Origin of the sequence: Leptospira kmetyi serovar Malaysia str. Bejo-Iso9 (assembly GCF_000243735.2) — a bacterium.
GTDB classification, from domain to species: Bacteria; Spirochaetota; Leptospiria; order Leptospirales; family Leptospiraceae; genus Leptospira; species Leptospira kmetyi.
In genome coordinates, this window is sequence record NZ_AHMP02000003.1 from 702,672 (window position 1) to 760,342 (window position 57,671).

Sequence of the window (57,671 nt, forward strand, 5' to 3'; positions counted from 1 at the left end):
CCGTAGGACTTTCTTCCAATCGAATGGTTCTCGGAAGACATAGCGGTCGTGCGGGATTTAAGGATAGAATCGTAAAACTCGGATTTTCTCCGCAGGCCGAAGAACTCGAAGCCGCGTATCAAAGATTTTTAGACATCGCCGATCGTAAAAAAGAAATCTATGACGAAGACATCCGCGCCCTATTCTCCGAAGAAACCAGAAAGTCAACGGGAGATCGTTTTCAACTCGAAGGTTTTACCGTTTCCACAGGAACCAAAAGCACTCCGACCGCAGGAGTAAGAATTTCCATCGACGGTCATGTAAGGGAAGAATCTTCCACCGGTGATGGCCCGGTCGACGCGATCTATAAGGCGATTCAAAAAACCACAGGTATGGATCCGGAAGTTTCGAGACTTGTGATTTCTCCAGTAACCGAAGGACAAGACGCGATGGCGGAAGCATCGGTCACCTTGGAATACAAAGGAGAACGAGTCGTTGGAAAAGGAAGTTCCACGGATATCATCGAGGCCTGTTCCAGGGCTTATATTTCCGCCCTCAATCGACTTTAAAAGTTTAGAATATTCTAAATTTTGAATTCTTTTTGAAAACGAACGTTCCGAGGAAACGCGACCTGCTCGGAACCTTTGAATCTCATACGCTCGGCATTTCGATAAGGTCCTCCAAAATCTCCGAAGTCTGTGACGCCGCACCCAACCCGCGAACTTCAAAAACTTCAAGAATTTTGTTTCCCAGAATTCTTTCTTTCCAGCGCCTTTAACCGAACAAGGTTCGGCAATTTGTTGGATATCAAATCAGAATTCGTCTCCAAAAAACCACACAAAGCCCACTCGGAAGATAAAAACGAATCGCCCATTGATTGTAACGATCCCTAAATAATTCTCTTGCCCGGATTCGGATCGATTTTCAAGGTAGAATGGAGAGATTCTCCATATAAAAGGTTTGTTATGAAATATTCTGAAATTTTTGAACCGATTCAAATCGGTTCCGTTACGCTTCCGAACAGAGTCATCATGGGTTCTATGCACTTGGGACTTGAAGGAATGCCTATGACCGCGGATAGAATGATCGCATTTTACGGAAGACGTTTCGACGGAGGAGCGAGTTTTATCACGACGGGAGGAATTTCCGTCAACCACGAAGGAAAGGGTTCGAATATCTTTTTCAATTTTCAAAAGGAAGAAGACTGCAAAGAACTTTCCATCGTTGCAAACGCGTTGAAACCGAAGGGAATTTTTTGCGCTCAGCTTTTTCACGCGGGGAGATATGCGTATCACCGCGAACTCGTGGCTCCATCCGCATTGAGAGCGCCGATCAATCGTTTTATTCCGAAAGCCCTTTCCGAAGAAGAAGCCTGGAGAACCATCGAAGATTTCGGAGACGCCGCGCTCAAAGCAAAGGAAGTCGGTTTCGGAGCTGTGGAAGTGATGGGAAGCGAAGGTTATTTGGTGAATCAATTCTTCTCCGGCGTAACCAATCAAAGAGATGATTTTTTCGGAGGAAGCCCCGAAAAGAGAATGAACTTTGCGATCGAAGTGATGAAGAACGTTCGTAAAAAAGTAGGAAAGGATTATCCGGTCGTTTATCGTATGTCCGGAATCGATTTGATTCCCGGCAACCCTACGTTTGAAGAAGTGATCGCTCTCGCGGAACGATTGAAAGAAGAAGGAGCGGACGCTTTAAACATCGGAATCGGTTGGCACGAATCGAGAATTCCTACCATCTCCATGCTCGTTCCTCGAGGCGCTTGGGCGAAAATTTCCGGAAAGATCAAAGCGAAAGTCAAAGACATTCCGATCATCGCATCGAACCGAGTCAACATGCCGGAGACCATGTCCCGAATCTTAAAGAATCACGAAGCGGACATTCTCAGTATGGCCCGTCCCTTTTTAGCGGACCCCGATATTTTAAACAAAATCAAAGCGGATCAAGAAGAAAGAATCAACACTTGCATCGCCTGCAACCAAGCTTGTTTGGATCACACGTTTAAGGAGCAGATGGTTTCCTGTTTGGTCAATCCTTCCGCAAACCGAGAACTCGAAATCAGCAAACTAAAAAAACCGGATAAAAAACACGTCGTGGTTGTGGGGTCCGGTCCCGGAGGACTTGAGTCCGCGAGAATCAGCGCGATCCGAGGTCATAAGGTAACGGTTCTCGAAGCGACCGATAAAATCGGAGGACAACTCAACCTCGCGGCGCAAATTCCGGGTAAGTCCGAATTTTTCGAAACGATCCGTTATTTCAAAAACGAACTTAAAAATTTAGGAGTCGATATTCAGTTCGGCCATCAGGCAACGCTCGCCAGCATTCTTTCTTTAAAACCGGACGCGGTCATCTTTGCAACCGGGGTTAAACCGAGAGAATTCTCCCTTCCCGGAATCGAAAAAAAGAAAACCGCATCCTACGCGGATTATCTTTCCGGTAAGTTCAAACCGGGTAACAACGATAAGGTGGCGATCATCGGAGGTGGAGGAATCGGTTGCGACGTGGCTCACAAACTTACGGAAGAGGATGCGCCTACGATCGATTCTTACTTTCATCGTTACAACGTAACCTCTTATACCGAAGCGAAAATCCGTCCTGAAAAATCGGGAAGAAAGGTTTCCATCTTCCGAAGATCGGGTAAGATCGGTTCCGGTTTAGGAGCGACCACGGCTTGGGCCTTACTCCAAGAACTTGAATCCAAAGAAGTCGGATTTTACACTTCTCTCAACTACAAAGAAGTAACGGACAAGGGTCTTGTTGTGGAAACCAAAAAGGACGGTCCCGTTACGATCGAATGTGATTCCATCATTCTTTGCGCGGGACAACTCAGCGAGGTTTCTCTTTACGAAGAATTCAAAACGAAATCTCCCGAAATCCCATCGTATCTGATCGGAGGAGCCAAAGACGCATCCGGGATCGACGCAAAACGCGCGATGTTGGAAGGTTTTGAAGCGGCGATTTCGATCGGAGTGAATTAAAAACTTCGAATTTTCGAAACGAGATTCGACTTTTTTTCAAACGAACCATTCTCCTCTGACGACACGAAGAACCGTACGCGTTAGGAGGAGAATGTATTGTTCTCAAAAACTTTTTTTGTTCTTTCGATCCTTGTTGTTCTAAACGCAAACTGCGGATCTGATTCTTTCACTTCCGCGGAAAAGACCGGGTCCACAAACTTCCAAGACCTTTCCGGAACTTGGGAAATGTACACGGATTTCCAAAACTTAACGATCTTACAAACCGACCCGAGCGCGGGCTCGGAATTCATTTCCAAACTCGATCCTTCCTTTTGGAAACCGGTTTCGATTCCATCCAATCTAAAAGAATACGTGGACTTTCATCGCGGGGCCGATTCTCCGAATCAAAAGGAAGTCCCGTTTTTGCTTCGAAAGAAAATCGAAATAAAAAATCCCGAAGATTCCGCTTTGAGTTTATCCTTGGGAAAAATATCCGATCACGCAACCGTCTTTTGGAACGGAGAAACACTACACGAAGAATCCTTTTACGAATACGAGAATTCGAAACCCCAGGGTTACGACCGAACCCGGATCTACGAAATTTCGAAAAATAGAATATTCAAAAAAAATGAAATACTAGTATTCGTTCGACCGTATTTCGAATACGAATTCGGAATCTTGTCCGGTCCGGTCGCGATCGGTTCCTCCGCTGAAATCTGGAAACGGTTTTATCTGGGAGAAATCGGCGGACTTTTGGTGTTCGGTTCCTTTTTACTCGTGGGAATTTTCTTTCTTTTTCTTTCCGTTCGGGAACGAAAATGGGAGGAGAATTTTTACTTCGCGCTTTTTCTGATTTTCTTCGCCTTGTTTCAAATTTCCCTTTCCGAACTCAAATACAATACGGGCTGGAGGATTCTTCACTTAAAAAAGATCGAATATTCCTTCCTTGCGTTTTTGTTTCCGTTCTTCTGCCGATTTCTAAATTCTTTGTTTCGAAAGGCGAAAACGAAATTCCATTCTCTTTTGGAACTCGGCACAAGCGCCGCCCTTGTCTGGATTCTTTTTTCGGAATCGGTGGAGAGAATGGATCAAATCAATCGTTATGTTCTGCAAGTTTCCTGGATTGGATTCGTGTTTTTGAGCTTGAGAATTCTTCTTCCGAATCTCAAACGAAGTTTCGAATCCAAGATGATTCTTTTCGGAATTTTATTTCTGCTGGTTTGTGTGGGAAGCGACGTTCTTTCCCAAAGAGGAATGTTCAAAATGATTCGTCTTTCCGGTTTGGGGGTTTGCGGGTTTCTCGGATTTCTCACCTTGATCCTCGCGGATAAGTTCGTACGAATGAAGGAAAAACTCAAATCCTGGAACCGCGTTTTGGAAAGCGCGATTCGAAACCGAACCGAAACACTTTCTTCTACGCTCGAGGAAATCAAACGACTCAAAGAACAACAGGACGGGGATTATTTTCTGATCACCCTTCTCTTTCAGCCCTTTCTTTCCAAAAATCATAAAACGGATTCGACTAAGATCGAAATTCATAGAAAACAATATAAGAAGTTTCAATTTAAGAATCGATCCTATGAAATCGGAGGCGATGTCGTATTAAACGAAACCGTTCTCATCTCCGGAATCGAATACAGAGTTTTGATCAATGCGGACGCGATGGGAAAATCTTTACAAGGCGCGAGCGGCGCTTTGATTTTTTGTTCCATCGTGAAAAGTTTTCTACAAACCCCCGATTACGAATTTAGAAATCCGGAGAATTGGCTTTTTCTTCTTTATCGGAACTTACAGGCGGTCTTTGAATCCTTCGACGGAAGCATGTTGGTTTCCGGAATTCTTTCCTTATATAGAATTTCAAGCGGAGATTTATTCTTTCTGAACTGCGAACATCCGCAGATCGTTCTGGTTCGAAACGGAAAAGCGGTTTATCTCCGCGAAGACGAGATGCTTCGAAAGATCGGCTTTCCCGATTCCGATCTCAAAGTAAAGATCGAACATTTTAAACTTTTGCCCGGTGATACGATCCTCTATGGCTCGGACGGAAGAGAGGATTTGTACATTCAAGATTCTTCATGTTCTTCTGAAAAACAAAAATCCTCGGAGCCCGGTTTGTTCTTCGATCTCGTTGAAAAAGAAATTCCGGACTTGGACAAACTCGAAGACAAAATTCTCGAAATCGGAGAACTCAGCGACGATCTGAGTTTTCTAAAAATTCAAGCGGCGCCGGAAACGAACTTCGAAGAGGAACTTTCCCGATGTAGAATTCTCATCCGACAAGGAAACGAATTCTTTCAAAAGGAAGAATTCCAAAAGGCCTGTTTCCACTACGCGCGCGCTTCCCTTCTCAGACCCGGAGATTTGAAACTCGCGAGAATGGTTTTGCTGCTCGCAAAGAAATCCCAGAACTTCAAACTCATCCGTTTCTTTTCCGAAAAGATTCTTCTGAGAACGGATGGATTCGAACTCCAAGGTTCCAAGGATTCCCCCCGGATAAAAACCTATTTCCGACTCGAAAACCTCGATATTACCATTCAGGACTCTACTTCCGGAAAAAAAGCAGTTTAAACGGACATAAAAGAATTTATTGTTGAAATTGTTTCAAAATAAATGTATTAGTCATAATTAATTCATTCTTTAGCGAAGATTCGAGCACTTTGTAAATAAGGATGAAACCGGAACGAAAGTCTCCTAAATCTTTAGCCTTCCGGTTATCTTTCAATGCCAGCTCGTTTGCTGGGATAGAATCCGAATCCTTTCTACGGATCGGGTTTGGATTCCGTCCCGGAATTTTAGCCGTTGGGAAAATAAAAAAATATGAAGATCTATTCGGGCGCGATCAGTTCAAAATTGGATCAACCTCCCTTGTTCGTTACCAAAAACGGACTCAAACGAAAGATGCCGATTCAAGAACCTCAGAAAGTCTTGGAAAATTCCCTGGCTTACAGCCTTGAGAAAAACGTATTACTGATCTCATACAATCTTCTTCTGGATCATACCGGCGATTCCAAACTCGCGGAAAGCAGTTACCTACAATTCTCGGCGCGGTTTCACGAAACGTTCACACAAGAGTCTTGGTTCTTTTTATCCAATCGAATCGAAACTTTTTTGAGAGAATACGAACAAGCCAAACTGGATTTTCACTACGATTCCAAATTCTAAAATAAAATTCTGATTGAGTTAAACCGAGCTGAATTTACCCTGAAAAGTACCTTGATTCCGGTATTTTTCTCAAACCGATTCCTGCCAGAATTTTGAATTTATATCCTATTTGGAGTTATCCATGAAAACTAGAGTGATTACTTTCCATTACACCCTTCACGACACGGAAGGCAACCTAATCGATTCTTCCGAAGGAAAGGCGCCTCTTTCTTATCTGGAAGGCGTGGGTCATATCATTTCCGGTCTGGAAGATGAAATGAAAAAGATGGGAGCCGGAGAAAAAAGAAAGATCAACGTTTCTGCGGAGAATGCGTACGGACTTAAGGATCCGGATTTAATCTTCGACGTTCCCCGCTCTCAATTTCCTCCGAACGAAGATCTTCAAGTCGGAATGATGTTTCAAACCGACGAACCGGATAAAGTTTTTACGATCACCGAATTGCAAGATGAATCCGTAATCGTCGACGGAAATCATCCGCTCGCGGGAGTCAATCTCGTGTTCGACGTCGAACTCACCGGAATCCGCGAAGCGACCGAGGAAGAAATTTCACACGGACACGTTCACGGAGAAGGTGGTCACCACCATCACTGAGAATCGATTCTGATTCATATTCATGTCCTGGAAGGAAGAATTAAATCCAGCTCAATTAGAAGCGGTCCTTACCCAGGAGGGACCGGTGCTCGTTTTAGCGGGCGCCGGAACCGGAAAAACAAAAACCATCGTCAGCCGTTTGGCTCATCTCGTTTCCTCGGGAATTCCAGCCTCTTCCATTCTACTTTTGACGTTTACTCGTAAAGCCGCGAGAGAAATGATCTTACGCGCGTCTTCGATCGGCGATTCCAAATGCGCGGACGTACAGGGCGGAACCTTTCATTCCTTTTGCAGCGGCGTGCTTCGAAGATTCGCTCCGGTTCTCGGGATTTCCTCGGACTTTACGATCCTCGACGAAGCGGACGTTTTGGACGTCTTTCAGTTTCTAAGAAACGAAAAAGATTTCGGAAAAACCAAATCCAGATTTCCCTCCAACGAAACGTTAGTCTCCATTCACGGGGAAATTCAAAACACCGGAAAAAATCTGCAGGCTATATTAGAAAAAGATTATCCTCAATTTATCCAAAGGTTCGAAGATATCACTCTGATTTTCGGCGATTATAAAATCTACAAAAGCGAACGTTCCCTTCTCGACTACGACGACCTTCTCTATTTTACCAAGGACTTACTTTCCAATCATCCCGGGGTTCGAAGCACACTTTCCGAGAAGTACAGATTCGTGATGGTGGACGAGTTTCAGGACACGAACAAGGTTCAGGCGCATATCGCCTGTCTTCTCGCTTCCGAACATTCCAATCTGATGGTGGTCGGAGACGACGCTCAGTGCATCTACACCTTTCGAGGCGCCTCGGTCCGAGGAATATTAGATTTTCCTAAAATATTTTCCAACACCAAAACCGTTTTTTTGGAAAAGAATTATCGAAGCACTCCCGCGATTTTGAATCTCGCAAACGCGGTTCTCCATAATTTCGCGGAAAAATACGACAAATATCTTTTTACGGACAACGAAAACGGTCCCGTACCGGCGGTTCTTCAGTTTACGGACGAACTCGAAGAAGCCGAAGGAATCGCGGACATTCTTTTGCAAAAAAAAGAGGAAGGAATTCCGTTTCAAAGAATGAGCGTTCTTTTTCGAGCGGGATGGAATTCGAATCAGCTCGAACTCGTTTTAGCAAAACGGAATATTCCTTTCGTAAAATTCGGCGGAAGAAAATTCATCGAAACCGCGCATATCAAGGACTTGCTTTCCTTTTTAAAAATTCTTTTGAACCCTTTGGATTCGGTTTCTTGGATTCGTGTCTTAAAATTGATTCCCGGAATCGGAAACGCGAAATCAAACGATCTTTTGGAAAAGATTCGAATGAGTTCCGGTTCTTTCGAAGTTCTTTCCGAGGAAAAAGGAAGTTCGATCGAAAAGTATCTTTCTCCCCTTTTGAATCTGTATCGGAAACACAAGGAAGGTTCTTCTGTAGTTAAGAATATCGCAGCGGACTTTATCGATTACTATCGCGTTCTTTTGGAAAAAAATTACGACGATTATAAACGAAGATCCGAAGACTTGGATTCCGTTTTGGGCTTCGCACTCAAATACGATTCTCTTGGCGCATTTTTATCGGACCTTACGATGGATTCCGCTTCCTTAAGTTTGGATAAGATCAAACCGGACAATCAAGAATCCGATCTGCTTAATCTTTCCACGGTTCATTCCGCGAAGGGACTCGAGTTCGACGTGGTTTTCGTATTGAATTCGACCGAAGGCGTTTTCCCCTCGAACAAAAACACGGATACCGAAGAGGAACGAAGACTTTTTTACGTGGCGATCACAAGAGCCAGAAAGGAATTGTTTTTAACCCGGCCTTCCTTGGCGCAATCGAGATCCGGTCCGTATTACACGAAACTTTCCCGTTTTTTGAGCGAGATCCAATCTCCAGAAAAAGTATATGAGTTAAAGCTAATGTCCGGCAAATCCGCGAACAAGGATTCCTTTGCTTCACAAGGAACTCCCGCGAAACCCGCAAACGATTCTTTCGCTCGTATCCAGGATTATTTCGGAAATTGATCCATGGTATACCCCTTTCAAAGACGCAACGAAACCATCGAAGAATCCTCGGTTATCCCGTATCTTAAAAAAAGAATATTCGATTTTTTGAAATTACCGGGCACCAAAATCCTGGACGGAAAAAAAATCGAAACGAAATTTTATCCGTACGCGAATTTAGGAAGTTCGATCCGAATTTCCTCCGGCAAACTCGAGTTTAAGATCCATTCTTCCTATTTAAAGGCGCAAACGGAAGAATTGGAGGCGGTCATCGATCTGCTTTTATACAAACTTCTCAAGAAACCCGTTCCGGAAAACTTGAACGCAACGATCCGAAAATTTTACGATCGTCAAAACGAACGGAAAAATCGAGCCGATAAAAACCGGAAAAGAATCGAACGTTCTCCGAAACAAAACGCGCGGCTTCGAGAGATTTTGGTCCGGCTGAACGATTCTTATTTAAAAATCGATATAACAGACTTGGAAATTTTTTGGGGAAAATCGAAGTCTAAAACGAGGCTCGGTCATTACGATCCGGCCCATCACATGATCGTAATCAATCCGATTCTATCCCTTGAGTATGTCCCAGGCTTCGTATTGGAATACATCGTCTTTCACGAACTGCTCCACGTTTATTTTCCGGTGACGAGAAAAAGAGGAAGAAACGTCATTCACGGCGCGGAATTCAAAATCTTTGAAAAAAAATTTCCGGATTACAAAAGGGCGAACGTTTGGCTGAAGTCCAAATTCTATCAGACGATGATTTTACATACTTGATCTATTTTGAATTTTATGGTTTTTTTATATTCGAAAAAAGAGGGACCCGATGCATCCGAAAGTATTTGAAACTCTTTATATTCGTAAAAACTACGTGGACGACGAATTGAGAAATCACCTAAAAGAAATGCAAAGTCTGAATTACCGTTCTCTCGGAGAATACGACCGTGGCGTTTACGACGGTTACGTTCAGGCGATCACCGAAATTTTAAAAAAGATAGAACGGAAATTTTCGCAGGCGGGATGAATTGTTTCGAATATTGGTTTTAGGTTCCGGCGCGATCGCCGGGCTTTACGCGGGCAAACTTGCACAAGCGGGTTGCAGTTTGGACTTTTGGGTCCGAAAAAATTCTTCCGATCTGAAAAAGAACGGGTTTGAAATCGAAAGCCAACCTTGGGGAAATTTTAAATTTCCAACGAACGAAGTCTTCGAAACGATTCCCGAGAATTTAGAGAAATACGATCTCATTCTCAACTGTTTGAAATGTCTTCCCGAGATTCGTTTGGAAACGATCTTAGGAAAAAAAATTCCCGAATCGGTTGCGATCCTGCTTTTACAAAACGGAATCGGAATCGAAGAACCCGTCTCAAATCTGTATCCGAACAACGAAATTCTCAGCGGACTCGCCTTCGTTTGTGCGAACCGATTGAACGACGGAAAAATTCTCCACTTGGATTACGGAGAATTGACGATCGGTTCTTGGAACAGGAAGGATTCTTCCGTCGCAAAAACACTTTCGGATCTTTTTAACGGCGTGGGAGTTCCCACACAAATCACCGAAACGATCCGCCAAGCGCGTTGGAAAAAACTGATGTGGAACGCGCCCTTCAACCCGATCAGCGTCCTTTCCGGCGGAAAAAACACTTCCGAAATTTTGGCGCAGACGTTCGGACGCAAACTTGTGATCGAAATCATGAAGGAGGTCCAACGACTTTCCAAACTGGACGGAGCCGAGGTTCCCGAAACTCAGATCCCTACGTTCATCTCGATGACGGAAACGATGAAACCCTATAAAACGAGTATGCTTTTGGATTTTGAAGCGGGAAGACCGATGGAAATCGAGTCGATACTCGGAAACACCGTTCGTATCGCGGAAAAAAACGGATTAGAAATTCCGCATATTCAAACTTTATATTCTCTTTTGAAACTGAAGGAAAATCTATAAACGCGGCACGTTACAAAGAATTGAGAAGTTTTTTGATTCCCTTTTCCAATCCGTCCAAGGATAAAAAATACATCGGAATTTGATTTTCGATTTCTCGGATCGTAGGCGCGTCCCAATACTTCTTCGGTTCTGGATTTAACCAGATCGAATCTTTGAAATGTCTTCGAATTCGTTTTAAAGAATCCATACCCGATTCCGGATTTTCGGGAAGCCGAAAGTCCGTCCGAAACCGACTGTGATAATAACCGTATGTGGAATCGAGCAATTCATACGGCGCCATATATGCGTCTCCGATCAGGATCAGTTTCGTATCATCGCTGTGTTTTTTGAAGATTCTTTGCAGAGAAATCGGGGTTCTCATGTTCGCCTTAGGATACACGGCGTCATAGATGATATTGTGAAAGTAATAGTAATGAAATTCCTTGAAGTGATTGATCTGATGACTCGCTGAAAAGAGTTTGTTGACCCGTTCTGCGTGCGATGTCATACTTCCGCCCGTATCCATAAGAAGAAGAACCTTGAGTCCGTTCTTTCTCGATCTTTCAAATTCGATCTGAATGTCTCCCGCGTTTCTACAGGTAGAATCGATCGTTTTCGGAAGATGAAATTCGGAAACCCCTTCCTTTCTCAGATTTCTGAGTTTCTTTAGGGCGGTTTTGATCTGACGTACGTCGAGTTGTTCGTCCGTTCTGTATTCTTTATAACGTCTTTCTAATGCTTGAAACACTGCGGAACGGTTTCCCGCTTCGCCGCCGACCCGAACTCCTTGCGGATTCTTACCGCCGTGCCCGAACGGAGAACTTCCCCCCGTGCCCACCCATTTGCTTCCGCCGTGGTGTTCTCCTTTTTGTTCTTCCAGTCTTTTTTTCAATTCCTCCAAAAGTTGTTCGGGTGGGATCAAAGAAGGCGGAAGTTTATTAGGATTATCGAATATTTGATTGAGCCAATCCAACAGTTCCTGTTTGAACTCGGGTTTTAAGGCTCCTTTTTCTCCGAAGATTTCGGAGAACACAAGATCGAACGCGTCGAAGTATTTGATGTCCTTTACCATGCAGGCTCTGGAAAAACGGTATAATTCGTTTAGATCGATCCAGGCCTTTTGATGTGTTGTATAATGATCCACAACTTTCAAAAAGTCGAGAAATTCTCCCGTTGTTACCGGAACTCCTTCCGCCTTAAGCCTGTAAAAGAAAGGGATAAACATTCTAATTTCTGAATAATCTCAGATCCTCTTCGTTTTTGATCAAGGCGCCTAAGAATGGAATTCTAACCTCTTCCTTCAAAACGGCTCCTTGGTGGACCAATATCTGAATCCAATCCAAAAGTTCGCTCGTGCCCGGTTTCTTTTTCAGATCGTCCATTCTTCGTATGAGATAAAACATCTCAAGAGCCTTGATGAGAAGCGTATGACCCACTCCCGGATAATGAGATAGAATGATCTTTTTCATAAATTCCGGATCAGGAAATTCTATATAATGAAAAATGCATCTTCTTAAAAAGGCCGCTGGTAATTCCTTTTCGTTGTTGGACGTGATGATCGTCAGAGGACGATGTTTCGCCTGAACCCGTTTGGAAATTTCGGGAATAAAAAATTCCATACGATCCAATTCCAACAGAAGATCGTTCGGAAATTCTATATCTGCTTTGTCGATTTCGTCAATGAGTACGATCGATTTTTTATCAAGATCAAACGCTTCTCCCAACGCGCCGAGCCGGATATAGTTTTCTATATTCTTTACCTTTTCGGAATCCTCCGAAAAACGGGAATCGTTGAGTCTGGATACAGCGTCGTAAAAATACAAACCTTCCTTCGCTTGTGTGATGGACTTGATATGCCACGTATAAAGGGGAAGTTTTCTTTGATCGGCAAGATATTCGGCTAAAAGGGATTTTCCCGTTCCGGGTTCCCCCTTTAAAAGCAAGGGACGAGAAGTCACCTCCGCAAGAAGAATCGCTTCTTCCAAAGCGGGAGACAATAGATACGTTTCTGTGGATAGTTTCATGAGAATACTTGGATTGATTCTAACGTTATAGTTCTTCCCTGCAAGAGAAAAACCTTTCTTTTATCTGACTTCGAAAACTACGCTGTCGACGATTTTTCCGTTCGAATCTTGTATGGAAAGAATGTGGAACCCCCGTTCCGGTTTCCAAAAAACTTCCTTATCCTTTATCCTTTGAATTTCTTTGCCGTCCAAAATCCATTGAAATCCTTTCGCAAAAAACGAAGCGGAAAAATGAATCTTCTGTTTTCCGTCCGGAATATCCGGATCGATCGCGTAGATTGTTTCGTTACCGGGAATTAAGATTTTCGGAATCGAAGAAGACTCGGTGATCGGTCTGCTTGGAAAATCGTTGTATGCCTCCCAGGCGCGGGGATTCGGCTGTTGATCTCTTTCCTGAAGAAGATTCATCACAGCGTTCCAAATCGGAGCCGCGCCGGTAACTCCGCTCACGTCCCACATCGGACTTCCGTCCATGTTTCCGACCCAAACTCCCACCGTATAATTTTTGGAATATCCTACGCACCAGTTGTCTCTCATGTCCTGCGACGTTCCGGTTTTGACCGCCGTAAAAAAACGAGTGCTTAGATGATTGTTCAACCCGAAGGAAAGAGATCTGTATTCCCGATTGGAAAGAATTTCGGATAACGTGTTCGAGGTTTCTTTCGTATAAACCCGGTTCCACACGTTCCCTTCGAACCCATTTTCCAGAATCGCTTGTTTTGCTTCGTTCGGATAAAACGTAGGCGAAGAGTTCATTCCGTCGTTTGCAAGAGTTCGATAGGCGTTCGTCAATTCGAACAATGTAACGTCCGCGCTTCCCAAAGCGAGGGAAGAGCCGTAAAAATCCGCTCGTTCCAAACCGCTTAGGCCGAGTTCCCGCAATCGTTGCACAAAACCGGGAACGCTTACGAGATCCAATACGTGAATCGCCGGAATGTTTAAGGACGAAGCGAGCGCATACTTCGCTTGTACGTTTCCGTGATAAACATCGCTGTAGTTGGAAGGTTTATAAATTCCGGAAACGGCCTTCCATTCGAACGGACTATCGTCCAAAATCGAATTCGGTTTTAAAACCTCGTTCTCAAATGCGAGCGCATACAAAAAAGGTTTCAAAGTGGAACCCGCTTGTCTCCTGGATTGGATCGCGTCCACGTAATAGGAGGAACTTCCTTCCAGATTTCCTACGTAGGTAAGAATCGCGCCCGATCGATTGTCCAAAACGAGAATTCCCGTTTCGGCCACGTTCTTTTTTTTCAATCCGTCTATTATGTTTTTTGCAAGTTCCGTGATCTTCCATTGAAGATCGAAATCCAATGTCGTTTTAATTTTCGCGGCGCCGGAAAGAATCCCAGGGTTTTCGCGGAAAATCTTTTGAGCCGCGTGCAGCGCGATTCCACCCGTGGAAGGCAATGCGTTTAACTTTGCAGTCGCCTGTTTCGAAACGGTTTCAAACGAATCGCAGAGTTCTTCCCTTCGTATTTTTTTGGAAAGAATACAACTTCTTCTCGCCAAGGTTTCCGAATTGGCGCCCGGAAACGGAAGCAAGGCCACAAGAAGAACGGACTCGGTGTCGCTTAACGCGGAGGGTTCTTTTTGAAAAATTCCTCGGCTCGCGGCGCGTAAACCCCTCAGTTCTCCTCGGAACTGGGCCAGATTCAAATACGCGGTAAGAATTTCGTTTTTGGTCCAGGTTTCTTCGATTTTCTCGGCGAGATTCATCTGTTCCCATTTATCAAAAATACTTCTGCGCCCGGGTTTGGTGCCGAGAAAAATTCCGGCCAGCTGCATGGAAAGAGTACTCGCACCCCGTTTCGAATTTCCGAAAATTCTATCCTTAAGAGCTCCGAGAATCGCGAGTTTATCCACGCCCGAATGTTCAAAGAAACGTTTGTCTTCCTGTAAGAACAGGGAAAGAAGTAAGGTCTCGGGAATTTCCCCTTCTTCCGTCCAAGCGAGTTTTCTTTCCCGAGAATTCCAGCGAATCGTCTGCAGAATTCTTCCGTGAAGATCCAGAATCGTTCCGTCCGAAGAATGATACGAATTCCGAACCTCGCGATACGAAGGAACGGCTTCCTCCGCACTCATCACATTCGAAATCAAGAATATTCCAATGTAGCAATATACGAATAAAGCCGAACCTCTGAAAATTCTCCCCATACGAAAAATCTATTCTTTGTTCACGGTTTGATCCGGGTTCGGAAGTTCTGCGAACTGATCGGGAAGATACATCGCTTCGGTCCGAGTCGGAGGCAGTATGAATTTTCCGCTGTGATTGATTCGATATACGTATTCCAAAGTCACGGAACCCGCGGGTAAGTATTCGAAATACGCGGTATATCCTTCCCATTTTCTTTCCACAAAAGTAGGAGAAGACCACCAATCCGTTTCCTTTGCCAATTCTCCACCGGAACGAGAATCGTTTCCGAGTCCAGAACCCAAGATGCTCGCGCCCGCGGGAATCGGATCTCGTACCGCGATCCAGGAAAGGGCGGATTCGGTATAAATTTTTAAACGGACACGCACAACGTCTCCTTCCTTAAAGGAGGATTTTTTACTTCCGGATTCGTCCAGGATTTCCTTTTCCATTCTCATCCCGCTTTCCAATTTTTCCTTTAAGGGAAGAGCGGCCTTCGTATGAATCACGGCGTACGGTTTACCGTTTCCGTTTTGAACGAATTCCAAGTTCTGCGTGCTTCTCGGCATCGGGATCGAAATCGCGGGCGGATCTTTTTTATTCTTCCATTCCAAAGTGTTCGTGTTGTTTTCCAACTTCACGACCGTGTTTCCTTCCACGGAATCCTTTTCGAATTGTCTCGAGTAGGATTGAAACGCGAGAATTCCGAGAGCGTTTGCGGGTGTGATGTCCCAATGACCTTTGGATTGTCTTGCGATCGCGCCTCGAATCATTCTCGGAAGATCGTCTTTCCAGTTCGGATCCTTTACGACGGATAGAATGGTTCTCATCACGGTAGAATCGCTCGAAGATAAAAGCCACCAGAGAACCGGCTCGTCCGTTAAATTGTAAGAGGTTCCCTGAATTCTAAATCTGGATTTTAAAAGAATGTCCAATTGAGGAATCTGATTTTTATATATTCCCGATTTTGAATATAGATTTCTGAGGCTGATCAGAATATCCGAAGGAAGAATTTTCGGATCGGTTTGAACGCTTCTGATCACGTCGTCTCCGACCGTTTGAAAACGGGACATCGCGTCGAGAACGATGATCTTTCTCAAAAGAAAATCGGTGTTCGAGATATAACCGTTTCTATAAATCAAACCGTTTGTATATCGATTGAGAGCTTCCAAAAGGGTCGTCCTCGCCGCTTCCGGAATCTTATAACCGGATTCGGCCGAAAGAATGAGCACGTAAGCGGTTAAGATCTCGCTTCCGTACCAGGACATTGGAAAGAATTTCAAAAGACCGTCCCCGTCGAAATAGGAACTCAGTTGATCCATGGTCTGATTCCAATCCTTCTCGGAACCGGCCGCGACCGCCTTGGAAAGTTTTTGCTCGAGACAGGAGTACGGATAAAAACTCATGTATTCTCTGGAAGTGAGAATCGCTCCTCCCGTTAAGGAAGATTTTAAGCTAATTTCCAGTTCTCCGCTTCCCTCGATCGCTTCCTGATTTTCCTGAATCGGAACGCTGAGGGTTCCGTCTTCCAAACGACGGAACGTGGATTGAAGCACACGAACCGGCACCGATTCTCCCACCTTTTGTCGGAAACGAACCGAATCCGTAAAGGAGCCTCCGCCGGTTTCCTTGGTTTGAAACTCGTAAACGATCTCGTTCTTTTTCGTGGGAATCGCAATGTTCCAAAGTACGTTCGCGGATTCTCCCGCTTTCAATTGTATATTCTTAGTTTCTAATTTAAGATCCGGCGATGTTTTCGGACTGATCTCCAACTCGAGAGTTCTTTCCGTCGTGTTCTTTAAGGAAAGTCCGCTTTGAACGTTGTCCTTTTCCCTTGCAAACGGTGCGATCGAAGGATACACCAAAACGTCTCTTGTGGTCTGAATCTGAGTAGAACCCGAACCGAACTTGTCCTTTCCGGAATGAACGATAGCGACGATCTTAAACGATGTCAAAGAATCGTTCAACGGAACTTCCACTTCCAAGAATCCGTTTTCGTTCGGTTTTAAATCCGGTTTCCAAAAAAGAAGAGTGTCGAACAACTCGCGCGTCGTGGACCCGCCCCCCCCGCCTCCGGGTGGAAGACTTTTTAATCCGAAGTGCCTTCTTCCCACGACCTGAAGTTGTGCGGTGGAAGTTTCCACGGAGTTGCCTCGTTCCCGCATCATCGCGCGAAGAAGATCCCAGGTATCGTTGGACTTCAGTTCGAGAAGACCTTGGTCAACGGCGGCTAACGTAATTCTTGCGTCCTTCTTGACTTGTGCGGAAGGATGATCGATCTGAATTTTCACCTTGGCTTTTTGTCTGGTTCCGTAAACGGTCTTATCGGTTTCCACGCGAACCGGGACCTCGAACGGTTTCCAACCGACTCGGATCTGAGCGACTCCCAATCGAAAGGAAGGTCTCGCCAGATCCACAAGCGCGGTTTCTTTCGGGCTATCCACACGTCCTCGAACCGCGAGCACCGAAACGAAAACGTTCGGAGCAAAGGAAGTTTCCACCGGAATTTCGATTACGGGTTCTTTACCGCTCAAGGTTTTGATATAAGAATTGATGATCCCTTCCCGTTCCACAGTGACAAGAGCGGTCGCTTCGCGAAACGGCATTCTCACTTGAAACTTCGCCTTTTCACCGGCTTGGTATTCTTTCTTTTCGGGAAGAAGATCCATACGATCGTGATCGCTTGCGGCAAACCAAAAATCGTCCTTACCGGTCACCCAAATGGAAGAATGCGCTTTTACGTCTTCGCCGGATAAGGAGGCTTCGAAATAAATTTCTCCGGTCGATTTAACGGGAGCGTTGCAGAATAAAATTCCTTTTGCGTTGGTTTTGCCGGAGCAGAATTCTCCGAGTTCGTTGATCTCGTATTTGTGTTCGTAGCTGTAAAAGCCGCCGACCAAACGTTTTCGATTGGAATAATAATTTCTTGTAAACGCGGTGACGTTTACCTTCTTTCCTTCCACCGGGATTCCTTTTAAATCCAAGACCGCGACCTTAAACTTAACTGCGTCTTGAACCGCGGCCCAACCCTCGGGCGCGATTCCGATATGATACGCCGAAGGATAAATCGGAAAGGATCGGTAGGCGCTTTGAATTTCTCCGTTCGGATCTCTGTATTCGAGTTCGGTTTCCAACACTTGTGTCGTATCGGATTCGGGAATCGACTTCACCGTGGTTTCAAAAAATCCTTTCGAGTCCAAGGTCAAAGGAGTTTTCGTAAACTCAACCGCATTTGTGTTCGATGATTCTTCGTTGTCGTCCGATTTTTGATTCACCTTACCGTTGCTAAACGAAAAGTCGGAATAATCCGGAAAATAAACTCCTCCTCCGTTTGTAACTCTGGTTCTGAGTAAAACGGGGATTTTACCGGCGCCTCCGCCCGAAAGATAACGAACGCTTCCCGTAAGCCCGATCTTAGAAGGAGAAACGTTCGAACCGGAGGTTTGAAAGTCGGCCTTCATCAGAGGAACTCTAAATTCTTCGACCCTGAATTCTCCGGCGTAAACCTGACTTCTATCCTTGCCCGGAAAGTCGCTTAACGAAATCCGATAAACCCCGAGGCTCGCCTCTTTTGGAATCTTAAATTGAACCGAACTGGTTCCTTCCGGAGACCACTTTAAAGAAAGTGAATATTCTTTATCACTACCCGAGTGAACGATTTTTGCGAAAGCCGGATATTCGTTTTGACCGGGAACCTCGAAACCGAAGGAACGTTTTCCCCTCGACACGAGTTTCATCGAAAGGGTTTCACCCGCGCGGAACAAGGTTCGATCCAAGATCGGATGAAATAGAACGTTGCTGTCTCCGTAATCTCCGGGAAGATTGAATCTCCAGTTTTCGATTCCGTTTTGCCAACGCGTATGAGTGAACGTAAAGTCGTCTTCCGAAACCGCGGTCAAAAACAAACCGTTGTCATACGATCTCCAAGAACAATACGGGGCCTTTGACTTTGTGGGAATTCCCTTTACGATCAGAGTTCCGTTCGGACCGGTTTTCCCCACGTAGATCTTTTCGTTTTTACAATTAAAAATCTGAATATCCGCGTTCGGAACGGGTTTTGCGTCGTTCAAACGCGTGACCCAAACCAAGGAAGATTCTTTTCCCCATTTGAAATGCAAGGATAGATTGGTGACAAGAGCCGCTGTGCGAACGTAAAACGGTTGATTGGTTCCTAATAAAGAATTTCCTAATACGTCCGATTTCATTTCGACGACGTGAAACCCCGGCTTCTTCAACGGAATCCCCACAACTTCAAAACGTCTTGTGCCTTGTTTGCTCTGAAGTTTGATCTCGTTCGTCGGCGGAGGATTTTTAGAAGGATCAAAGATGGAATAACGATGTTCCAAGTTTTCGATCGTCTTGAGATATTGAACGATTTCACCGATCTGAGTGGAATCGAGAATCATTTCTCTTCCCGTAAACTGTTGTCCGCTTTGTCCGCCGTTCGGATTCTTTTCGTCCTTACCCGTAGCCCAGTTGAGAATCTCCTTTCCCTTATCCTTCAACTTATCGAATTGTTCTTTGATCTTATCCTGCGTATCGGGAGAAGTTTTCACCTGATACAAACGAACCGGATTCTCCGCTTCGAGATTTCGAATCGTAACGGGAAGAATCGCCTCGGGAAATCGTTCCAAAATTCCGAACTGAGAAGCGAACTTCAAAAGAGGAGGATAATCGTCCGTCGAGACGCTGAGAGGAAACGAGGATTGATTGACGAGAGGACGACCCGCGTCGTCTTTTATGCCCGAAGGAAGAAGAATTTGAAACTTCGATTTCGGCGAAAGCGGCGTTGGAAAACGAACGCCGTATTCATACGTTCCGTTCTCACCGGAAACGACCGCGGGAATCGTTTTCCCGTCGCTTGTCTGAAGTTGAATCTTTTTAAGAAGATCGACCGCAACCGGAGAATTGAAGTTTACGGTCAAAGGCAAGGAAGGAATACAAGCGGCTTTCGCGTTCATTCGGTCGCAATTGAAGGTCGCACGAAAGGCTTCTCTTACGGTATATTCAATTTTTCTTGTGGAGCTTCTGGGAACACCCGATTTGGATTTGAGTCCTTGTTCCAAAACGAGGTAAACTTTTTTACCGCTCGCAAATTTCTGATCCGGCTTGAGCAAAAACGTACGTTCCGTTTTTCCTTCTCTGTAGTTCGCCTTTAGGATTTGTTTTTCTACGGAGCCGCCGACCTTGCTAAAACCGATCTTGTCTCGAAGTCCTTCGGTTACGAAATAAAGATGATCGCTCATCGAGGAAGAATCGGGTTCGGAATCCAGATCCACGATAAAAATCTGATCCTCGTCTATGATTCCTCCTTCGTAAGGAGAGGAAGAATCCATTTCGGGTCCGCCCGTGTTGAAGGAGAATTTTTCCCCTTCGTTCAAAGAATTTCCGGCCACCGATTTGACCTTTTTCGTTTCGAAGATACATTCCACTCCGCCCGGAAGAACGTCTTGAAATTCGAGAACCCAGTTTTTGTCGTCTACCCAACGTTGTGTTCCTTGCACCGGACAACGGATCTCGAATGGATAGAGGGAGAATTTCGGATTTCCCAACGGAATCATAGACTCCGAAAACTTAGCCCGGATCTGAGACGGTTTTTTCACCTCACCGGTAGGACCGAACTCGATTCTTACCTGAGCGTGAATCGTTCCCGCAAAAAGAAACAAAATCAGTAAATAAATTTTAGAAAAAGATTTGGTGGGAATTCCGAAGGAAAAATTCTTCCCTTTGAAAAGTTTCTCATATTGTAAAACGAAAGATTGGAAGGTTTGCGAAAAGTGGATCCAAGGACTCAAGGGTTTCTCCCGAAACGGAAAGTTATTTCGGAAAGAAAACCCTAAGTCAAAAAGAGAAGCAAGCGAAAACCGATTTCAGCCCGCGATACTTGCTTCTCGAATCAGAATATCGGGAACCTTGATCGAAGAATAAGAATCGTTGTATTCGTTTGAAATTCCATCGATTCGGAAAAGAAGATCAAAAAAATTCAGATTCATTGTTATACTGTCCACCGGATGAACAGGCATTCCGTTTTTGTAATAGATCCCTTGAACTCCGATCGAAATTTCCCCCGAAACCGCGCTACAACCCGAACCGCCTTCGAGTTTCAAAACGTAAATACTTTCCGGCACGCTTTTCAACAATTCTTCGAGGGTTTTATCGCCCTTCGGTACAACGTAATTGTTAAACGAAGTTCCCACTCTTCCGCCGTAGGAGCGAACCGCGTTTCCCGTAGGAGCCACTCCCGCTTTTTTTGCGGATTCCAAATTGTAGAGATAGGTTTGTAAAACCCCGTTTTCGATCACCGCTTTTTTGCGGGTCAAAACACCTTCCGCATCAAGCAATCTCGAACCCGGATAATCCCGAACATGAGGATCACAATATACGTTCCAATTCGAAGAGGCGATTTGAGCGCCGATCTTTCCGTCCAAACGCGAAAGACCTTTTTGAACGCTGTCCGCCGAAAACGGCGAAGAAAACATTCCGAAAATCTGAGGACTGATTCGATTCGACAAAACGATCGGATACGATCCGCTGGGAATCGATTTCGCTCCCAACAACGCAAAAGAACGTTGCGCGGCGGTGGAAACGATATGTTCGGGTTGAATCCGATCCAAGTCCAAACCGGAGCGGGTATAACCGCCCATCTTCTTCGTTTTTCCATCCGTTGCGACTAACGCAACTCCGGCGGAAACGAGATTCGATTTTTCACTGTGATAAAGTCCATTCGAATTCGCTAATATAAAACGGCTCCAGGTTTTACCCGCGTACGAATACGGAACGTTTTCGATCTTATCGCCGACCGACCAAGCGAGATCGTCCAGTTTTTCGCCCGTGGATTTCAACCATTCAAAACCGAGGGATTCCAAGGATTCTTCGTAGGAACGAATGTCGATCTTAGGAAGTTCGGAAGGACCGGGCAAGTCGATGTCGAGCGGGTCAGAAATTTTCGCCTGCGAAATCGCGTCTTCCACCATCTGCGTCAAAGCTTCTTCGGATAATTTTTCGCTGTACGAATAACCGGGTTTGCCGGATTGAATCAGACGGATTCCGATTCCTCTGGAATTGGAAAGTTCGGTGTTGCTCACACGTTTTCGAAAGAGTTCGATTCCTACGTCCTTCGATTCGGAACCCACGAGATCGTATTGATCGAGTCCCTTCTTTTTACAAACGTCTAACACGTATTCGACGGACCTGTCCAGATTCATGAACGACCTCCCACGAGAATTTCGTCCACTTTCAAAGAAGGTTGACCCACGGTGACCGGAACCGAACCGGAAGAAGCGCCGCACATTCCCGCCGCGAGTTCGAGATCGTTTCCTACCATGCTGATCTTGGGAAGAATCTCGTCTCCCTTACCGATCAAGGTCGCTCCCCGTACCGGTTCGGCGATCTTTCCGTTTCGGATAACGTATCCCTCTTCCACGGAAAAATTAAATTCTCCCGTGGATGGGTTTACTGAACCGCCGCCCATCTTCTTTGCAAAAAGTCCGTAGTCGATTCCGGATAACATGGATTCGAAAGAATCGGTACCGGCCGCTATGTATGTATTTCTCATTCGGGAAACCGGAGCATACATATAACTTTCTCTTCTCGCACTTCCCGTTCTGGGAACTCCCACTTCTTCCGCACCGACCCGATCGGAAAGATAACTCTTTAGAATTCCATTCTCGATGAGAACGGTTTTCTGCGGAGCCGAACCTTCATCGTCGACGGTGATACTTCCCCAAGAATCGGGAATCGTTCCGTCGTCGATCGCGGTCAAACAGGACTGAGCGATTCTTTCTCCGAGTTTATCCACAAACGGAGAGGATTTTTTACGAATCGCTTCGGTTTCCAATGGATGTCCGCAGGCCTCGTGAAAGATCACTCCACCGAAACCGTTGCCCATCACCACGGGCATTTTTTTACCTTGGATATAACCGGCCGACAACATCAGAAGCGCTCTTTCGGCCGCGGTCTTGGAAAGTTGTTCGATCGGAAGATTGCTAAAAAATTCAAAACCTTTTCGTGCTCCCGGATTTTCGGAGGCCACAAAACGTTCTCCCCCTTTTTCGGCGGCGACGTTGATGCTAAATCTGCTCCGAACTCTTAGGTCTTCGAGCGCCAATCCTTCCGAGTTGTAGATTCCGATTCTCGAAACCGAATCGGATGCGGAGGCGCTGACTTGAACGATATTGGAAGAAGCGCCTCGAGCGGTTTTGTCCGCACGGAATAAAAGTTCCAGTTTTTCATCCGGAGAAATTTTACGGGGATCTTTGACGTTGGCCGGAAACGAAGGAACTTTTAAATCTCCTCGTAATACGAGGGCTTGTCCTTTTCCTTTCGCGGCTCCTCTCGAATCGGCCAAAAGGTCTATGAGAGAAATTAAATGTTCCGGGTCTTCGTTGTTCGTATGCGCGTAGAGAACGTCGGTTCCGTAGATCAATCGAATTCCGATTCCGTAATCGATTCCGGCGAAACTCTGTTCGATTTTTTGATCTCTTAAACTTACCGAGGAAGATCTTGTCTCCTCTTCGAATATTTCCACGAAATCTGCTTTTCTGGACAATCCCGCTTCCAGGATCCGGTGGGCTTTGTTTGTCTGCATTCTATCCTTTTAGACTCCGAGGATTCTCGGAGTCCGTAGTTTTTCTAGGTTAAGGCTTTTTGATTTTTTCCCTGTATTTGATCGCGTGCGCCGTTGCTTTCCATTTGACTCGATTCCAAACGACTAAAAGAATACTCGTTTCCTCGACTTCGAAACGATAATTCATGATCTCGTCCCCGCCCAGGGCCTTCGATTTATCGCGCAATTCTTTGTAACCGGTTTCACCCGTAACCACGAGCATCAACCAAGAAGTATAAACTCCTTCCGTTTCCACGGTTCCCAAAATTTGAAAATCGTCCGAAGAGATCAGATATTGAGTGTAATTCGTGCCCAAACCGGGAACTCGAATATCCCTGTAGATACAACCGCTCAGCAAAAAGGAAACAAACGCCAAAAGCAGAATGTTTCTCAGTTTCAAAACTCTCATATACTTTCCTCCCAAATTTTAAACAAGTCCATTATAAATCTCGAATATACTTCTGTTCCGGTAATTGTCCTTGAAGAGCGAGTCGGATATAATCGACTCCTTTTAGGTCGTCCGAATAACGGGGGATCAAGTGGAAGTGCATGTGAGGAACCATCTCCGAAACCGTCACGGTATACACTTTAACGGGAGAATGGTTTTTATAAATCCAATCGGTCGCGAACTCGAGCGCCTTTGCGAAATCGGAAAACGCATCCTTGGACCAATCCCGATACGAGGTCCAATGCGAACGGGGTTCTATGTAAAGATACCCTTTGAGTTTTTTTTCTTCCTCGGAATGACGGACCGAAAATTCTCCGAAACGGAAAAGAATTTCAGAATCGTCTCCGGATTGATGAAACTTACAAAGTGGACAATCGGACATGAAAGGACCTAAAATCGATTTCTATGATTATTTCAAAGATTCTCCTCTTGTATAGGAGAAAATGATCGAAAGAGACAAAGGACCGTTTAAAAAAACGTTTCGGAAAGAATTTATTCTTTTCAGATGGAGGAAACCGAACCAAACTTGAGTCCGTTCTTTTTTATTAGGAATCCTATGAAACGTTTTTATATCTTTTTCATTCTATTCTTTCTTTGGAATTCTTCCGCAAACGCGGAAACGTCCGTTCTTTCGCAAAGGTTCACGGTTCTCAAACGATTCTTAGGCGATCCCGCCTCCGTGGAAAAATCCTGGCTGATCGAATCGATTCCCGTTTGGAAAAAAGAGGAAGAATCCAGACTCGAATCCTATCTCAAAAAAGTCGTTTCTCCGAAACTGGAAAGTTCTTCGTTTCCTTCTCAGGAATTTTTAAAAACCGAATTCAAAAAAATTCCGAACCTGGGCGGGGTTCGCATTCGAAATCAAAAATCGACTTTGTTTACTATGGTTTCTTTCGGTTCGGAATTTCCGAATCTTTCCCAAACCCGTAACTTTCAAATCAAAGAATATTACATCGACTTTTATCTGGGACGAAGAACCGGAATTCCTTCGGTGGAATTTCCGAAAGCGGGGCTTGCCTCTTCCTTCTATTATTTTTCCGAAGACGAAACGCTTCTGTATTCTCAGGAAACTCCGGAGTGGAAGATCGAAAATCAAACTTCTTTGGGTGAATTGAATTCGTTCTTCAAAAGCAGAAACGAAAAGTGTCAAGGTTGCGAAAGAATCCGATTGATCGACGGCACGTTATTCTTCTTTCCTTCTCAAGCCGGAATTTCGTTTTGGTTTCGTTGGACGTTAGGCGTTCTTCTTACAATGGGTGCGCTCGTTCTTACGATTCTTTTCTTTCGAAGTTTTCTTTTGAGAAACAAGGAAACCCTCCGCAAAGCGGTCCATGCTCAGAAGACTTTGGATGAGGAAAAAAAATCGATTCTTTCCCGATAATACTCAAATTTTTGCTATACAAATAATTACATATAATTTAGTTTTGCCTGTAGAAAACCGGGTGACATAAACCCGAGTTTTTGAAAAAAATCGTATCAGTTTCCTTTTTTTAGTTTTTGAGACCAAAATTTGTCCAGGTCCGGAACTATACTAAAAAAGTAAGCCGCTTAGAACTCCGCGGCGCCACTGCCGAGAACCGTAAAGGAAGGAGGCAGAAAACATGGGAGAAGGTATTATGAAGAAAAGTAAAGAAGAAGCTCAGAACGTAGACGATTCCAAGAAGTTAGCGATTGAGCAAGCGATGAGCCAAATTGAAAAACAATTTGGAAAAGGTGCGATCATGAAATTGGGATCGGACGCCGCGAAACAAACGGTGCAGGTGATTCCAACCGGTTCTTTGGATCTGGACATCGCGCTCGGAATCGGCGGTTATCCGATCGGTAGAATCGTAGAAATCTACGGACCGGAATCTTCCGGTAAAACCACCCTTACCCTTTCGGCGATTGCGGAAGCTCAGAAACGAGGCGGCGTCGCGGCGTTTATCGACGCGGAACACGCGTTAGATCCTTCCTACGCCAAAAAGCTCGGGGTGAATATCGACGAACTTTTGGTTTCTCAACCGGATAACGGAGAAGAAGCCCTTGAAATCTGCGAATCTCTGGTTCGAAGCAATGCGATCGATTTGATCGTAATCGACTCGGTAGCGGCCCTCGTTCCAAAAGCGGAAATCGAAGGGGATATGGGAGATTCTCACATGGGTTTACAAGCGAGACTCATGTCCCAAGCGCTTCGGAAATTGACCGGAACGATTGCGAAATCCAAAACCGTGGTTATCTTTATCAACCAAATCCGGATGAAAATCGGGGTCATGTTCGGTTCACCGGAAACGACCACAGGTGGAAACGCGCTAAAATTCTATTGTTCGGTTCGTTTGGACATCCGCAAAATCGAAACGCTCAAGGAAAAAGAAGAATCCGTCGGAAACCGAGTCCGTGTCAAAGTCGTGAAAAACAAATGTGCGCCGCCTTTTAAACAGGCAGAATTTGACATAATCTTCAATGCCGGCATCAGTAGAGAAGGTTCTCTGGTTGACCTCGGTGTAAAACATGATATCATTAACAAAGCCGGAGCCTGGTATTCTTATAATACGGAAAAGATCGGGCAAGGAAAAGAGGCGGCGAAAGAATACCTCAAAAACAATCCCGAGATCGCCTTCACCATCGAGAACATGGTAAGAGATCTGAACAGTCTGCCTTTGCTGGCTCAAGACAATAAAAAGCCTCGGAAAGAGGAAAAATTGGAGCAGGCCGCAGGCTAAGTAACCCACTGGCTTTCTTTTTAGGAACCCTTGACCGCCGGATGAGAAATCACCCGGCGTTTTTTTTAGTTACAGCATTCTCCCCGAATTAAAATCTTTCTCTAAGAAACATAAAAAAAGAATCTTATCAAAGATAACGAGGATTATGGCGGAGATCAGCATCTTAGGAGCGGGCGGTTTAACCGGTAAGGAATTACTTTCACTTCTATCGCATCAATCGGAACACGAAGTCGTTCATATCACGAGCGATAAACTCGCGGGTAAAACCCTCTCCGAAGTCTTTCCGGAAATTCCGTTTCCAAAAAATCTCACCTTTCAAAAACACGAGGACGCGGTCCCTAAAAAATCCCTGGTGGTTCTTGCGGTTCCGAACGAAGTTTCCATAGAATCCGCGCCGAAGTTTTTGGACGCGGGTCACAAAGTGATCGATCTTTCCGGCGTTTACAGACTTCACGACCAAGAAATATTAGAAAAATCTTATAAACTAAAACACACGAAATTCTCGTACGTGGACAAAGCGGTTTTCGGAATTCCGGAGATATTTCGGGATCAACTCAAAGGCGCGGACTTCGTTTCCAATCCCGGTTGTTTTTCCACTTCGGTCATTCTCCCCGTGTTTTTGTTAAACGAACTCAGAAAAAATCTAAGACCTCGAATCGTAGCCGATTCGAAATCCGGTGTTTCCGGCGCCGGTGGAAGAACGGAAGACGTAGGTTTTTCTTATACGGGCGTGTATGAAAACTTTCGGGCCTATAAGGTTCTGACACATCAACACGAACCCGAAATCAAGGAATACGTCTACGCAAAGTCGGGATTGGCCGAACCGGAAGTGATCTTTACACCGCATCTTCTTCCGGTTTATAGAGGAATTCTTTCCACGATCTTTTTGGAATTGGATGCCGAACCTTCACAGGACCCGATCGAAGTTTTACGCAATTCTTCCCAAAACGAACCCTTTGTTCGGATTTTAAATACTCCGGAAGAGATCGAACTCAAAAAAATCCAACATACGAACTTCCTGGACATCAGCGTTCGAAGAAGAGGAAACACGTTAGTCGTCGTTTCCGCCTTGGACAACCTCGTAAAAGGCGCGGCGGGTCAGGCCTTACAAAACATCAATCTGATGACCGGAACCCGGGAAACTCTGGGACTTCTCCCCTAACCGATCTTATGGAAAAGACGAGCCTTTATCATCTTCTCAAAGACGTTTCCGTAGTTTATGCGGACCGGCCCATGTATTGGATTCGGGAAGAATCCGGCGACTTTCGAGGAATCTCTTACAAGGATTGGTATGAGAATCTAAAAAATCTTTCCATGTTTCTGATCGATCTTGGAATGAACAAGGGCAACACCGCGGGACTGATCTGCGACAACCGGTACGAATGGTCTCTTTGTTCCCTTTCCCTCGTTACGATCGGATGTGTGGACGTTCCGAGAGGATGCGACGCGACCTTGGAGGATTTGAAATACATTCTCGGGCATTCGGAAGCAAAGGTTCTCTTTTTGGAAAACGAAAAGGTTCTCAAAAAATTACTCGAAGACAAATCGAGTTTAGCGAACGTAAAAACGATTCTTCTCATCGATCCTCCTTCCAAATGGAAGGATTTGGAAAACGCACGCGCGCAACTCTCCGGAATCAAATTCTTTTTTTTAGAAGACGCGCTTTTGGAAGGTGAAAAATCGAGAATCAAAAAAGGAGACAAACCGTACGTTCAAAGAGGAGAAACTTTGATCGGAAAGGATCTCGCAACCATCATCTACACTTCCGGAACGACGGGAGCTCCTAAAGGTGTGATGTTGAATCACAGAAGTTTTACTTGGGGAATTCATCAACTCCAGGAATTCGTTCCGGGTTCCTGCAACGATAGAACGATCGTGTTTCTTCCTCCTTGGCATATCGCCGAAAGACTTTTGGAAACTACGCTCATTGCTTGGGGCGCTTCGATGGCTTGTTCCTCGGTTCCCACGATTCCGGCGGACATGCAAAAAGTAAAACCCACCGTTCTCGTTTCGGTTCCGAGGCTTTGGGAAGGTTTGTACAAAAGAATTCACGATACGGTGCGAAAGGCTCCGCCTCTCCGACAACAACTCTTTCACTTTGCGGTGAGAATGGCCGCGATCACAACGGGACTTCAAGATACGATCCGAGATTCTTACGCGACAACCGAAACGGAAAATCCGAATCAAAAAGTTCTGGATCGTTTTGTCGCGAGCGTTCTTCTTCTTTCCCTTTATCCCGTAAAAATTCTTTCTTATAAAATTCTGCAAAGAGTGCGCGATCTTTTCGGAGGAAAGATGAGATTCGCGCTATGCGGCGCAGGCGCTATGCCTTCTCACATTCAATTTTTCTTTCGAAGCGCCGGAATTCCGATCATCGAAACCTACGGAATGACGGAAACCACCGGAATCGGAGCGATCGGAGAATTTCCTCTTCCGAAGAACGGAGCCATCGGAGCTCCGTTACCCGGAACCGCGATCAAACTTGTGGGCGAAGACGGAAGAATCGTTAGTCTTCCCGGTGAAAAGGGAGTCGCTTGGCACAAGGGACCGCACGTTACCGTCGGCTATTACAAAGAACCCGAAAAGACCGCCAAAGCGTTGCAAGACGGTTGGCTGGACTCCGGAGATATTCTCACTTGGACCCATACGGGAGAATTGAAGTTCGCGGGAAGAGCCAAGGACACCATCGTTCTTTCCGGCGGCGAGAATTTGGAACCCGCTCCGATCGAAGCAAAACTTACCGAATCCGAATTCATCAATCAAGTCATCGTAGTCGGTCAGGATCGAAAGAACTTAGGAGTTTTGATCGTTCCTTTTTTCGATCGGGTTCAGGAAGAATTCTCCGCACAAGGAAAGAAAATTCCGAAAGATCCGAGCGAATGGAATTCATCCAAAGAAGTAAGCGTATTCTTTAAGAATATAGTGAAGGATAAAATTTCCACAAGAGCCGGTTTTAAATCCTTCGAAAAAATCGCGCACGTCCACATTCTTCCCAAAGAATTTGAAAAGGGAAAAGAAATGACCGAAACGATGAAACTCAAACGAAACGTGGTCTTTTCCCTTTACGATAAGCTGATACAATCCATGTATGAAAACGATGAGGATTGAACCCGCAAAAACCCTAATCTGTTCCGCGATCGCCGACGAATTGGATTTGATCTCGAAATCGGGAAAGTATCCCACTCTTCTTTGCGGGATCGGAAATTTGGAAGCGGGTCTTCGTCTTCAAAGATTCTTACTCGAACACCAAAATAAACATTTGGAATTGCCTTCCCAGGTTTTGTTCGTCGGCTCCGCGGGAGTTTATCCTTGGCTTCATCCCAGTTTTTGGAAGGATCGTTTCGGTTTTTCGTTTCATATCGAAAATCAGGAACTTGCAAAGTTGGAACGGAAGGTTCGAGTTCCCGAGATCGTTCCCGATTCGTATGAGTTCCCACATTCTTTTGAATTCGAATCTAAGGAAGAAATCCTGATTTCAAAAACGAACGCCACCGGTTCCATCACGATCGAAAACGTTTCTGGCAAGGCCCTCGAGTATCTCCGAGAACACGACCTCGGTTTCGAAAACATGGAATGTTTCGGACTCGCAAAGGTATGCCGTGATTTCGGAATTCCTCTTTATTCTTTTTTTGCGTTAACCAACACCGTCGGACCTTCCGGTAGCGAAGAATGGAGATTCAACTACAAACGCGAATCGGTCCGGCTCCAGGAATTTCTTTTATCGTTTCTTCTTTGAATATTTTTTTCCGGGATAAAAAAGACCGTAGATTTCTTCGAGATGATTCTCCGCCTCTTCTTCCCCCTTGCGTATGATTTCTCGGAACTTATTGAAATCGAAAAAGGAGAATTCTTCTATATGAAGATTGATGAACAAATCCATCTTATCCTTTCTGAGTTTCGTGATTTCCCTTCCTTCGAGTGTGATCGCTCTTCCCATAATTTTGAGAATGGGCGGATACTTTAAGTCCTCCCATAAATTTTTGAAGAAGGATTTTCCCGTGATCTTTCGATCCTCCAAAAGTCGAACGATCGCTTCGTCTCTCAAAGGAGAAACGTTCGCGGAAAGAATGATGTCCGCTCCTCGTTGTCGGATTAAATTTTCGGGAACGTTGTTGATGACTCCTCCGTCCACGAGTAGATGATCTCCGTGAAATACGGGTGGAAACATCCCGGGCAAACTCATCGCCGCCGCAAGCGCTTCCCAGACCGGACCTCGGTCCATAACGTATTCTTCCCCGCTGTGAAGATCCACCGCGGAAGTCACAAAAGGAATTTTTAAATCCTCGATCAATGCGGAACCGAACGCGTCCTTCAACATTCGATTCATTTTTTTTCCTTTAAAAAAGGAAACGAGAGGAACGGTCGGATCGAAAGGTTTATCCAATCCTCCGAAAAATTTGTAGATCATTTTTTGAATCGTGTCCGTGTTTTCCCCGCGCGCATACAAGGCCGCGATCACCGCGCCGAAAGAAGCGCCGGAAACCAGATCCACTTTTATATTCTCTCTTTCTAATACTCGAAGAAGGCCCACATGAGCCAAGGCTCTCGCTCCCCCTCCGCCTAACGCAAGTCCTCTGGTTCTGGACACGAGATAACGGGAGAACGTTTCTTCCTTATGGAAAATTTTCTGATGTTTTACGCTGTCTTCGGGGCGGATGGAATTGACCGAGTCCACGTAACGGATCGTTCTTCCCGCGAAGTTACGGATTCTCGAACGGAAATAGGTTATGATTTCGGTTTTTTTCTTTTGATTTCGTTCCGGGTTGTCCTCCCAGAAAACGATCTGATCCGCTTGTAAAAGAAGTTTATCGAGTTCGGGTTTTAAACCCGCATGTTGAAAATACAAATGAATGACCGGAAACTGATTTCGTAACAACGAAAGTTTTCGAATCGCATCCTGAATGCTCACCTTCTCGAAGGATTCCATAGGAACCAAGGTCATCTTTCCTTCGTGAGAATATCCGCCGATCTTCACAATGGCGTCTAACTTCTCCTTATAACCCTGCACCTCCTCCAAAGGAACGTGACAGATCATCCTTCTCGGTAGAGAACTCAGCTTGTTTTCGGGTTCCAGATGTTCCCGAAATCGGTTGCTCATCAATCGAATCAAATTGCCCGAAAGGGTCGGTTCTTTTTCGGCGAGTTTCAAAAAGAAATGCCCGTCGAGGACGTATAACAAAGTGTCCATCACGGCGATCGCCGAACCGCCGTGTTGCGTTCGGGTCATCAAGCTGTTCTCCGCGAAAAATTCTCCCTCTCCCAGATACTTGACCGCTTTTCCGGATTCTCCGAAGGTAAGCATCACCTCACCGTGTCGAACTATAAATAGCTTATCCGAAATATCCCCTCGAAAGTAGATTACGTCGTGATTGTAAACGTTCCTTTCCTCTATGTTTTGATAGATGCGAGTCAGAACGGCCGGAGATAATTTTTGAAACAAGGATATCCCGGAAAGAAATTTCAGAATTTCAGGATGAATTTTTCGTGCCATAAAACGCAGGTGACTCTATTTTAATACGACGAGAAAGTAAAGGATTTCTCAAAACCCCATCCTTTGAATCGCGGATTCGCGAATGCTTTTCTCTTGATTTTCTGGCTTACCGCGCAAAGTTATACACAATGACCTTGAAAGCGAACTCCGTCGTATCCGTTTTTCGACAATCCGTGGTTGACTGGCATAAAAAGGAAGCGGCTTCCCCGAACCCGTTTCCGTCCGATAGCATCGAATCGATCCTTTATAGTAAAAATCAAATCGATACCATCCAATGGCACGTAGAAGACGAAATTCGCAGACCGGATCTTCCGGATAAGGAATTGGTCGGTTTTAAAAGACAAATCGACAAACTCAATCAGGAACGCACCGATCTCGTGGAAATCCTGGACGATCGCATTTCCTCCGAGTTTCAAAACGTTTCCAAAAAACCGGGCGCGAGAATGAACTCGGAAACCCCGGCTTGGCTCATCGACCGGATGAGTATTCTCGAACTCAAAATCTATCACATGGAAGAACAAACCCTGAGAAAGGACGTGGATGAGAATCATATCCAAACCTGCAAACGCAAGTTGGAGATCCTACTCGAACAGAGAATCGATCTTTCCAAATGTCTGGACGAACTTCTGGAAGACCTGAAAAACGGGGATAAATTCTACAAGGTTTATCGTCAGATGAAGATGTACAACGATCAAACTCTGAACCCTTCCCTCTATTCCAAAAAATCATGAACTTATTAGTCATGCGGTTTTCGGCCATGGGAGACGTAGCTCTTATGGCGCCCGCGATCATCGCGATCGCGGCCAAATACACGAACATCCAACTTACGATCGTTACACGGGGAAACTACGCTCCTTTCTTTTACAATATTCCGAACGTAAACGTGGTCGGATTCAACCTAAAACGTTATCGCGGAATCGCGGGCTTATACCGTCTCTTTAAAGAAATCAACAAACTCGGTCCTTACGAAAAGATCATCGATCTTCATTCTTCCGTTCGTTCTCGTTTGATTAGTCTTCTTTTTTCCATCCGCGGGATCGGAGTGTATCGAATCGTAAAGGGAAGAAAGGAAAAGCTCAGACAAATCCGCCAGAAGCGGAAGGTTCTCAACCCGCTTCCCCACACGGTCGATCGTTATCTCAAAGTTTTTGAAAACGCGGGTTATCCGGCTTCGGTGCGAAAAGGACCTTGGATCAACGTGGATCCCGAGTCCAAGATGTTCGCAAAAGAATTTTTCGAATCTCAGAATATTCAAAAAAAGGAAAGTCTTTACATCGGTTTCGCGCCGTTCGCGGGACACGCTCTCAAAGAATGGCCCCGTGAAAAAAGCAGAAATCTTCTCAAACTTCTTTTGGACGAATTTCCAGGCGTTAAGATTTTCTTGTTCGGTTCCAAGGAAGAATCTAAAATTCTCGCGGAATGGAGCCAAGGTTTTGAAAATTCTTTAAAGATCGTTTCGGGTGGAAAACTCGGAATCCGAGGCGAACTCGGGATCATGGAAAAGATGGACATCATGATCGGAATGGATTCGTCGAACGTGCATATCGCCGCTCTTTTAAAAAGACCCGTCATCGGAATTTACGGAACCACACATCCTTATTCCGGTTTTGCACCTTTTGGCCAAGAGGATTCGGGCGTATTACAAATCGATAATTTACCCTGCAGGCCCTGCAGTATTTACGGAAACACGACCTGTTACCGGAAAGACTTCGCTTGTATGGAATGGATTCAACCCGAAGACGTCATCAAAAGAATCCGGGTCGTTTACAATATCAATACTCTTTTTTGATCCGCGACGAAGTTTGCGACGCTTGCGGTTTTTTGCGACAAGACGTTAACCGTTAACGCAATCGTCTATTCGAAATATCGTAAGAACTGGTCCAAAGGATCGGGTAAAGAAAAGAGCATATTGATAAGCGTGTTTCTTTTCTTTTTATTCTTAACGCTCGCGACGGTTTTATAAACCTCTTCCATCTTATCCACACAGGCCATCATCTCGTGACCTTTGGAAATCTTGATCGATTCTTTGGAAAACTTTTCGTAAAGCGCCGGATCTTTTAAGATCGCGACCGCCTTCTCTGCGATTCCTTTTACATCGAACGGTTTCGCGATATACCCGTTTCTACCGTCGTGAATCAGTTCAGGAATCGCAAAAGAATCCACACCGACCGCGGGAAGACCGCAGGCGACCGATTCCAAAATCACAAGTCCTTGCGTTTCCATCGTGGATGCGGTTAAGAATAGATCGTATTTGGGATATTCTTCGGGGAGTTCCTCCCGTTTGATAAAACCGGTAAAGGTCACCGCGTTTTCCAAGCCCAGATTCTGAGCCTGGATCTTCAAAGAAGGAAGAGCAGGTCCGTCTCCGATGATGGTTAACGTAGAATCGGGAATCTCGTCGTGAATGAGTTTAAACGCGTTTAAGATGACGTCGCAGTTTTTTTCGTAAGAGATTCTCCCCACATGAAGAAGTTTCGGCGCGGCGGAAAGTTGTTTGATCGTTCCTTTGAAACTGGTAAGATCGAGGCCGTTCGAGATCACGGCGATTTTCGTTTTTAAGCCGAACTCGCGGAGTTGTTTTTCGATCAGGTGCGAAGGGGAAATGATCAGATCGCAACGTTCGTAGATATTGTTCGAAATCTTCAAGATGATCTTTTTTCGAATATTAAACTTATCGAATTTTTCGATCTTACTCAGATCCTTCATCTTCAGTTTTTTTTCGGATTTGCTTGCTCTTAAAAAAAGTTTATCGAGTTTTAAAAGTCTGTAAAAGGAAAGATACATGTCCTGCTCGGACATCAAAGTGTGATAGGTTCCTATGGTGGGAATCCCGTATTTTTCGGTCGCGTTGATTCCGTACAGACCGAGCAATCCCGGGGTATGAATGTGAACCAGATCCGGTTCGAATTCCTTGATGATTCTTTTGATTTTTGAGGGAGAAGGAAGCACGACCTTGATATCCGGATAACTCGGTAGATAACCGCTTCGAAATCTTTCGATTCGAATCGAATCTCCGATTTGATCAAAGTCTCCTTCTCCATATCGAGGACAACAGATCATAAACGTATGTCCTCTTTTTGCCAAGAGTTCCGCAAAATTTTTCATGGAAATCGCGACGCCGTCCACCTTAGGAAGAAAGGTATCGGAAAAATAAAGAATTCTCATCAAAGATCTCCTAATTCACGGACGCGCCGGAATCCTATCTTTCAAGTCGATTGAAAGAAAATATCGAATTTACAATTCCCAGGTTTTATAGAATCTGGGTTTCAATCGATTAGAGAAGATGCCCGAACGTCTTAGAAAAATCACTCTTTTTTTATTTTGCGCAAGCATTGTAACAATCGGTCTGTCCGTTTCCCTCAGCCAAGGTTTCTTGGTGCTCGCGTTTTTATTTTCCTTACCCACTTCGAAAACTTCCGGTTTTTGGAAAGAACCCGTAATCGTTCTTGGGGTTTTATTCTTCGGTTGGTATTTAGGGGATTTTTTCATCCACGCCTTCCGCGAGGAAAGTTTTCGGACCTACGCCAAAACGGCGTTTAACGCCGAACTCAAGGACATTTTCCTTTTCATCGGATTGATTCTCGCTTGGAATTTAAAAAAAGAAGAATTTCCGAAAGTCCTAAAAGCCCTTCATTTTCTTTTTTGGATTCTCCTCGTGACCGGCTTTATTTCAAGCTTTTCCCCCATTCGTCTTTCAAGACTGATCAGCGACTTGTATCGGGTTTCTCAAAATTGGAAGTTCACGCATCCGATGGGAAGCGTGGGCGGTTTGTCCTTATATCTTCCGATCGGACTCATGAACACGCATCTCACCTTCGGCGGTTTGTTACAATTTTTTTTCGTGGTCCCGGCGTTTCTCTTTTTGAAATCTTTCTTTGATCGGAATTTTAAAAAGGCGATTCTGCAAGGAATCGTTCTGCTCGTATTTCTTTACGTTGTCTTTTTGAACAACGCGCGTTCTTCCCTGTTAGGCGCGCTCTTTTCGTCCGCGACCGCGTTTCTTGTTTTGGGAATCGTTCGAAAAGAATTGCCTTCGGCGAAAATTCTTCTCTTTGTCCTGGGAACGCTCGCCATTCTTTTAATTTTAGGAATCGGACTTTCGTTTACGCAAGCGGGACAAAAAATCACCGAACCTCTTTTTGGAAAAGAAAAACATACCGATTCAGGAAGAACCTTTATCTGGGATTCCACGTTTCCGTTGATCGAAGAACATCCGATCACGGGTGTTGGTCCCGGAAATTACAATCGAGAAATCGAAAAGTCAAGAATCGAACATTCCGAAAAATACAGAGAACTTTATTACTTTTACGAAACGACTCAAAGAGGACATGCGCACAACGATTACTTTCACCTCTTTGCGGTTTTCGGTTTTCCGGCGATTTTTCTTTTTATTTCTTTCGGAACCGCCTTGTATCGGAAACTCATTTTGAACAAACTTCCGTATGAACAAGCCCTATATTTTTTCGGTTTATCCGGTTTTTTCGTTTCGGGTCTTTTTCAATGTTACTTCCAAGACGACGAAGTTGTGATTCTCTTTTGGATTCTCTGCGGACTTTTTCTGCGTCTTTCCAAAGAGGAAGAATCTCCTACTTCAACCTGATCTCGTTGCTTATCTTTTAGTAACGATAACAATAACTCCCGTGGTCCGCGCGATTTTGAATCGGAGTTCTTTCCGATTCGAAACGCAACGTCGGAGACGATTCGCTTTCCCGATACGAAAGAATCTCGTCGATCAGTTCCGAATACTCCATTCCTTTTTTTGAATATTCATGAAAACAAAACCCCAAATAAAAAGAATCATATTCCAAGAAGATCATTCCCTCCGTCGTATTCGGAATTACGGATAAAAGATTTCCGCTCGGATTCCATGAAATCGGATTCGGTCCGTTTCCTTTTTGATACAAAAGAACCGAACTCGGAAGCAAAACGTCGATGTTCGATAATTCTTTTGGAAAGAATAAATTTCCGGATTGAATCGAATAATACGAAGGAGAAAACAAATACAAGGGTTTCTTACGAAAGCCGCTTTGTTCTTTCGATTCTTCGTTTTGATTTCCGGAATACAAAACTTCCCCGTTTTTTGTCCGAACGGTTCCATTCTTTCTAAAGTTTTGCGTCTTAACCGGATGATTCGTTTTCTTCCCGGTAAACCCGCTACTCGTCGCCGTAAAGTCGGAAACGTTTTTACAAATTTCCCCGATCGAAAAAGAATATTCCAAAATCATTTTCCAAAACGCGATTCCGGATTCCAAATACAAAGAATCCTCCTTGGAAACATCGGATCTACAAAGGGTCTGTTCCTTGCCGTTCGGAATCGAATTCTCCGCATAACCGAAGTAAAACGGTCCTCGATTTTGCGAATTCGATTCTTCTTTTAAAAACGGATCCACACGAAACGGAATTGCGTTCGCTCGAACACGATCCCATTCTTTTCGATACGAATCTACGATCGACGCATCCGAGGTTCTAAATAGAATTTCCCGATTGTTGTCCCTGGCGCTGATGGAAAAGTTATACGAACCGGAAATCAAAGTCTTGTTGTCCACGATCATCGTCTTGTGATGCAAAAGACCGCCCTTGCCAAACGAATCGCTTGCAATCGTTTCCTCGTTTCCGTCCCCTGAAATTTCCGAACTCGGCAGTTTCAAAACTTTTGCGAGGTATTTCCCTTCCGCATCCACGGGAGAATCATACACGCCGCGCACATTTACACCTCTTCGATCCGCAAGCGACAAACGAGAAGTTAACACGGAATCAAAATGATCGAAGATCAAGTATCGAATCTCCTCGCGCGATTTATCCGTTTCCCGCAAAAGCAAATTTTGAATCAATCTTCCCTTTTCTGGCGCGATATAAAAATCAAAGGGTTCCAAATGCAAAGAAGCGATCCTCGGATCTTCTTCCAAAAAAGAATAAAAGTCGGAGACTTCGGAATCGAATAAGTCGAAAGAAACATAACCGTTCAAATCGTTTTCAAGTCCGTACCAGGTAAAATTTCCCGAACCCAAAAACACATGCTTTCGATCCACGATCAGTATTTTAGAATGTTGTAAACCCGATCGTTCCCACCTTCGAAACATTCCTAATCGGATCAACTCGTTCGGATAATCCTTTTCGGGATCTGCTACGATTCGTATCGAAACACCGCGTCGACCGGCGCGGGTCAAAGCATCCAGAATTTCCGGATCTTCGAAAGAATATACCCAAAGATCGATGGAAGCTTTCGAGTTCTCGATTGAGCGTAGAATCTTTTCGCGTACATTCCGTTTTTTGAAACTAGAAACATATCTTCCCGGATACGAAAAGAAGGTTTCCACATTTCGAAAACCGTTTTCATTCAACCAAAAAAGTTTCGAATCGTTTTCATTTGTGCAGGAAATTCCACAAACAAAAAGAAAAAGGATCGACAACGAAAAAGATAAAGAACTTCGGATCGAATTCATAAAACGACCCCCGCACCCAACTGAAAGAAAACTTCTTTCCTAGCCGTTTCCGAATCGCTCCAAGAACCTCCGAGACAAACCTTCCAGTACGAAAAGGAAAAACCGGGGCTTTCCGAAGGAAAATAAAACAAGGCTTGGATCATCGTTTCTTTCAAAGATTCTTTTCTAAATCCGTTTCGCGAAATCGTCAACGCACCCGAATTTCCTTCCAAGTCTTTGAGAAAAAAATACGAGGCGGCATAAAATCGAAAACGCATTAAGGATTTTTGATATTCTAAATTGACCCCGGCCCAAGCAGATTGTCGTTTTCCGCTTTGAAGCGAGGATTGTTTTTCCAAACCTCGATCCGTGATCCATGCGGACGGAAAAAAATCCAAACTCTGATTCGTGCTAAAAACCGGAGAAGGAGAAGAACCCATTCCGATAAAACCGAGTTCGAGAACCTCTCCGTTCTCGCTTCTTTTGTCGCGATTCGGTAAAAACCCGAAAATCTCGAACTTCCAAAGGTTCTTCGAAACGCCTAACGCAAGTAAAACGGCTTCTCCCGTTATCGGAATACTCGCGGCATTACGAACTCGATTCCAACCCGTTTTGTCCTGACCTCTCGCTAAAATTCCCGAGAAGGAACCGTACAACCAAGAGAACTTAGCATTCAGCTCCAAAGTGGAATGAATTAAATAATCCCGATCGCCCGAACTCACGGTATCGGTCTCCGCTACGAGATCGTTGGAAAATCTTCCCCAGTTTTGAAGATTGAGATATTGAAATCGAAAACCCAGATCCAAATAAGGAAGATCCAATCGATAACTTACGCCGCCTCGATAGCGATTTCGAAACGTCTTCGGAAAAGAATTTCTTGCCTCGATTTCTCCCGCAGAATCCAGCCCGGCCTTCTTCGTGTTTAGGATCGTATCCTTGAGAACGTTCTTCTCAAACAAAGAATAACCCGAATAAAAATCGAAAAGATCCACTCTCAATCGACCTTGTTTCTGAAAATCCGCTTTCAGAACGACTCCGTCGCTTCCGTCCAACCAATCTCGAAACGAAGACGTTTTTAAATCCTCTTGAACCCGTCCAAGGTAAAGAGAAACGTTTTCCTTTTTGAATTCGAAAAAAAGGTTCTTACCCGCAAAAAAAGTAACTTTGGATTCAGGCATCACGCTCAAATCCGCTTGCACCTTTGCGTTCAAACGGGGAGAACGAAACTCGTGATCGGCTTCCGAATGCAATAAGGAAGAATTCATTCTGGTTTCCCAATACGAACGATTCTCTTCTGCTTGAGACGATTGTGATCGTGATACGGTTTCCGTCTTTTCACTTGCACCCAATCCCCAACCCATCCAAGAAACTTGGGTCCACCCGTTCGAATTTTCGTTTGCGGAAAGCGGCAAACACATTAAAAATATAGAATATACGAAAATCCGTTTCATAGACTTCCTCGTTTCCGAACTTCGTAGTCGGATGCGGAATCTCCGTTTCGATTTTCCTTCAAAAGAATCAGGTCGTTCGTATCCGCATCGATCGTAAACGGAAACGGTGAGAATTGATTTCCGTAACTGTGAATATGAGTTACAACTCCGCGAATCTCTTGAAAAAGATCCAGACCTTCATTCTTTCCGATTCCGTTTCCGATCGTGGTCGTTTTATCGATGGTAAAGATCTTTCGAAATTCGGGCGTAGCGAAGGGAACCGATTCGTTTTTAAAATTCGGAGAAAGAACATAACCGCACTCGTTCGGATATAAAAACCTATCTCCGAAAATCCAAGCGATCGAACCCGAATTGGAAGCGGCCCAACCCTCGGGAAGATTCGCGCCGAAACGAAACGAATACTCGACGAGTTTATCCGATGCGGCGCTATCCCGGATTTCCAAACTCCGTATATCCGCCGTTTCGTTTCCCCGGTTGCAGATAAAAAACCATTCGTTTGCGGAAACCGTAGGATTCGGATAAATTCCCGAAATTAAAATCCCGGAAGATCCCGGAACGGAAACCAAATCTTCTCCTCCGATCGGAATCAAATAGGTCAAAGCCTCTTTTCGAATATTCAAAGAACTTAAAATTCCGGACCTCAACTCGTTCCAAAAGTTGAAAAACCGGGGAACGCTTGTGTGAACCGAAAAGTTCGGCAAGTAATTGTAAAGATCCACCGGATAAAGGTTCGAGTTCGAAGCGAAGGCAAACAGACCGATCTTCGGATTCAAAACGGAAGCGAAATCGTTCACCGATTCTTTATAGAAAAAAGGAAGACTTCGATTCTCCGAACCGGGACTTGCTTCCGTGCCGACACAGTTCGGTTTTCGTTCGGACAAATCGGAAAGCGCGCTGTTTTTCCAAACGCTCCTTCCCGAATTCGTTTTAAGCCGAGAAGCGGATCTGCGAATTTTCTGCGCGCTCGAACTGACTCCCATTCTTCCCTGAGAATCCCAACTCACCCAATCGCTCTGAAATTTTTGATCCGCAGATAGAATTCGAATCTTACCGGAGCTTCCAAGACTCAGTTCGGGAACGATCCAAACATCCGCATTCGGAAAACAAACGGACTTGCCTACGGAAAAAACATTCCAACCCGGATATAAGAACGTTAAGAATCTATAATTCTTGCTTCCGGAAAGAATCTCCACAATTTGCGAAGCGGCGATCGGCGATTCGATCTCCACAAACCGATCCCCGCTCACGGAAACAATCCCGTCATACGAACCCATCCATGAAATTTCTGAAATTTCCGCAACGTGCGTACGAAGAGAATCTTCTATATAAGTTCGTTTGCCCGGATTCATAAAGTGATTCGTCTGGATCGTAGGATTCAAAACGTCCGAAGAAACTTTTGGATGAGGTAAAAGCGTTCCGTTTTTGTATAAGAGAGAATGAATGGACGAGTCGCTTCGGGTGACAACGGGAATGAAATCGAACGTTTCGGAAAGAATCCTCGTTTTTCTTGCGGCCCGATCTTTCAACAAAACCGAATTTTTATATTCAAAATCCTTTAAGTCCGACAGAGATAGATTGATTTCCTCTCGTAGAAAATCCCGTTTTCCTAAGGTAAGAATTTCACCGGGTTTGAGAGTCGCCGTTCGCGTCCAAATCGGAATCTCTTTTCCGTCGCTTTCTAAAGAAAGAAAGTTCGGATTGCATTCGACGGTCGCCAAAGATTCCAAATCGATAAACTTTTGTTTTTCATCTAACTTGCCGGCCAGATTTAAACCGGTAAGATTGGATTCCTCGAGGATTATCTGATCCGCTTCGCAAAGGGGAAGGTTTACGTTCCGATTCTCCTTTGATTTTATATCTTCGCCTTCCTTCTTTCGATCCAAGGCTTCCTTCGCATCCAAAAATACGAAGCCCGGATCCATACAAAAGTTTTCCAAAGAAGAACCTAAGAATCGGGAACAAATCGAATAATAATCCCCGTTCGACGAATAGTATCGTTCTCCTTCCAGATAGGTTCGTTCTCTGTTTTCAAAAGAACGAACAACGTCTTTGCTTTGCAAAGTCCAAGTTCCTTGTTTTTTGAGATCGCTCCACGGAAAAGCCAAAAGATCTGTTCCGGGCAAAGGGCTTCCCGGTTCCGTTTTTAAAATCGTTTCTCCCGGAATCAAAAACTGAGCGCCTTTGCCAAGCGACTGAGATCCGGAACCCGTTTCGACGACGAGGTCCTGAAAACAAATCGGATGCGGGAACGGGTTGTGGAATTCGATAAATCTCCCGATCGAAGATTCGGATCCTCCGAACGTTTCGCTGAACAACGGAAGATCGTTTTTGCAAAGCGCGGACATTTCCAAATTCCTTTTTTGAATCTCCAAAAAGAATTCGGAAAGAATCGACGCGTCACCCGGAATCTCGACGACCAATGTGTTTAAGGAATTCGTAAAATCAAAGGACGAAAAAAGAATTCTCAACATACCGGTCTTCGCCAAAACGCTGAAACCGATAAAGGCATTGGTGGAATGAGGTCTTTCGAAAGAATTTTCCGAGTTGACGCTGACTTTGTTTTCGAAAGGAAAATTCTCCTTTGAAAGCATCCGATCCAATTCTTTCGAACCGGAAAGGACGAGCCAATCCTCGTTTATATCCTCTAAAAGATCCCGATTCAGCCGGATTTGTACCAAGGCTTTTCCGTTTGAAGAAAAGTCGAAAAACGTAGGTTCCGTTCTGGAATCGAAATTGGTATTCCAGAATTTTAGAATATTCCGTAATTCTAATTCTGTGTTTCCGTTCCCATCCGGAAAACAGATCGAAATCCCGTATACGGAGACCGTTCCGCTAAACAGACATACGATTCCGGGTGCGGTTCGAATCCGAACGTTTGTTTCACTCCATTCGTTTCGAATTTCTTTCGGAATTTCCGGGCCGACGGTAAAAGCCGGTTCGTAGAATAGTTTAAATTCTCCCGGTCCGGTGATAGGCGCAAGAAAGGGAGGATTTCCCTTTCCATGACAAAAGTTGAATGTGATGAAAAGAATCGTCGGAAAGGCGATTTGGACGAACTTGGTTTTGAGTTTCATGTTTCCCTCCGCTTCGTACGGTTCGGAAAACAGGTTTCTCGTTTTGAAAATTAGGGGTTTTTATTCTTTTTTTTGCAGTTGTCCCAGAATTTTTTCCGCAAGATTCTCTCCGATTCCGGGAACCGCCAGAAGTTCTTCCTTGGTTGCTTCTTCGATTTTCTTTTCACCCGAGAAATGTTGGAGCAACAACTTGCTCCGTTTGAATCCGATATCGGGAACGTCCTGAATCAACGCGCGCATCGTTTCCTTATTTCTGCGGGACCTGTGATGTGTGACTCCGAATCTATGCGCCTCGTCTCTCAGATGACGCAGAAGTTTCATTCCCGGAGAATTCATATCGAAAATAAACGGTTCGCTGTCTCCTGGGAAATAAATTTCCTCTCGTTTTTTGGCGAGACCCACCATTGGAATTCCTTCCGCGCCGGCTTCCACCGCCGCCTCGCAGGCCTTGGTCAACTGGGTCGGTCCTCCGTCGATCACGATGAGATCGGGGAACACACCTTCTTCGTTGATGATTCTTTGCAGACGTCTTGAAATCACTTCGTGGATCATTCCGGGATCGTTGATCCCATCGTACCCGCGCATATTGTATTTTCTATAACCTTGTTTGAAAGGTTTTCCTTCGACGAACATAACGCCGCTTGCAACCGGTTGAGAACCTTGAAAGTGACTGATATCGTAACATTCTATGATATGAGGAGGTCGTTCCAAGGAGAACATCTCTTGGATTTCTTTTAAGGAAGCGGTTTGATCCTTGTAATGAGTCGCGAGCATTCTTTCCGTAAGACCGAGCTCCGCGTTTTTTTCCGCGATCTTTAAAAGAGAACGTTTATCACCCGAACGAGGAGATTTGAGTTTGGGTCGAAAGCCCGTTTTTTCCTGAAGAACATCCATGACGGCGGAAACCTCGTCTTGAATATCCGTGGGAACAAAAATCGAAGGAGGAACCAGGGCCGCGTTCAAATAATAATCACGGAAGAATGCTCCGAGAATTTCGGAATCTTCCGCGTCTAAAACGCCCTGAATCGGGAACGATTTTTTCGTTTCGAGTCTTCCGCCCCGAACCTCCAAAAGAATCACCTGCCCCTCGTCTTGTTTTCTCGCAAATCCAATGACGTCTTCGTCTCCGCCTTCTGTGCTGACGACCGTTTGTTTTTCTCGGAAGTTGTTGATTCGTTGGAGCATGTCCCGATAACGAGCGGCCTTTTCGAAATCCATTCGATCGGATGCGTTCGACATTTTGATCGTCAAGTCGCTCGCAAGAGATTCTTTTCTTCCTTCCAAAAACTGAATCACTTGGTCCACGATCATTCTATAATCTTCCACGGGAATCGTTCCCTGGCAAGGACCGAGACAACGACCCATATCGAAATTCAAACAAGGTCTTCTGGGTTTCGGCAAAGGAAGAACCTGTCTCGTTTTGCGGATCGGAAAAATTCTTAAGATGATGTCTAACGTTTCTCTTGTGGATTTAACGTCCGAGTACGGACCGAAGTAACGATCCCCGTTGTCCTTTAGTTTTCTCGTGATATAAACCATAGGAAACGGTTCGGAAAGCGAAACGCAGATATACGGATATTTTTTATCGTCCTTGAGACGAACGTTAAAACGCGGATTGTGTTTTTTGATCAGAGTCGCTTCTAAGATCAACGCTTCCTTTTCGGTTCTCGTGGCGATCCAATCGAGATCGAAAATTTCACGCTGAAGCGCGCGGGTTTTTACGTCGGGATGATTTTCTTTGAGATAATTGCGGACCCGTTTGTCGAGATTCTTCGCCTTTCCTACGTATAAAACCTCGCCTTTTCTGGATTTCCAAAGATAACAACCCGGAGCCGATCCGAGGTTTTTGATCTTTTCCAAAATGAGAGTATGATTTAGAATTTCAGGCATGATGAATTATTCTTTAGACTGGAACGCGAAAACGTTTTTACGGATTTGAGTTTGATTCTTCGATCGAAATCTCGGAATCGTACGGATCCGATTCTAAACTTTCATCGGGTTCGGGAAGAATGGAAGAAGAATTTTGATTCTTTCTCGAATACTTTTCCTTCTTACGCTTCGCGTCTTTTTGTTTGTTGCGGATCGCCTTTTTTTGTTGGTCGCTCGTTTCACCGAGGGCCTTTCTTTTTTCTTCCTGGATCTTTTCGCAAAGAATCGCTCGGGCTTTGTACCGATTGAGACCTTGGGTTCTGTAAAGGGAACATTTGATTTCGATTCCGGTCGGTTTGTGTTTGAGATGAACCGCGGTGGAAACCTTGTTTACGTTTTGTCCGCCCTTTCCTCCGCTTCTCGTAAAACTTTCCTCAAGATCGCCTTCTTTTATCTGAAGAGAATCCATGAGTTCTAAAAGTTTGGTTTCTTTTTCGACGGAAACCGGAAAACGCGAAGCCATAGACGATTACTTCAGATCCTGAAGTTCGAAATGATCTCTGAAATACGGAAACGGTCTTCCGTTTTCATCCAAACAAACATAGGTAATCTTACAATCGATGATCTCTTTCAATTCTTTGCGACTTTGACTTTTTCCGATCGAAGTGTTTCGAATCGTGATGGAACTGTTTCCGATCTTGTCGATTTTGGAAAAAATCTGAATGATATCCCCGAGTAAACCGGGGCTTTTAAAAACTACGTCCGCCATACTTACGGTTACTATGTTGGAATAACGGATCTTTTCCATCACATACATCGCACAACCCTCGTCGATCCAAGCGAGCATCTGGCCTCCGAAAAGAAATCCGTGCTGATTCAAATCCCGCGACATCACGATATGTTGAGTCGCAAGTTCCATTCCTTCCAGCTTCTGATCGATAAATACTTCCATAATATTCTAAACTCCGTGTACGAACGTGGAAGAAGGACAATCCTTCTTTAATATACATTCTTCGCAAAATCTTCGATGCGCCTTACAACTCTTTCTACCCAAAAAGATCAGATACAACGAAATATCTCTCCAGTATTTTTCGGGAAGAATTTCCATCAGATCCTTTTCGACCTGAACCGGGTCCGTTTTTTTCGTAAGACCGAGCACCTTGGCGATACGATTGACGTGCGTATCCACGACGATTCCTTCCACAAGACCGTGAACTTCGGACAAAACCACGTTCGCCGTTTTGCGTCCGAAACCGGGAAGGCTCGTAAGTTCCGCGATCGTATTCGGGATCTTGCCGCCGAAGTCGTTTAACAATTTCCGCGCGAAACCTTGGATCGACTTCGCCTTATTGTGGTAAAATCCGGTGGAAAAGATCAACCTCTCGATCTCTTTTAAATCCGCATTCGCGAAGGATTCGAGGGTGGAAAAGGTTTTAAAAAGTTCCGGGGTGACTTGATTGACTCGTTCGTCCGTGCATTGCGCGCTTAGGATCACCGCAATCGCAAGTTCGTAGTCTTTTTGAAAATGAAGAGGAGTTGCGACTTCCCCGAATTCTTTTCTTAAAAGGGAAAAGATTCGGGAAAACCACTTTAGAAACGCAGGATCAGGCTTTTTTAGGAGCCGCTTTTTGGATTCCCGCGTATTTTTTCGGAGCAAGAACGCCCAAGGATCCGCCGTTATCTTTGATGGCGGCCTTAATTCCTTTTTTTCTCAGAGTACGAAGAGCTCTGGTAGAAAGACGAACGGTAACCCAACGGTTTTCATCTTCCAAAAAGATTCTTTTTTTGATAAGATTCACCTTCCAGGTTCTTCTTGTCTTAATGTGGGAATGGGAAACATTGTTTCCGGAAACGGTTCCTTTCCCGGTTACTTCACATCTTCTGGCCATAGTAAGGACAGGATTGATGAACGGCTTTCCCTGTCAACCTTTCCGCCGAATTTCTGGCGTTTAGGACGGAATTTGAAAGACTTTTTTCTTTTTTCAGTGGAGAATCTTCCCGGTTGCAAAAAAGTAACCCTCAAACCTTCGCCGATGTTTAGAACCTTCTTTACAAAACTTCAACTTCGCTTGGATCGAATTTGGAAGGTCAATCTTCTTCCATTCTTTCAGAGCAAACGAGTCCGGATCGAAAGACGATTGCAGCCGATTCTTCACGAAGAATTCACCAAAGAACAAATCGTAGATCCGAAACAGGTACAACACCTTCTCTACGAAACCAATCTTCCCTTGGAAAACGGAATTCCTCCGAGGTTTGCGGGTGCGGTCGAAGTGGAAACGAGCGCGTTTGCCGGCGGAAAACAAAAGGTTCGGATGAAACAAAAACTCCATTCGAGTTTTCCCGAACAAACCAAATATCGAATTTGGAAGCTCTTACACAAATCGCTTCTTTCTCTTCATGAAAAACCTTGGAAGAATTTTTTTGCCAAAGCGGAATCCGATCCTTCCGAGATTTCTCATGCACCGGATCTGATGAGCGCGGCCTCGCCGAAACCGTATCATTTGTTTCTTCATTCTCTCGTTCTTTGGGAAGAATTCTATCCTTGGGAAGAATGGAAATCTTCCCTTCCGGTTTCTTGGATTCCGTTCGGAAGTTCCAAGAAGATTAAACTGCGTTACGTTGCGGCTCGTGTTTCTTCTTTTTCGAAACAGGAATTTTACGACGAATCCTATTCTCCCGAACTTGCATTTTGCGATCTTTATGCGTTGGGTTATCTGCGGGAAACTTCGGATAAGAGCGTGGATTTGGAAAACCCGGAATCATATTACTTGGGGACGTTCTTTCCTTCCAAATTAGAAAGAAAGAATCTTCCTCTTTGGTTGAAAGAAAGAAATTTATTTCCTCAGGAATTTCAGTGGAAGAGTTCAGCCAAGGAACAAATATTCAAAATTTTGAATAAAGAAATCCGTTTTAAAATCGAAAGTGAAACTCAGGAGTCCTATGATTCGGAGTTTTTGCAGGTCGGCGGTAGAAAGTTTCATTTAAAGAGCGATTTTTTGGAAGCGCGCTTTTTCCAACGGGCCATTTTGACCGTTCATCCGATGGTTTTCGCGAATCGTTGGTTGAAAGGGTTTTGAACCCGTTTCAATTTAAATAGAATTGATTTTTATTTGCTCAATATTCTTAAAGCCCCCATAACTATAACGTGGCGACGTATTACTTCGCCATTGAGCAATTCGAAAGTATATTTTTTGGATTCAATATTAAAGTTCAAAAGCGTTGCGTCCATCCATCTTCCTTCAAAATGTAAAGCCATATCATTTTCGGATTGCTTTACAAGCTCATAATGAGTTTGAAAACGAACGTTCTTACCTTGAAATTCTTTCCAGTTCTCAAAAGTTACAGTCTGCATTGCATGGTCCTCATCCGACATAATAACTGTTTATATAGATTCTGTCAATAGACGGTCAAAGATTATAAACCTAAAATTTCGCATACTCAGTTATTAATATGTCCTTTAAAGTCGCAAATTCTTCCAGCGCTCCACTCCGGCACGAAACCGGTCTGGACTTTCTCCGAAACCGATTCGAATCCAACCCTCGGTTTCAAAGTCCCTTCCCGGCAAAATGAAAACCCCGCATTGATCCATAAGCGCGTCCGCATAACGCGAAGAATCGATTCCATCCTTCAACTTAACGAAAGATACGACGCCTCCTCCCGGAGGAATAAACGTCGCGATCCCGGGAAGTTCCTTCCAAACACTTTCAAAAATTCGAATATTCTCCAAAAGTGATGTTTTGATCGGAGCGATCAGACGTTCTCGATTTTCCAGAATCTTAAGCGTCAGAAATTCGGAGATCGGAGAAACGGTATGAGTCAGATAATCCTTAAACGAACGGGCCTTTTCGATCAATTCCTTTGGACCCGTGATCCAGCCTATACGAAGCCCCATCACTCCGAAACATTTCGTGATCGAACCCGTGGTTACGGTTTTATTGGTAAGCAAGGCACCCGACCAAGAAAGATCGTTTTGAAAATCCAAAAAACGATAGTGCTCGTCGAATAAGATCCAACCGGGATGTTCCAGAGCGAATTCTTTGATCTTATCCATCTCCTCCGATTTTAAGGAAAGTCCCGAAGGATTTTGAGGATGATTGAAGATCACGAGATTCTTACCGCGCGCAAAAAGTTCCCAAACGCAAAATTCCGGAAGAAAGGAATTCGGATTCTGATCCAAGTATTCCAGAAGAGAAACCGGTTCGAGCACGGCCCCGATCATCTTCGGTATTTCGTATAACGCTTGAAAGGCGGGATCCAAATACGAAACGATCGATCCCTTTTTACAAAGAATGTGAAAGAGGATGTAAAGAGCTTCCCCCGTTCCGGTCGTCACCAAAACCTGATCGGCGTTTAAACCCGGATAGAGTTTTGCAATTTCTTTCCTAAGCGAAAGATCTCCTCGATTGGGAGCGTCTTCCAAAGAAATCGAAGTCAAAACCTCGGAGCTCAGATCCAGTTTGGCAAGAAGTTCGCCCAAGGTGATGTTTCGAATCCCGCTTTCACCGAGATTACAAGGAGCGACCTTTCTATATTTTTCGAGTCTTTCCTCGATCCAGAATTCTCCGGGTTCCATCAAGAGACAAGGGTAAGAACCGCTCCTCCCAAAAGAAATAGAATTGCGAAAAGTCCGAAAGAAATCTGAATCCAGAAATGAATTCGTAAACTACGAAGCCCGATTCGTAAAAAATCCAGATCCTCTCCTTTCGTATCGGTGATTCTTTTAAAGGAAATTCCCGCGCTATAACTCCAAATACCGGTCAATAAAAATAGAATTCCGGGAACGAGAAACAAAACGAGTTTGCTCGTATCGTTGGAAACGAAGGCAGAAAAAAAAGAAACACCGGAAAGACAGAAAAAGGAAAGGGAAGCGAGTTTTAAAACCCTGCTTAAACTTAGAAATTCCTTGTTTTCGTCCTGATTGAATTCGTAAGATTCCATACTTTTAGAATCGGCTAAAATTAGGGTTGAACCTCAGAGAAAGGCGATTTTTATGAATTTAATCCTCTTAAAAAAATAGATCGGAATCCGTAATTTATGAATCATCCCGAATCCTTTATTCAATCCTGGACTCAGGAACCCTTTCCTTCTTCGGTCCGCGAAGAAGCGAATTTTGCTTTGAAAAAATTCTCCCAAGGAGAATCCGGTGCGGACGTGGAAGCGTTTTCGATTCCTCTCGAATTCGGTACGGGGGGAATGCGGGGCCGACTCGGAAACGGAATCGGTCGGATGAATGAATTCACCGTCGGAAGAGCCGCTCTCGGTTTTGTAAGTTATCTTTCCGGGAAAAACAAAAAAGCTTCGATCGTAATCGCATACGACTCGAGAAGAAGATCCAAAGAATTTGCGGAAGTAACAGCGGGGATCGCGGCTTCTCTCGGAGTAAAGGTCATTCTTTTTAACGAGGTCACGCCAACCCCTCTTCTTTCCTACGCGATCCGTTATTACAAAGCGACCGGCGGAGTCGTGATTACCGCTTCGCACAATCCTCCCGATTACAACGGCTTCAAGGCGTATTTGGCGGACGGAGGACAGCTCGTCCCTCCGGATGATAAAAAGATCATTTCAAAAATCGAATCGATCTCCGATTGGAATCAGATTTCCATTCTTTCTCCGAAAAGCGCTCTTTACAAAAAGATGGTTCAAGCCGCCGGAAAGGATTGTTTTGCGTCCTACAAAAAAGAACTTTCGAAAGCGGGAATTCTATCTTCTAAGATCAAACCGAAAGACCGCGCGGCGTTGAAGGTCGTCTATTCACCGTTACACGGAACCGGCGGAAAATCGATGAAGGAACTTCTAAACGGTTTCGGATATAAGAACGTATTCTTAGTCCCCGAACAAAAAGATCCGAACGGAGAATTCCCCACCGTCGAATACCCGAACCCGGAAGAACCCGAAGCGATGGAACTTTCCAAGAAGTTCGCGATCTCCAAAAACGCGCACGCGTTTATCGCGACGGACCCGGACGCGGACCGACTCGGAATCGGAGTCCAAAGCGGAAACGGAGAATACGTTTTATTAAACGGAAATCAGATCGGTTCGATCATGGCCGCTTATCTTTGCGAGAATTACGCGCTCGGCAAAAAGAAAAAGAAAGCCGTTCTCATCAAAACGATCGTGACCACGGATCTTCAGGAAAACATCGCAAAGAAGAATAAGGTAAAATACAAAAACGTTCTTACAGGATTTAAGTTCATCGCTCAGGTGATGGCAAAGATCGACAAAAGCAAAACCGATTTCTTTTTGTTCGGCGGGGAAGAATCCTTCGGTTATCTTCCGGTTTCTTTTGTGAGAGATAAGGATTCTCTTTCTTCGGCTTTGCTTCTGCTTGAAATTCTTACCGAGAAAAAAGATCTGCTCGCATATATGGACGAAATCTATCTGAAGTATGGGCTCTTTCAAGAAAGTCTAAAATCCTTAACTCTGGAAGGAAGCGCAGGCAAAGAAAAGATCCGCAAATCTCTGGAATCTCTGAGAACCGTGGATCTTTTAGGAAAAGAAATCCATCACAGAAAGATCGTGGGAATTCTCGATTACAAAACCCAAACCGCAAAAGGAACCGCTTCGAAATCCGCGTTTGCAGGTTGTCCTTCCTCGGACGTGATTCAGGTCATTCTGGAAGGAAACGCAAAACTTACGATTCGTCCTTCCGGAACCGAGCCGAAGATCAAAATCTATTCTTCCTTTCAGAGTTTAGAGGCTCCGAAGTCTAAGGAAGAGATTTCAAAACTCACCGCGGATCTTCTTTCCGAGATCAAAGCATCCGAAGAAATATTTTTAAAACTGGCAGGACTCTCATGAACGACACGGACATTCACAAGGAACTTTTTCAGCACACGAAAGAATTGGCGGATCATTATCTGCTCAATACGTACGCCCGTTACAATGTCGCGTTTCGTTACGGGGTAAACGAACTTCTTTTCGACTATGATAATAAACAATACATCGACTTTCATTGCGGCGTCGCGGTGACCAATCTCGGACACGCCGATCCCGATATCATCGAAGTCGTTCGTTCCCAAGCGGATAAACTTTTTCACACTTCGAATTTATTCTATTCCGAAGAAGCGGCCAACCTCGCGGAACTTCTGATTCTGAATTCTTTTCCGGGAAAGGTTTTTTTGACCAACTCGGGAACCGAAGCGATCGAAGGAGCGTTTAAACTCGCGCGGAAATACGCGGACTCCAGAAGTATCGTCGATCCTATCATTCTTTCCTTGGAAAAAAGTTTTCACGGAAGATCGGTTTCGGGTATGAGTTTAACCGGTCAGGACAAAATCAGAAAGGGTTACGGAGAACTTCTCAAAGGAATCGAGTTCGTGGAACCGAACAACGACGAGGCGCTTGTCACGGCGTTTGAAAGATACCAGGGAAGAATCGTCGCGCTCATCGAAGAACCGATCATCGGAGAAAGCGGAATCATTCCTTTGAGCAACAGCTTTCTTACCCTTTCCAGAGAGTTGACCGCGGAAAACGAAGCGCTTTTGATCTTCGACGAAATTCAAACCGGAATCGGAAGAACGGGAACGTTATTCGCCTTTGAAACGATGGGATTCGCACCCGATGCGATGACTCTCGCTAAAGGACTCGGTTCGGGTTTTCCGATCGGGGCCTTGATCGTGGGAGAAAAATATCAGGACCTTTTCACACAAGGATCTCACGGTTCCACGTTCGGAGGAAACCATCTCGCGGCGGCGATCGCTTACGAAACGATCCGAATCATTCAAACCAGAGAAATTTTAAACAACGTAAACCTTTGTTCGGACATCGCGTTTACGAGACTCAGAGAGATGAAGGAAAAATATCCTGTGATCTCCGAGGTAAGAGGAAAAGGACTTCATATCGGAGTCGTTTTGAAAGTTCCTTCCCGCCCCGTTGCCGAGGCTTGTTTGGCCGCGGGACTTGTCGTGAACGCGACTGCGGAGAATGTGATTCGAATCATGCCTCCTCTTACGATCTCGTCCGATTTCTTAAATCAAGGATTGGACATTTTCGAATCCGTACTCAAACAAAACTAAAAAGGATCCCAAAAAAGAATGAAGAATGTAGCAGTACTTTCCGGCGACGGAATCGGACCGGAAGTCATGGAGGTTGCCCTCTCCGTTTTGAAAAAGGCGCTCGGTGCAAAGGCTTCCGAGTTTAACTTTAAGGAAGGATTTGTCGGAGGAATCGCAATCGACAAAACCGGACATCCGCTTCCGCCGGAAACATTAAAACTTTGCGAAGAATCTTCCGCGATTCTTTTCGGAAGCGTGGGCGGCCCGAAATGGGAAACCCTTCCTCCTGAAAAACAACCCGAGCGAGGAGCTCTTCTTCCCTTAAGAAAACATTTCGATCTTTTCGCAAACCTCAGACCGGCGATCATCTATCCCGAACTCAAAAACGCGTCCCCCGTTCGTGCGGATATCATCGGAGACGGTTTGGACATTCTGATCCTCAGAGAATTGACCGGAGGAATCTACTTCGGACAACCCAAGGGAAGAGAAGGATCCGGGCAGGAAGAATTCGCATACGACACGATGAAGTATTCCAGACGCGAAATCGAAAGGATTACCAGAGTGGCATTCCAAGCGGCCCGCAAAAGAAATAATAAAGTGACAAGCATCGACAAGGCAAACGTCTTGACTACTTCCGTTTTTTGGAAAGAAGTTGTAATCGATCTGCATAAGAAAGAATTTTCGGACGTCCAATTGAATCATCTTTACGTGGACAACGCGGCGATGCAGCTCATCGTAAATCCGAAACAATTCGACGTAGTTCTATGCGAGAACATGTTCGGAGATATTCTTTCCGACGAGGCTTCCATCATCACGGGTTCGATCGGAATGCTTCCATCGGCTTCCCTCTCCGAATCCGGTTTCGGTTTATACGAACCGTCCGGCGGTTCCGCGCCCGACATCGCGGGAAAGGGAGTTGCCAATCCGATCGCACAGGTGTTAAGCGCCGCATTGATGTTACGCTATTCGTTCTCCATGGAAGAAGAAGCTTCCAAGATCGAAAGCGCAGTCCGCAAAACGATCGCCACCGGCAAAAGAACGAAGGACATCGCGGAAGCCGGATCGACCGTAGTCGGAACCAAGGAAATCGGTCAAGTGATCGAATCCTTTCTCTAATAAGAGGTAAAAAGATATGAAAGCAGGTGTAGCTCCCAACGGAAGACCGTATCAGGTTTTGATCGCCGAGAATTCCAGATTTCAAGCCAAACAGTTGGCGCAGATTCTGGAATCGGAAGGTTATCAAGTGATCGGGTTTGCCGAAAACGGAAAGGAACTCGTAAAACTCTACGACGAACACAGACGTGTGGATCTTATCACGCTCGATCTCAATCTTCCCGTAATGGACGGTTATGCGACCTTCTTTGAAATCAAGGAGAAAGGAGTTCTTCCGAGAATCATCATCGTCTCCGAAGAGAATACTCCCGCGGTTTTGAAAAACCTGATCGACGAAGGCGCGATGGATTATATTCCGAAGCCGGTAAAACGCGAGAAGGTTCTAGAAAAAATCAACGCCGCGATTCAAAAAGTCCCTAAGGTCTAACCTTCTTTCCAAATCAGATTCAGATTTCTTCCGACGTCCTTTTTGCGATGACTGAAGAAATCTGAATTCTCCTCCATCGTGCAGATTCTTTCGGATTGAAACGAAACGACGATCCCATTCTTCTCAAGTCTATGTTGAACGAACAATTCCAAATCGAGTAAAAATTTATCGGCTCCGCTTTGTTTTAAACAATCGGGGAATTCTTTTCGAAACAAAGAAGCTACGTCCTCTCCAACCTCGTATCTAAGTCCGCTCGCGCAGGGACCGAGATAACCGAACAGAGAACCGTCTTTCAAGATCGATTCGTCAAACGCGAGTTTCAAAGTTTTTTCGGAGATTCCGGCTAACGTTCCTTTCCAACCCGAATGAATCGCGACAAATTTCGGGTTCTTGGGCGACCAAAAAAACAAGGGCATACAATCCGCAGTTTTAATACAAAGAACTTGATCCGCTTTTTCTCCGATCCAAGCGTCTCCTTCCTCAAAGGAAAAAGATTCGGAACGATCCGCGTCCCGAATCGTATCCCCGTGAACCTGATTCAAAATAAAGACCGAGGATTCCTCTTTGCCGGTCAACCTTGCGATCGCCATTCTTTGCTCGGAAACTTCCAAAGCGCGGGCGGGAAGTTCTTTTTTTCCCGCGATGAGAATCTTGATTTGCCCCGCACCGGAAATCGGAAAAAAATGAATGAACGCCATCGAATCCGAAACTAAATTCTCCGTTGAAACTTACCAGTGTTAAAGTACGTGATCTAAAGAAACCCTCCGGGAAGACTGGAAAAACTTTCATCCATGAATCAGAATTCTTTTGAAAAACCAAAGGTAAAGATCTGCGGAATCCGGGATCTTACAATCGCCAAGATATGCCTGGAAGAAGGCGCGGATTTCGTCGGACTCAACTTTGTTCCTTCCAGCCCGAGAAAAATCGCTATAAACGACGCGCAAAAAATCGTAGAGTTTTACGCATCGGAAAAGAATTCTCCGAAAGTCGTTCTTTTATTTTATAAAAATTCTTTCGAAGAAATCGAATCGATTCGCTCCGCAATCAAACACGATTTTGTACAATGGGTTTGGGACGACTCCACTCTTGTCGACGCGGACCCGAAAAAACTTTTTGGAGAACCTCAGATCTGTTCCTATCGAGTCACGGCTCCGATCGACGATGAGATTCTCAAAAACGTTCCCGGAGAATTTTTGATCTTGGACAGTTATTCCAAGGGCGCGGGAGGCGGAACCGGAGAAACGTTCAACTGGGAATTCGTTTCCAAGGTCCGGAGAAAGTTTTTATTGGCCGGGGGTTTAAATCCGACTAACGTCGCACAGGCGATCCGATCCGTAAAACCGTTCGGAGTGGACGTGGCGAGCGGCGTGGAATCCGCACCGGGCATCAAAGACAAAGAAAAAGTAATTCAATTTATCAGGAACGCAAGAACCGCTTTATGAGTTTGGAAACCACTGGAACATCCGCAGAATATTGGAGTGATCTCGCAGACGCGTTGAACACCCCGATGATGAAACAATTCCTGGCGATCAAAAAGGATTTCCCGGATACGATTCTATTCTTTCGAATGGGGGATTTTTACGAGATGTTTTTGGAGGACGCAAAAGTCGCCTCTTCCATTTTGGACATCGCTCTCACCAAACGTCAGAATGCGGTTCCTATGTGCGGGATTCCGTATCATTCCAAGGACAATTACATTTCCCGTCTTTTGAACGCGGGAAAAAAGATCGCGATCTGCGAACAATCCAAACCCGAAGAACCCGGTTCCAAGTTGATGACAAGGGAAGTTGTTCGGATCATTACGCCGGGAACGGTCATCGAGGAAAATCTTCTTTCCGGTTTTCAAAATAACTATCTCGCCGTTTTACATCTTAAGAAAAGTCTAATCTACTTTGCGATGGCCGATTTTTCCACGGGAGAATTGTTTTATTCTTCGGCTTCCGTCACAAATCCGGAAAGACTCGTCGCGGAACTCGAAAAGTTCAGACCTTCCGAAATTTGTGTTCCTAGATCCGAACAATCCTTCTTTCAAAATCTGGAATATTTCAAAAGTAGAGAATTCACCCTTTTAAACGAACAACCGGACACTTCGGAAAAGGATCCGTTCCAAATTCTTTCCCGATATTTAAACGAATACATCCGAGAAACCTACCGGGACAACAAACTCGTTTTGAGAGAACCTAGAATTTTGAGCTCCGGTAAATTTTTGGAAATGGATCGGGAAACGATCCTCAATCTCGAACTCGTGGAAAACGAAAAGGAAAAAAATCACACTCTTTATTCCATATTCAATTTCTGTAATACGGCAAAAGGAAAACGTCTTCTCAAACAAAGAATTCTTTTTCCGGAATGCGACGCGGCGGTTCTGTATTCCCGTTGGGAAAAACAGGACATTCTTTTAAAAACGATTCTCGCGCCTCTGGTCACCGCGCTCAAAGACGTCGCGGATCTGGAAAGAATTCTCACCCGCTTTCGGGGAAATCACGCGTATCCGAGGGATTTTCGTTCCATCCTGAATTCGATCTCGACCGGGATGAAACTTAAAAAAGATTTGGAGGCGCTTTCCTATCCGTTTCTCATTCCTTCGGAAGAATTAAAGACGCTTTCGGATTTTATCGAAGAACGCCTGCATCCGGGAGACGATCTTCCGGTCATTTTAGGAAACGGTCCGTTTTTAAAAGCGGGTCTTTCGGCGAAGTTGGATAAGGCGAGAGAGGCTGGCGTAAAAGGAAAGGACTGGATTCTCGATCTTGAAACCGAAGAGAAAAAAAGAACGGGCCTAAATACATTAAAGATTCGTTATAATAAGATCGTCGGTTACTTTATAGAAATCTCCAGAGCGCAAGCCGAACAAGCTCCCAAGGATTATCTCAAAAAACAAACCCTTGTGGGAAGCGAACGTTTTACGACTCCGAAATTGGAAGAGATCGAACGAACGATTCTGGAAGCCGACGAGATCATTCAGGAAATCGAAAGATCGGAATTCAACCGAATGGTCGAAGAGGTTTTGAAATATTCTTCCGCGCTGCTTTCTTTTTCGGAAGAGATCGGCGATTTGGATTTTCAAATTTCCGTTTTGACCGCCAAAGATAAGTTCGGTTGGATTCGTCCGGCTCTTTCCGAGGATCGTTCTTTGGATCTGGGAGATTCGAGACATCCGGTCGTAGAAGCGACTCTTCCGCCCGGTCAAGAATTTATTCCCAACTCGGTTTTTCTCGACACACAGGATAAGGCGATCGCGGTTCTCACCGGACCGAACATGGCCGGTAAGTCCACGTTTATGCGCCAGATCGCTCTCAACCAAAT

47 protein-coding genes (2 of these 47 cut by a window edge) are annotated in these 57,671 nt (G+C 44.8%); 24 read left to right on the plus strand and 23 right to left on the minus strand.

Translation table 11 applies throughout. The annotated features are described in order from the left end of the window. From LEP1GSC052_RS05645 to LEP1GSC052_RS05685, 9 genes are all read left to right on the plus strand, one after another. Positions 1-548: the 3' end of a 2-isopropylmalate synthase gene (locus tag LEP1GSC052_RS05645; RefSeq protein WP_100755066.1), read on the plus strand. Its footprint begins 1,039 nt before the window's first position; 548 of the gene's 1,587 nt are visible here — the last part of the coding sequence; the start codon falls outside the window, past its left edge; the stop codon is at positions 546-548. A gap of 396 nt (positions 549-944) precedes the next feature. Further along, entirely contained in the window at positions 945-2,960 is a 2,016-nt protein-coding gene (locus tag LEP1GSC052_RS05650; RefSeq protein ID WP_020985861.1) for an oxidoreductase, read from the plus strand. A 96-nt stretch (positions 2,961-3,056) separates the two neighbouring features. Beyond that, the gene (locus tag LEP1GSC052_RS05655; protein ID WP_020986048.1) at positions 3,057-5,507 is read left to right on the plus strand and encodes a SpoIIE family protein phosphatase; all 2,451 of its coding nucleotides are present in this window, start codon (positions 3,057-3,059) and stop codon (positions 5,505-5,507) included. Positions 5,508-5,756: 249 nt separating this feature from the next. Then, positions 5,757-6,101, plus strand: coding sequence for an LIC14007 family protein (locus LEP1GSC052_RS05660; protein WP_010574845.1), 345 nt, complete (start codon positions 5,757-5,759; stop codon positions 6,099-6,101). 121 nt (positions 6,102-6,222) lie between these two features. Beyond that, positions 6,223-6,693, plus strand: a complete 471-nt coding sequence (locus LEP1GSC052_RS05665) for an FKBP-type peptidyl-prolyl cis-trans isomerase (RefSeq protein ID WP_010574846.1) — start codon at positions 6,223-6,225, stop codon at positions 6,691-6,693. Positions 6,694-6,715: 22 nt separating this feature from the next. Beyond that, positions 6,716-8,713, plus strand: coding sequence for an ATP-dependent helicase (locus tag LEP1GSC052_RS05670; protein ID WP_010574847.1), 1,998 nt, complete (start codon positions 6,716-6,718; stop codon positions 8,711-8,713). Positions 8,714-8,716: 3 nt separating this feature from the next. Further along, positions 8,717-9,469 carry a M48 family metalloprotease gene (locus tag LEP1GSC052_RS05675; RefSeq protein ID WP_020986010.1) on the plus strand — a complete coding sequence of 251 codons (753 nt, stop codon included), beginning with the start codon at positions 8,717-8,719 and terminating at the stop codon, positions 9,467-9,469. 49 nt (positions 9,470-9,518) lie between these two features. Beyond that, the gene (locus LEP1GSC052_RS05680; RefSeq protein ID WP_010574850.1) at positions 9,519-9,716 is read left to right on the plus strand and encodes a hypothetical protein; all 198 of its coding nucleotides are present in this window, start codon (positions 9,519-9,521) and stop codon (positions 9,714-9,716) included. Position 9,717: 1 nt separating this feature from the next. Further along, positions 9,718-10,635, plus strand: coding sequence for a ketopantoate reductase family protein (locus LEP1GSC052_RS05685; protein ID WP_010574851.1), 918 nt, complete (start codon positions 9,718-9,720; stop codon positions 10,633-10,635). Positions 10,636-10,645: 10 nt separating this feature from the next. Here the strand turns inward: LEP1GSC052_RS05685 and LEP1GSC052_RS05690 are convergent, their stop codons facing one another. The 8 genes from LEP1GSC052_RS05690 to LEP1GSC052_RS05725 all read right to left on the minus strand — a co-directional run bounded on the left by LEP1GSC052_RS05690 (position 10,646) and on the right by LEP1GSC052_RS05725 (position 24,207). Beyond that, positions 10,646-11,839, minus strand: a complete 1,194-nt coding sequence (locus tag LEP1GSC052_RS05690; protein WP_010574852.1) for a hypothetical protein — start codon at positions 11,837-11,839, stop codon at positions 10,646-10,648. Position 11,840: 1 nt separating this feature from the next. After that, positions 11,841-12,638: an AAA family ATPase gene (locus LEP1GSC052_RS05695; protein ID WP_040912869.1), complete on the minus strand. Its 798-nt coding sequence runs from the start codon at positions 12,636-12,638 to the stop codon at positions 11,841-11,843. A gap of 60 nt (positions 12,639-12,698) precedes the next feature. Beyond that, positions 12,699-14,795 (minus strand): penicillin-binding protein 1C, encoded by a 2,097-nt coding sequence (pbpC, locus tag LEP1GSC052_RS05700; protein WP_020986798.1) that lies wholly within the window; start codon positions 14,793-14,795, stop codon positions 12,699-12,701. A 9-nt stretch (positions 14,796-14,804) separates the two neighbouring features. Continuing rightward, a complete protein-coding gene (locus LEP1GSC052_RS05705; RefSeq protein ID WP_020985639.1) occupies positions 14,805-20,567 on the minus strand; it encodes an alpha-2-macroglobulin family protein in 5,763 nt (1,920 codons plus the stop codon). 75 nt (positions 20,568-20,642) lie between these two features. Continuing rightward, complete coding sequence (locus tag LEP1GSC052_RS05710; protein ID WP_010574856.1) at positions 20,643-21,977, minus strand: TldD/PmbA family protein; 1,335 nt, start codon at positions 21,975-21,977, stop codon at positions 20,643-20,645. Next, positions 21,974-23,359 (minus strand): TldD/PmbA family protein, encoded by a 1,386-nt coding sequence (locus LEP1GSC052_RS05715; protein ID WP_010574857.1) that lies wholly within the window; start codon positions 23,357-23,359, stop codon positions 21,974-21,976. The genes LEP1GSC052_RS05710 and LEP1GSC052_RS05715 overlap by 4 nt, the downstream gene beginning before the upstream one ends. A 49-nt stretch (positions 23,360-23,408) precedes the next feature. After that, the gene (locus LEP1GSC052_RS05720) at positions 23,409-23,786 is read right to left on the minus strand and encodes an LIC11742 family lipoprotein (RefSeq protein ID WP_010574858.1); all 378 of its coding nucleotides are present in this window, start codon (positions 23,784-23,786) and stop codon (positions 23,409-23,411) included. A gap of 31 nt (positions 23,787-23,817) precedes the next feature. Next, on the minus strand, positions 23,818-24,207 hold the full coding sequence (locus LEP1GSC052_RS05725; RefSeq protein ID WP_010574859.1) for an HIT family protein: 390 nt from the start codon (positions 24,205-24,207) through the stop codon (positions 23,818-23,820). 174 nt (positions 24,208-24,381) lie between these two features. Here LEP1GSC052_RS05725 and LEP1GSC052_RS05730 point away from each other — a divergent pair, with 174 nt between their 5' ends. The 5 genes from LEP1GSC052_RS05730 to LEP1GSC052_RS05750 all read left to right on the plus strand — a co-directional run bounded on the left by LEP1GSC052_RS05730 (position 24,382) and on the right by LEP1GSC052_RS05750 (position 30,260). Beyond that, entirely contained in the window at positions 24,382-25,206 is an 825-nt protein-coding gene (locus LEP1GSC052_RS05730) for a hypothetical protein (protein WP_040912870.1), read from the plus strand. A gap of 220 nt (positions 25,207-25,426) precedes the next feature. Beyond that, positions 25,427-26,524: a recombinase RecA gene (recA, locus tag LEP1GSC052_RS05735; protein WP_010574861.1), complete on the plus strand. Its 1,098-nt coding sequence runs from the start codon at positions 25,427-25,429 to the stop codon at positions 26,522-26,524. Positions 26,525-26,669: 145 nt separating this feature from the next. Continuing rightward, entirely contained in the window at positions 26,670-27,686 is a 1,017-nt protein-coding gene (gene argC / locus LEP1GSC052_RS05740) for an N-acetyl-gamma-glutamyl-phosphate reductase (RefSeq protein ID WP_020985623.1), read from the plus strand. A gap of 8 nt (positions 27,687-27,694) precedes the next feature. Continuing rightward, positions 27,695-29,632 (plus strand): long-chain fatty acid--CoA ligase, encoded by a 1,938-nt coding sequence (locus tag LEP1GSC052_RS05745; RefSeq protein WP_010572089.1) that lies wholly within the window; start codon positions 27,695-27,697, stop codon positions 29,630-29,632. Continuing rightward, positions 29,622-30,260, plus strand: a complete 639-nt coding sequence (locus LEP1GSC052_RS05750) for a nucleoside phosphorylase-I family protein (protein ID WP_020986394.1) — start codon at positions 29,622-29,624, stop codon at positions 30,258-30,260. Before LEP1GSC052_RS05745 ends, LEP1GSC052_RS05750 begins: the two co-directional genes overlap by 11 nt. On the opposite strand, the gene LEP1GSC052_RS05755 is transcribed toward LEP1GSC052_RS05750, so the two are convergent. Beyond that, positions 30,243-32,015 (minus strand): patatin-like phospholipase family protein, encoded by a 1,773-nt coding sequence (locus LEP1GSC052_RS05755; protein ID WP_020985931.1) that lies wholly within the window; start codon positions 32,013-32,015, stop codon positions 30,243-30,245. The two genes, LEP1GSC052_RS05750 and LEP1GSC052_RS05755, sit on opposite strands and share 18 nt — an antisense overlap. Positions 32,016-32,143: 128 nt before the next feature. Here LEP1GSC052_RS05755 and LEP1GSC052_RS05760 point away from each other — a divergent pair, with 128 nt between their 5' ends. Both LEP1GSC052_RS05760 and LEP1GSC052_RS05765 read left to right on the plus strand, forming a co-directional pair. Continuing rightward, entirely contained in the window at positions 32,144-32,746 is a 603-nt protein-coding gene (locus tag LEP1GSC052_RS05760; RefSeq protein ID WP_010574863.1) for a DUF4254 domain-containing protein, read from the plus strand. Beyond that, positions 32,743-33,804: a glycosyltransferase family 9 protein gene (locus LEP1GSC052_RS05765; RefSeq protein WP_135607464.1), complete on the plus strand. Its 1,062-nt coding sequence runs from the start codon at positions 32,743-32,745 to the stop codon at positions 33,802-33,804. The genes LEP1GSC052_RS05760 and LEP1GSC052_RS05765 overlap by 4 nt, the downstream gene beginning before the upstream one ends. A gap of 65 nt (positions 33,805-33,869) precedes the next feature. Here the strand turns inward: LEP1GSC052_RS05765 and LEP1GSC052_RS05770 are convergent, their stop codons facing one another. Both LEP1GSC052_RS05770 and LEP1GSC052_RS21745 read right to left on the minus strand, forming a co-directional pair. Then, positions 33,870-35,180, minus strand: coding sequence for a glycosyltransferase (locus LEP1GSC052_RS05770; protein WP_020986544.1), 1,311 nt, complete (start codon positions 35,178-35,180; stop codon positions 33,870-33,872). A gap of 69 nt (positions 35,181-35,249) precedes the next feature. Next, entirely contained in the window at positions 35,250-35,456 is a 207-nt protein-coding gene (locus tag LEP1GSC052_RS21745; RefSeq protein ID WP_306457455.1) for a hypothetical protein, read from the minus strand. On the opposite strand from LEP1GSC052_RS21745, the gene LEP1GSC052_RS05775 reads away from it, so the two are divergent. After that, a complete protein-coding gene (locus tag LEP1GSC052_RS05775; protein WP_341853239.1) occupies positions 35,356-36,615 on the plus strand; it encodes an O-antigen ligase family protein in 1,260 nt (419 codons plus the stop codon). The two genes, LEP1GSC052_RS21745 and LEP1GSC052_RS05775, sit on opposite strands and share 101 nt — an antisense overlap. 16 nt (positions 36,616-36,631) lie before the next feature. Here the strand turns inward: LEP1GSC052_RS05775 and LEP1GSC052_RS05780 are convergent, their stop codons facing one another. From LEP1GSC052_RS05780 to rpmB, 8 genes are read right to left on the minus strand one after another with little or no spacing between them, the layout of a single operon-like run. Continuing rightward, a complete protein-coding gene (locus LEP1GSC052_RS05780; protein WP_010574866.1) occupies positions 36,632-38,458 on the minus strand; it encodes a phospholipase D-like domain-containing protein in 1,827 nt (608 codons plus the stop codon). Beyond that, positions 38,455-39,888 (minus strand): LA_2168 family protein, encoded by a 1,434-nt coding sequence (locus tag LEP1GSC052_RS05785; protein ID WP_020986182.1) that lies wholly within the window; start codon positions 39,886-39,888, stop codon positions 38,455-38,457. Before LEP1GSC052_RS05785 ends, LEP1GSC052_RS05780 begins: the two co-directional genes overlap by 4 nt. Continuing rightward, positions 39,885-42,962 (minus strand): LIC11755 family lipoprotein, encoded by a 3,078-nt coding sequence (locus LEP1GSC052_RS05790; RefSeq protein ID WP_020986461.1) that lies wholly within the window; start codon positions 42,960-42,962, stop codon positions 39,885-39,887. Before LEP1GSC052_RS05790 ends, LEP1GSC052_RS05785 begins: the two co-directional genes overlap by 4 nt. 60 nt (positions 42,963-43,022) lie before the next feature. Then, positions 43,023-44,852, minus strand: a complete 1,830-nt coding sequence (uvrC, locus tag LEP1GSC052_RS05795) for an excinuclease ABC subunit UvrC (RefSeq protein WP_010574868.1) — start codon at positions 44,850-44,852, stop codon at positions 43,023-43,025. A 37-nt stretch (positions 44,853-44,889) separates the two neighbouring features. After that, a complete protein-coding gene (locus LEP1GSC052_RS05800) occupies positions 44,890-45,354 on the minus strand; it encodes a peptide chain release factor family protein (protein ID WP_010574869.1) in 465 nt (154 codons plus the stop codon). Positions 45,355-45,360: 6 nt separating this feature from the next. Then, positions 45,361-45,783 (minus strand): acyl-CoA thioesterase, encoded by a 423-nt coding sequence (locus LEP1GSC052_RS05805; RefSeq protein ID WP_010574870.1) that lies wholly within the window; start codon positions 45,781-45,783, stop codon positions 45,361-45,363. Positions 45,784-45,789: 6 nt separating this feature from the next. After that, on the minus strand, positions 45,790-46,488 hold the full coding sequence (nth, locus tag LEP1GSC052_RS05810; RefSeq protein ID WP_040912871.1) for an endonuclease III: 699 nt from the start codon (positions 46,486-46,488) through the stop codon (positions 45,790-45,792). Continuing rightward, positions 46,436-46,720 (minus strand): 50S ribosomal protein L28, encoded by a 285-nt coding sequence (gene rpmB, locus LEP1GSC052_RS05815; protein WP_020985537.1) that lies wholly within the window; start codon positions 46,718-46,720, stop codon positions 46,436-46,438. Before rpmB ends, nth begins: the two co-directional genes overlap by 53 nt. A gap of 144 nt (positions 46,721-46,864) precedes the next feature. On the opposite strand from rpmB, the gene LEP1GSC052_RS05820 reads away from it, so the two are divergent. After that, positions 46,865-47,908, plus strand: coding sequence for a hypothetical protein (locus LEP1GSC052_RS05820; protein WP_040913314.1), 1,044 nt, complete (start codon positions 46,865-46,867; stop codon positions 47,906-47,908). Between the two features lie 29 nt (positions 47,909-47,937). Here LEP1GSC052_RS05820 and LEP1GSC052_RS05825 read toward each other — a convergent pair whose 3' ends face one another. From LEP1GSC052_RS05825 to LEP1GSC052_RS05835, 3 genes are all read right to left on the minus strand, one after another. Next, positions 47,938-48,183, minus strand: a complete 246-nt coding sequence (locus LEP1GSC052_RS05825) for a hypothetical protein (RefSeq protein WP_156892108.1) — start codon at positions 48,181-48,183, stop codon at positions 47,938-47,940. A gap of 105 nt (positions 48,184-48,288) precedes the next feature. After that, a complete protein-coding gene (locus tag LEP1GSC052_RS05830) occupies positions 48,289-49,404 on the minus strand; it encodes a pyridoxal phosphate-dependent aminotransferase (protein WP_010574874.1) in 1,116 nt (371 codons plus the stop codon). After that, the gene (locus LEP1GSC052_RS05835; protein ID WP_020986306.1) at positions 49,404-49,769 is read right to left on the minus strand and encodes a hypothetical protein; all 366 of its coding nucleotides are present in this window, start codon (positions 49,767-49,769) and stop codon (positions 49,404-49,406) included. Before LEP1GSC052_RS05835 ends, LEP1GSC052_RS05830 begins: the two co-directional genes overlap by 1 nt. Before the next feature lie 96 nt (positions 49,770-49,865). Here LEP1GSC052_RS05835 and LEP1GSC052_RS05840 point away from each other — a divergent pair, with 96 nt between their 5' ends. From LEP1GSC052_RS05840 to LEP1GSC052_RS05855, 4 genes are read left to right on the plus strand one after another with little or no spacing between them, the layout of a single operon-like run. After that, the gene (locus LEP1GSC052_RS05840) at positions 49,866-51,629 is read left to right on the plus strand and encodes a phospho-sugar mutase (protein ID WP_020986668.1); all 1,764 of its coding nucleotides are present in this window, start codon (positions 49,866-49,868) and stop codon (positions 51,627-51,629) included. Continuing rightward, positions 51,626-52,846, plus strand: a complete 1,221-nt coding sequence (locus tag LEP1GSC052_RS05845) for an aspartate aminotransferase family protein (RefSeq protein WP_020985842.1) — start codon at positions 51,626-51,628, stop codon at positions 52,844-52,846. Before LEP1GSC052_RS05840 ends, LEP1GSC052_RS05845 begins: the two co-directional genes overlap by 4 nt. Positions 52,847-52,864: 18 nt before the next feature. Next, a complete protein-coding gene (gene leuB, locus LEP1GSC052_RS05850; protein ID WP_020985569.1) occupies positions 52,865-53,941 on the plus strand; it encodes a 3-isopropylmalate dehydrogenase in 1,077 nt (358 codons plus the stop codon). Between the two features lie 16 nt (positions 53,942-53,957). Further along, entirely contained in the window at positions 53,958-54,365 is a 408-nt protein-coding gene (locus tag LEP1GSC052_RS05855) for a response regulator (protein ID WP_010574878.1), read from the plus strand. Here LEP1GSC052_RS05855 and LEP1GSC052_RS05860 read toward each other — a convergent pair. Continuing rightward, a complete protein-coding gene (locus LEP1GSC052_RS05860; protein ID WP_020986411.1) occupies positions 54,362-55,063 on the minus strand; it encodes a purine nucleoside phosphorylase YfiH/LACC1 family protein in 702 nt (233 codons plus the stop codon). The two genes, LEP1GSC052_RS05855 and LEP1GSC052_RS05860, sit on opposite strands and share 4 nt — an antisense overlap. A 93-nt stretch (positions 55,064-55,156) precedes the next feature. Here LEP1GSC052_RS05860 and LEP1GSC052_RS05865 point away from each other — a divergent pair, with 93 nt between their 5' ends. Beyond that, the gene (locus LEP1GSC052_RS05865; protein WP_010574879.1) at positions 55,157-55,807 is read left to right on the plus strand and encodes a phosphoribosylanthranilate isomerase; all 651 of its coding nucleotides are present in this window, start codon (positions 55,157-55,159) and stop codon (positions 55,805-55,807) included. Continuing rightward, positions 55,804-57,671, plus strand: partial view of a DNA mismatch repair protein MutS gene (gene mutS / locus LEP1GSC052_RS05870; RefSeq protein ID WP_020986224.1) — the 5' portion only. The gene runs 679 nt beyond the window's last position; 1,868 of the gene's 2,547 nt are visible here — the first part of the coding sequence; the start codon lies at positions 55,804-55,806; its stop codon lies beyond the right edge, outside the window. Before LEP1GSC052_RS05865 ends, mutS begins: the two co-directional genes overlap by 4 nt.

Coding starts and splice junctions, on each gene's coding strand:
- LEP1GSC052_RS05650 (WP_020985861.1), top strand. CDS start 945: ATGAAATATTCTGAAATTTTTGAACCGATTCAAATCGGTTCCGTTACG.
- LEP1GSC052_RS05660 (WP_010574845.1), top strand. CDS start 5,757: ATGAAGATCTATTCGGGCGCGATCAGTTCAAAATTGGATCAACCTCCC.
- LEP1GSC052_RS05665 (WP_010574846.1), top strand. CDS start 6,223: ATGAAAACTAGAGTGATTACTTTCCATTACACCCTTCACGACACGGAA.
- LEP1GSC052_RS05670 (WP_010574847.1), top strand. CDS start 6,716: ATGTCCTGGAAGGAAGAATTAAATCCAGCTCAATTAGAAGCGGTCCTT.
- LEP1GSC052_RS05675 (WP_020986010.1), top strand. CDS start 8,717: ATGGTATACCCCTTTCAAAGACGCAACGAAACCATCGAAGAATCCTCG.
- LEP1GSC052_RS05680 (WP_010574850.1), top strand. CDS start 9,519: ATGCATCCGAAAGTATTTGAAACTCTTTATATTCGTAAAAACTACGTG.
- LEP1GSC052_RS05690 (WP_010574852.1), bottom strand. CDS start 11,839: ATGTTTATCCCTTTCTTTTACAGGCTTAAGGCGGAAGGAGTTCCGGTA.
- LEP1GSC052_RS05695 (WP_040912869.1), bottom strand. CDS start 12,638: ATGAAACTATCCACAGAAACGTATCTATTGTCTCCCGCTTTGGAAGAA.
- pbpC (WP_020986798.1), bottom strand. CDS start 14,795: ATGGGGAGAATTTTCAGAGGTTCGGCTTTATTCGTATATTGCTACATT.
- LEP1GSC052_RS05710 (WP_010574856.1), bottom strand. CDS start 21,977: ATGAATCTGGACAGGTCCGTCGAATACGTGTTAGACGTTTGTAAAAAG.
- LEP1GSC052_RS05715 (WP_010574857.1), bottom strand. CDS start 23,359: ATGCAGACAAACAAAGCCCACCGGATCCTGGAAGCGGGATTGTCCAGA.
- LEP1GSC052_RS05720 (WP_010574858.1), bottom strand. CDS start 23,786: ATGAGAGTTTTGAAACTGAGAAACATTCTGCTTTTGGCGTTTGTTTCC.
- LEP1GSC052_RS05725 (WP_010574859.1), bottom strand. CDS start 24,207: ATGTCCGATTGTCCACTTTGTAAGTTTCATCAATCCGGAGACGATTCT.
- LEP1GSC052_RS05730 (WP_040912870.1), top strand. CDS start 24,382: ATGAAACGTTTTTATATCTTTTTCATTCTATTCTTTCTTTGGAATTCT.
- recA (WP_010574861.1), top strand. CDS start 25,427: ATGGGAGAAGGTATTATGAAGAAAAGTAAAGAAGAAGCTCAGAACGTA.
- argC (WP_020985623.1), top strand. CDS start 26,670: ATGGCGGAGATCAGCATCTTAGGAGCGGGCGGTTTAACCGGTAAGGAA.
- LEP1GSC052_RS05745 (WP_010572089.1), top strand. CDS start 27,695: ATGGAAAAGACGAGCCTTTATCATCTTCTCAAAGACGTTTCCGTAGTT.
- LEP1GSC052_RS05750 (WP_020986394.1), top strand. CDS start 29,622: ATGAGGATTGAACCCGCAAAAACCCTAATCTGTTCCGCGATCGCCGAC.
- LEP1GSC052_RS05755 (WP_020985931.1), bottom strand. CDS start 32,015: ATGGCACGAAAAATTCATCCTGAAATTCTGAAATTTCTTTCCGGGATA.
- LEP1GSC052_RS05760 (WP_010574863.1), top strand. CDS start 32,144: ATGACCTTGAAAGCGAACTCCGTCGTATCCGTTTTTCGACAATCCGTG.
- LEP1GSC052_RS05765 (WP_135607464.1), top strand. CDS start 32,743: ATGAACTTATTAGTCATGCGGTTTTCGGCCATGGGAGACGTAGCTCTT.
- LEP1GSC052_RS05770 (WP_020986544.1), bottom strand. CDS start 35,180: ATGAGAATTCTTTATTTTTCCGATACCTTTCTTCCTAAGGTGGACGGC.
- LEP1GSC052_RS05780 (WP_010574866.1), bottom strand. CDS start 38,458: ATGAATTCGATCCGAAGTTCTTTATCTTTTTCGTTGTCGATCCTTTTT.
- LEP1GSC052_RS05785 (WP_020986182.1), bottom strand. CDS start 39,888: ATGAAACGGATTTTCGTATATTCTATATTTTTAATGTGTTTGCCGCTT.
- LEP1GSC052_RS05790 (WP_020986461.1), bottom strand. CDS start 42,962: ATGAAACTCAAAACCAAGTTCGTCCAAATCGCCTTTCCGACGATTCTT.
- uvrC (WP_010574868.1), bottom strand. CDS start 44,852: ATGCCTGAAATTCTAAATCATACTCTCATTTTGGAAAAGATCAAAAAC.
- LEP1GSC052_RS05800 (WP_010574869.1), bottom strand. CDS start 45,354: ATGGCTTCGCGTTTTCCGGTTTCCGTCGAAAAAGAAACCAAACTTTTA.
- LEP1GSC052_RS05805 (WP_010574870.1), bottom strand. CDS start 45,783: ATGGAAGTATTTATCGATCAGAAGCTGGAAGGAATGGAACTTGCGACT.
- rpmB (WP_020985537.1), bottom strand. CDS start 46,720: ATGGCCAGAAGATGTGAAGTAACCGGGAAAGGAACCGTTTCCGGAAAC.
- LEP1GSC052_RS05820 (WP_040913314.1), top strand. CDS start 46,865: ATGTTTAGAACCTTCTTTACAAAACTTCAACTTCGCTTGGATCGAATT.
- LEP1GSC052_RS05825 (WP_156892108.1), bottom strand. CDS start 48,183: ATGCAGACTGTAACTTTTGAGAACTGGAAAGAATTTCAAGGTAAGAAC.
- LEP1GSC052_RS05830 (WP_010574874.1), bottom strand. CDS start 49,404: ATGGAACCCGGAGAATTCTGGATCGAGGAAAGACTCGAAAAATATAGA.
- LEP1GSC052_RS05835 (WP_020986306.1), bottom strand. CDS start 49,769: ATGGAATCTTACGAATTCAATCAGGACGAAAACAAGGAATTTCTAAGT.
- LEP1GSC052_RS05840 (WP_020986668.1), top strand. CDS start 49,866: ATGAATCATCCCGAATCCTTTATTCAATCCTGGACTCAGGAACCCTTT.
- LEP1GSC052_RS05845 (WP_020985842.1), top strand. CDS start 51,626: ATGAACGACACGGACATTCACAAGGAACTTTTTCAGCACACGAAAGAA.
- leuB (WP_020985569.1), top strand. CDS start 52,865: ATGAAGAATGTAGCAGTACTTTCCGGCGACGGAATCGGACCGGAAGTC.
- LEP1GSC052_RS05855 (WP_010574878.1), top strand. CDS start 53,958: ATGAAAGCAGGTGTAGCTCCCAACGGAAGACCGTATCAGGTTTTGATC.
- LEP1GSC052_RS05860 (WP_020986411.1), bottom strand. CDS start 55,063: ATGGCGTTCATTCATTTTTTTCCGATTTCCGGTGCGGGGCAAATCAAG.
- LEP1GSC052_RS05865 (WP_010574879.1), top strand. CDS start 55,157: ATGAATCAGAATTCTTTTGAAAAACCAAAGGTAAAGATCTGCGGAATC.